Genomic DNA, 57,671 nt, shown 5'->3' with positions numbered 1-57,671 from the left:
GCGCTGAGGGAGTCGGTCGATACACAGCAGGACATAAACAGCTCATCGGCGAACTCAATGAACCGTTCAGTATCGCTTTGAGCAACGCCCTGGCTCACCGGGAGATCCAGCGGCTCAACGCAGCATTACGAGAGGAAAACCGCTTCCTGCAAAAGGAAAGCCGTTCCACTGCCGAGGATGTGGTAGGCGCGTCGTTTGGGCTTTCAAATGTAATGGAGAAGGTGCATCAGGTCGCTCCCATGGATACCACGGTGTTGCTCCTCGGCGAAACCGGTGTGGGCAAGGAAGTCATCGCTGACGCCATACACGATCTATCCGGCAGAAAGAATGGACCGTTAGTCAAGGTCAACTGCGGTGCGATCCCGGAATCGCTCATCGACAGCGAACTGTTTGGTCACGAGAAGGGCGCCTTTACCGGGGCTGTCTCCGAGAAAAAAGGGCGCTTCGAGCGCGCTCGCGGCGGAACGCTTTTTCTCGATGAGATCGGCGAACTGCCGCCGGAGGCCCAGTTGCGGTTACTCCGCGTGCTCCAGACCAACACCTTCGAGCGGGTCGGCGGCAGCGAAACGCTGGAGACGGACGCACGGATCGTGGCAGCCACCCACCGGGATCTGGAATCAATGGTGGAATCCGGCGAATTCCGTCAGGATCTCTGGTACCGGATCAACGTGTTTCCGATTGCGATTCCGCCGCTCCGGGAACGCCGCCAGGATATTCCGGCGCTGGTGAATCGTCTGGTGGAAAAAAGATCTCAGGAGATGGGCATCTATCCGCCTCCGGCGCTCGAAGAAGGTGCTATGACCAGGCTCCGGGATCGGAACTGGCCTGGCAACGTGCGGGAACTGGAGAATGTGATAGAGCGGGAACTTATCCTGCGTCGGAACGAGCCGCTGCAATTCGATTGGCTCGCTACGGAAGAAATCCCGTCAACGAAATCCGATGCGGAGGTTCCACCCGCAAAACTAGATACGATTATTACGAAACATATCAAGCGCGCCCTGAACTATGCCGAAGGCAAAGTCGGCGGCCCTGGCGGCGCGGCGGACATCCTTGGAATAAACCCCAGCACGCTTCGCCACCGTATGAAAAAACTTGGGATCCCCTATGGGCGTAAATCCACTTAGAGATTTTCCGTAGAGCAATGTCTCATCCGCAAATTGTTACTCCATTTTCGTTGGTCATTCCTTACATTATTTTAACTATAATACAATATTGTGAGGGATTAGAAGTATCCAGTGAATTCATCTGGTGTCCAAAACAGTAAAGTGCAAGCGAATCCCGCGGCCTGGGTTGACCAGTACGGAGATTACCTCTACCGCTACGCCGTGCCCCGGGTGGCAAGCGAGGAGGATGCTGAAGACCTGGTACAGGAAACCTTTCTCAGCGCACTGGAAGCCTATTCCGATTTTCGCGGGGATTCGTCCGTGCGGACGTGGCTGTTCAGTATCCTGCGTCGCAAGATAATCGACTATTATCGCAAGAAAGGTCATCGGGACGACCACGAAATCGACGGGGACTATAACGAGTCCGCCGACTTCTATGCCGAAGGGACCATGAAGGGACGGTGGAAGCCCGAGGCTGCTCCACGGGATTGGCGGCGTGACCCCGAAGCGCAGACGGAAACCGAGGGGTTTATGCAGGCGCTCCATCGCTGCATCAACCAATTGTCCTCCGGATTAGCGGCGGCGTTCACCCTCAGAGAACTCGAAGAGATGGATACCGATGCAATCTGTAAGGAATTGGAGATTACTTCGTCTAACTTATGGGTGCGGTTACACCGGGCGAGAAAGCAAATCCGGCAGTGCCTGGAGCAAAGCTGGATTCATCCTGACACTGTAGAATAAATCGGACAGAACGATGAAAACAACAATTATGATGCACGTTATAAAACCGGTTATCGATAAGCTCACACCGAGTTGTGAGATTATATCGCAACAGATTTCCCGGTCGATGGATAGCCCGCTGAGCCTGAAGGAGCGTATGCAGGTACGGGTCCACCTGATGGCGTGTAAATTATGCACCCGGTACCGGAATCAGCTGCTTGCCATTCGGCAGAAGATTCGGGACCAGACCGAGGCATGGGATGCCGATTCCGACATCTCGGAATTCCACCTCTCTCCGGAAAAACGGGAGCAGATCAAAGAGAAGATGCGCGATAGTGCGTCGGACTCCACAAATAAATAATCGCTGGGTTTTCTAACGTTTCGCCTGAGTTATTCCTGCAATTATCATGTGCTTCATTTTGTGAGTTTCTCCCAAATAGTCTGACAGGGGACAGCTACTCTATCTCATCAGCCTCACCAGAGATGTCTTCCGGCATAGGATGAACGTCGTAATAAATTTCCTGGCCCTGAAACCAAAAAGTATATCTAATGGGATGCAGATAGATTTTCGAAAATTTAAGAATTAGTCGGGGTACAAATGTAAAAAATCGATGACGAAAACAGACGGTTCACTGTTTCAGGATCCACCCGAATTTTCGCTCCCAGCACTTTATCTGATTATCGTAACCACCGGAAACGATCCAGGTGGCGTCATCAGCGATGCTGACAGCCCAGAGTTTTTCGGCATTGGTGTCGCTCCAGAGTAAATCACCGGTGTTCGTGTTCCATACCGTCACATTGCCATCCTCTGATCCGGTTACCACACGTTCAGTGGTTTGAGCTGCCATGAGAGTCGTAATCGATTTCCCGGGATCAATCTGCCAAATTTTTGCTCCTGTCTCTGAATCCCATGCCGATAAATCAATATCCGGCCCACTAGCCAACACGGTCGGTGCATCAAAGGCATTTACAATTTCCATTACGGGTCCGCAGGATTGTTTCCATATAATATCCCCCGTATCATAATCCAGTACAGTAATGCCCCTGTCACTTCCGACCAGAACGTATGCCTGATCTGGATCAATATTTACGGAGTTCAGCGGGCTACCGATTTCCTTGTCCCACACCTCTGCCCCAGTAGCTGCATTCCACATTACCACGGATCCGCCTGAGCCGGCTGAAACCACAGCAGACCCATCCGCCGTAAATTGTACACTTCGTACATCGTCAGAATGATGTCCTGCCCATAATTCTGTACCGGTGGTGATATCCCACACTTTCAGAGAGTTGTCCTGACTCCCGGTCACCAGCCTGGTATTATCCGCCGCAATGTCGACATCCCATACGACTCCGGTGTGCTGATCGGTCCAATTTTGGGTGCCGGATGCTGCATCCCAGCTTACCACCTGGCCCCCATATCCTCCGGAAATTACTGTTCCGGACAATCCGCCAAAATCGAGAACGTTTACCGGACCGGATTGGGTTCCCGACCACACCAGTGTTCCGTCTGACCGGTCCCACAACTTTATCGAATTTTCCTGCCCGCCGGAGGCTATCCACTGGTGATCATCGCTCATGGCTACGGAAATCACATTGTCAGAATGGCTGCCGTTCCAGTGTTCATCATAGTATTCACCCCAGATTATCGTATGCACCTTGCTCGATTGGGAAACATTGTGTGCAGTGACAGTGCGAACCCGGTACGTATATTGGTTATTTTGTGTAATGTCCCCATCACTGAACTCCAGGTGACTCGTTTTACCCCGGACGATATACGGTCCGTTTTCTTCTTTTCGCTCAACCTGATACTCCGTGACGTACGGCAGATCAACAGCCTCCCAGGCGAGATGGACCGAATATGGATCGTCCGATGATATTTCAACGTTACCGGGAGGGGGCAAATAGGTTTGTTTGGATTTGGTAACCGCCGGATGTGATTGATTCTCGGCCGTTATGGCATGGAGACGGTAAACATAATCATATCCGACAGTCAAATTTGAGTCGACATAGGATTCTGAATTGGACGGGATCTCTGCAAGGAAATCGTAGGTTCCGCCGTTCACGCTCCGATATATTCCGAACCCGGTTTCATAGGTGTAAATATCCTGCCAGTGTAATTTCAAGCGATAATCGTCGAGCACCTCGACGGATAAATCCTTGGGAGCAGGGAACGTTGGTTTGATATCTTTCGTCTCTTCGCCTGAGAAATTCCCACCTGCATAACCCTGTATCCGGTAGGTCAGGGTGGTATCAAGAAGAATCTTTGTGTCAGTCCACGTCTCCGTATTCTCTACGGCTATCGCATAGTGCGTCTGCCATTCCCCGTCGCCGATTTTTCGGCCGATCCGGAAACCCTCTTCACCATCGCTTTCATCCTCCCAGGAAAGTTTGATTTCTGTGTCAGTCTTCTGGGTGACCTGAAATTCGGCGGGTTTGGGAAAGGACGGATTGAGACTCAACACGAGCGGTAAGGATTCATTCTCATCGGCGTAGACATAGACCCGGTAATAATTAACATTGCTGGTGACAGCAGCAGTGTCCACCCAGGAGGTGGAATCCGTCTTTCCATAGGCAAGAATCCAATCCCCGTCATCTCCCAGTTTCCGGTCGATTTTGTAACCAGCGATATGTGTCTGCTGTTCCTCCCAGGAGAGCCGAACTGTGTGGACGTCCACCTGAGTAATGTCCAGATTCAACGGTGACTTCACTCCGATGAAATTGCCCGAATCATACGGATTATTCCAGTCGCGCACCTCACAGGAAAACAACAAAATCAACACTAAAATCAGACTTGCTGGGATATGGATCGCGCGGGTCACCATGTAAATATCGCTCCCAGGGAATAGTGCATTGTACCGTCTGCATCTGATACGGCCTTCAACTGGTTGGTGATCTCCATCTCCCGGAAATGATACGAAAGCGCTGGCAGCAGACAGGCCGCACTTATCCCGTAGAATATGGGATAGAGGGTATCCTCCAGTTCAATCAGCCGGTGTAGATCTGAGGCCCGGCCCGTGGAGGTCTTATACGCCTCGTAATGTTTGTCTGCCGAATACCGAATGTACACCCCTATCGCGCCACTCACGATGGAACTACCCAGCCAGATATTTCTCTTCCGGTGATACTCACTCTTTCGGCGTTGTAATTCTTTCGTAGTCAGTTCCGGCTCACCGGATTCAACCTCGGATTGCTGTACGATCGGCGCTTTAGCCATCAGCATGAATTCCAACGAACCTATATTGGTCTCCGGTAAGGTCACCGTCTGTAGCGGCTCTCCGGCATGGACCGTGTGCGCAGCAAAATTCAGCAGAGCACACAAAATAGCATATTGTATCATCGTGAATTTTTGTGTCTGATTCATCCTAGAAATCCACTCCAAATCCGAATCTAATTCTTCGATACATATCTACAGCGCCCGGATCGTGTAACTCTCCACCGACGCGGCCTTTGTGATCCACCCAGAGCACATTTCTCCGGTCGAAAGCATTGAGTATTTCCAGCGAGAGATACGGGTGTACTTTGCCGATTTTGAACTGCTTGTTGACCCGGATATCCAACGTTGATGTCGGATCGAGGCGGCCATTATTTGGGGTAGTCGATTCACCGACGTTTTCCGTATACGGCAGGGGACTGTTCCAGCGCCAGAGGAGGTTTACTCCGCCGACTCCGGGCTTCCGGAAATCCATATTGGCCACCAGCGTGTGTCGCTGGTCCCAGCTGAGCGGGTACTCGTCCACCGGTACCTGATAGCCGCGCTCGGTCCACAGAAATTTTTCGAGCGCACTTGAGCCGGTGCCCTTGGCATACATGTACGTGTAGTTAATTTTCCCGGAAATATACTTATTGTAATCCCGGTGCAGGGAGAACTCAAAACCGCGGATATTGACGTGTGTCATGTTGACGAATCGGGTAAATCCGGAACTGTTGTATACATCCTCTTCAGTGGGGTTCTTATAGGTATTTGCATCCACGAGGTTCGAGACATCTTTGTTAAAGACAGTTGCATCCATTAACAGGTGACTACTGAGCTGGCTTCGATAACTGAGCTCATACATCACCGTCTTGGCCGGCTTAAGATCCGGATCGCCGAGGGGTGAAAACCCCTGCGCCGTGCTCAAGTTGGAGTTGGTGTACAGGTATTCAAACAGCGGTATCTGGAAAAAGTGCCCGTAGTTTACGTGCAGGACATCCGTGGGAGTCACCGGAAAGGCCACACCAAGCCGGGGACTGAACTGGTACTTTGGGTCGGCCGGGACAGACCCCTCGTGATCGATGATCCATTCGCTGCGATCGCCGACCAGTTTCTCTTCCAGCGCCGGTCGCGAAGCCCGGGGATCGAAATAATCGAAGCGTATCCCGAAGTTGAAGACCGCGCTGGTGAAATCCATCTTGTCCTGCAGATACCACGCCGCCCGCCAGGGATAATACTGGTACTCCGTATCGTAAGTGATGAACTGGGGAAAATCGGCATCCGGTGTTGGGATGAACTTGGACTGCACGTTTTTCTTGTACAGGTCGAAATAGGTGAACCGTGCGCCGGTTTTAATCTGGTGGTGCTCGGTAACCTGGCTGGTAAGATCCAGTTTGGCTAGCGTTTGTACTTCACCGTGATCCATCCACCACGGCAGCCGCCCTGTATGTATAAACCCGCGCCAGTCGCTCAGGCTCTCTACGCCGTCACTGTTATAATCGTAGAAAGAGAGATTCGGTAGTTCTTCGGTGTTTTCACCCAGGATGGATTTCAGCACGTTGTATTGACTGAGCCGAATCTCGTAGAACGTTCGCGAAGAGAGCGTATGCACTCCTGTCAGGCTGATACGATAACTTTTTTTCGTCCGCACCGGCAGCCCGGATTGATTGTACTTCCACTTGTGATCGTACTCCGTCCAATCCCACATGGAAAGCAGTCCCTGGGCAGTCAGCTTCAGGGATTCCGTGGGCCGGTATGTCAGTTTGGTATTGATGTTGTAGTTATAACTTTCGTCCGCGTTGAGCACCATCATCCGGTTGCCGTACTGCTCGTCCTTCCACCGGGAGTAGGGGTATTCGAAATTCGCGGAAATATAGTAGCCCGCCTTTTCGGGATAAATCGGCCCGCTCAGACTCACCTCACCCAGCCGATCCACCGGGCTCACCTCGCGACCCATGGGTGACGGATTTCGACCGAGATGGGTCACGTCGTATTCCGCCTTGCCCTTGAATTGCTCGGTACCTTCCTTAGTCAAAATATTGACGACGCCGGACATGGCATTGCCGTATTCCGCATTGAATCCACCCGTCTGGACTGTCATTTCGATGATGGAACTGTTCGGGAGCTCCGATCCGGCCTTCCCTTCGATGGCTTCCATGATCGGAATACCATCGACCAGGTAGAGGACTTCCGTTTTGCGTCCACCACGGATATGTCCTGCGGCGACACCCGGCTGGATGTTGACCAATTCCTGGTAGGACTGGAGCGGCAGATTTTCGATTTCATATGATGAAACGAATCGCGTCGTACCGGTGATATCCTTGCGCAGCATGGGTGATTCGGCCGTCACCACCACCTCTTCCCCCTCTATGGCCGAGGGCTCCAGTGCAAAGTCAATGGTTGTGCGGAGATCCGTCAACACTACGACATTGGTTTTGACGACTTTTTTATAGCCGATTAAAGAAACCGCTACTTTATATTCACCTGCTGGAATATTATTAATGACGTAGAAGCCGTTATTATTCGTTGCTGCGCCGAGGTATGTGTCCGGGATATATACGTTCACGCCCGAAAGAGATTGGCCGGTTTCTGCATCGATCACCCGACCGGCAATGGTGCCGGTTACACCTGCTTCAAGCATGGTCCATGGCAGCAGCCATAACAGAAGGATAAGACAGCCGTATCTGTCGAACAATAATTTCTCTACCTTTTGCATAATACTTTACAAATTCGGATCGCGAAAACTATACACTACTTTGGACATTGAATTACTAATCCACAACTGATGGTTGATTGTTGAATAATACAGGTCGTGTGTAGTGATCCATTTAAGACCCTGCCCGTCTTCCACCGGATGATACGTTGCCAGGATTTCTCCCTGGCGATTAATTTTAAATAATACATCCTCTGTTGGATTACAAGTCCAAAAATTCTCACCAGCTGCTGTCAAATTACTCAGAATCCCGGTATCGACGTCATATTCGGCAGTGACCGTCGCCGGATCCTTCCCGCGATACTGTAATTTCGACCGGTGCACGCTCCAAAATTTTGTCCCGTCCCAGGCCAAACCGCTGAACGGCTCGGTCACTGTTATTTCCTCAACCAATTCACCGGTCGACTTCTTATAACGCTTAACCGTTGTTGAGTTTCCGGCATAGAAATATTGTCCGACATTGAAAAAAATGTCAGCGCCCGGCATGCGATTATCTACCTGCCCGGTTACATTTATCTGGTCGTTCTCAGAGCGCAGCTCACAGAAATATATTTTAAGCCGTCGTCTGAAATTTGCCACAAACTCTCCGAACACATATAAGGTGTTTTCACTCCAACTGATCCGAGGATTTGACGTAAGGAAGTTCATGGGGTAGATATTCGTACTGACAAGTGGTTTGGGCAGGCCATAAATCCTGGAGGTGCTCTCGTAGTTCATGGAAAATTCCCGTTCTGCAACTTTATACCCGTCGCGAAACAGTTCAACTATATAGTTCCCGGGGACGACGGAGTCTATTTGAAACATGCCCACAGAGTCCGACGCAGATTCCATTGCTACCGGGGATACTTCATAATGAAGGTCAATGGGACGAATAATAATTCTGCCGCTGGCAACCGGCTGTGCTGTATCATCCATATCCACCAGTGATCCGGTAAGCGTATACCGTGGCACTTCCGGTCTGGTAATGCTGTGGTCCTGTTTGTCCCAGCAACTATTCAGCGATAATCCCAATAGTATACTCATGAATACGAGCTGCCAGAATCCTCCCCGGAATATATTACGGTGTTGGAATTGTATATATGCTTTTTCCATCGGTGGTAATCCACAATCTTTCATCGTATTCCGAATATGATATATCGACTATTTGCAACCAGATTTCCTTTTTAGAACCAAACAGGCGATATGCATTCAAAATTGATCCATCCTGTTTTAGTTTCAGCATTACCTGGTCGCCGGTATCAAAGATGTAAAATGCGCCGCCAGCCGCAGTGATACAGTTAAAATAGCTCCCGCCTGTCTGGTAGGTCTCCTGCACTGTGCGAATATCCTTGCCGCGGAATTGCAGTATTCGGCCGAAAACAGTCCAGATGCCACGGGAATTTTGGGTCAGGCCGTAAAATTTTTCGGAGCCTTCCATGGTGAATTCGCTCAGTGTCTGTCCGGTGGTTGGATCGATCAGCAGCACCGTTGATCCAAACGCCCTGTAGAGCAGACGATCTGCCACATCCAACACGGTCGCTTCCGGGAGTGGGTCATCATAATATTTTACACCGTGTAATTGTCCTGTTGACGCCTGCAAAGCCGGACGGCACTGATGTAACGCAGGCATTGCTTTTAAATTCTGAATGTAACTCCCGGTTAGCCACGCTTTTGTTCCAACCCAGGCAATCAGTAATCGGTATGCACCTGCCGGGCTATTCACATCTTTGCTGATTTTCCTGTCACTAACAAGATAATCCGGAGTGGAGACCTGCAAAAACCGGTCTGAGTAATTGATGTTAATCTGCTTGCTCACCACGCGATACTTATCCCGGTAAACCTGTAGAATGTATAACCCGGGATAGGCCGTATCGAAATGAAAAAACCCGTTGGTATCCACCACCGTGGTTTGCATATCAGGTGAGACATCATAAATCATTATGCTAGGGTAGAGCTTCACCGTCGCATTACTAACGGTCTGGCTGGTATCGTGCATCATTACGGTGTGCCCACTCAGTTCATAATGCGGCCATTCCGGTTGGGTCACCTCGTGTGATTGTTTGTCCCAGCAATTGGTCACAATGAGTACTGTAAATAACAGGACTGTAATATTTGTTCGGTGTGGATTCAAAATTTCATTTTCCAGAGATAACCGGCTGCTTCCGTCAAACGCTTCTCATAATAATCGGAGTACAGAATCGCGACTAGATCTCCATTCTTGTGTCGATTTATGGTAAACCCGCTCTAAAACGCCTCTCCTTCCTCCGGATGATAACCGATCCCCTGTTTGAGCTCTTCTCTGGTCATATCTTCGGTTCCGGCTGACTTTTTTTCCGGGCCTTCGACTTTAATTCCCGTTTGATCTCCGGGTTTTTTGAGATGCGTGGTCCAAAAAGAGCGAATCAATAATTACTGCCGCCCGGAACAGATTTTCGCAGACTTCCTGCTGATTGCATCCACTAAGTATGGTCACACATGATATTCGTCTCGGCGAATTGTGCGATTTAATCCTCAATCAGGGGAATGTCCGTTACCTGGTTTTGCAATTGTAGCACACAAATTCTTTATAAAGACGCAGACAGAATCAGGTTTGGTATATCCGGTTCTCCTTTCCCGGAAATTTTTTTCACTAATAATTGCTAATCTAAGGTACCAAGCGCCCCGAAACAATTCAGAATCCAGCATTTCGCCGATGAGACGATTGCAGAATTTTTGTTTCACAAAGGCACATCCATCCTTTTATAGTTGATTGCTTCACATATCACAGTTCAACAACACTTTTACATTGTCTGATACGCAGTTCAAAGTAGTCCTGCTCAGCCATTTCCCAGTAAAAATGTGATATTTTCGACTTGCTCCGGATTGTAGTGTAAGGTTTCTGGTTCTCGTTCGTCTAACAGAGTGAAGACAAAATGAGAACAATCCACACACACAACAAAGGAGTCACATAATGAAACATTTCACAAGAGCATTTACGGGAATAGCTGCTCTCATATTGGGGATTATGCTGAGTACGGGAAACCTGCAGGCGCAGAATTCCGGACTGGTGACCGTTCAGTCAGGCAAAGATTTTGACCAGACCGTGGAAACGCTGCGGCAGATGATCTCTAAAAATGACATGATGGTGATGTCCGAGATCAACCAGGGGAAAATCCTGTCCATGACCGGGCTGCAGCTGAACGCCACGTCGCTGTTTGTCGGAAATCCGAATATCGGGAACAAGCTCTTTTCCGCCGACCGAGGTGTCGGAGTGGCTGTGCCCGTCCGGGTCAACATCTACGAAGCATCGGATGGCAATACCTACATTAATTATGTGAAGCCGTCTCAGCAGCTGGCGTCGTTTGACAACCAGCAGATCAGTAAAATCGGACATAAGCTGGATCAAAAGCTAAACAAGTTAACTTCGATGCTGGCGAAATAACGAGTTGTGATGCTGCTGGTACGGGTATCAGAGCATGTACCGGCAGTATTGTAACGAACTCAAGAGCATATGAGCATAAAGGAACGGGATAGTATGAAACGATCAACTGAGAAAATCGCATTGACGGGCGGTACCCTCCTGGCAGCAGGAATTAGTCCAAACCTGTTCGTGGTTGCCCAAGCGGGTTATGCCAAACTATCCGCACTCGCTGTCAATTTCCTGTTACCATCAATTGTGGTATTATTGACGATCCTGCTGGTGGGGACTATTCACGGACACACCAACCTAGTCTCGCAGATCTAGTACGGAATAGTGGGCGGGCTGTTGGCTACTGTCGGATTGGAAATCGTTCGTCACACCGGATTTGTCCTCGGCGGGATGCCAGGAGAGATGCCGAAACTGTTAGGTGTGTTATTGCTGGATCGATTTGCGCTGGGGCCGAATTGGCTTTCCAATCTTGCAGGATGGGGTTACCATTTCTGGAACGGCGCTGCATTTGGTATCGTGTATACACTTCTCTTTGGCAAACCGCGCCTGTGGGGTGGCATTGGTTTTGGCGTCCTGATTGGTATCGGATTTATGATCAGTCCCGCAACCACCGCGCTCGGTATCGGAATATTTGGCATCCAGTTTAACATCGGATTTCCGATCACGGTTACGCTGGCACATGTCGCATACGGGACGATTCTGGGTTGGTACGTGCAGCGAAATCATCGGGAAGCGCCATCGATTATCCAGCAGATACAGACAATAGTCAAAGCCAGGTAACCACAGAATCTTGGAATTTTACAATCTGGTCATTAGGCTACATAATTAGGAAAAGGAGGAAAATACAATTTATGTCAAAGCAATTCGATGTCATCGTACTCGGAACAGGTAGCGCCGGTTCAACGGTTGCTCATACCTGCAAAAAAGCCGGGATGTCGGTCGCCATTATCGATTCCCGTCCATTCGGCGGGACGTGTGCTCTGCGGGGATGCGTACCAAAGAAGGTGTACACGGCAGCCTCCGAGGCTGTAGATTGGGCTGACCGGCTCAACGACAAGGGTATTGATAAGAACAATCTCAGGATCAACTGGGGCGATTTACAGGAATTCAAACGCACCTTCACCGAACCGTTCCCTGAAAACCGGGAGCAGGGATATACCGACGCAGGCATCGACACGTATCACGGTCGCGCCGAATACGCAGACGATCATACCGTACACGTCGGTGACACGACACTCCGGGGAGAGCATATCGTCATCGCCACCGGAGCGAAACCGCGTCCCCTTGGAATTCCTGGTGAACAGTATTTGACGAGCAGTACGGATTTCTTAAATCTGGAGCAACTACCGGACGATATTGTATTCATTGGAGCCGGATTTATCTCCATGGAATTTGCCCACGTAGCAGTCCGCGCAGGAGCCAGTGTCCGGATTATTCACCGGAGCGCCCGCCCGCTGAAACCGTTCGACCCGGATCTGGTGGATATCCTGGTGGACGCCTCCCGGGATGCCGGGATTGAGTTCAGTTTTAATGCAGAATTAACTGCCGTGGATCATTCCAATGATGCGTATATGGTCCATGCGACCAAAGATGGCGAAGAGCTGACGTTTGAGACTGACATGGTCGTCCACGGCGCCGGACGGGTAGCCGAGATCGATGATCTGAATCTTGAAAATGTTAGCGTAGACGCCCCTAGTCGTGGTGTGAAAGTCAACGAATATCTGCAGAGCGAGACTCATCCGCATATCTATGCCGGTGGAGACGCAGCGGATAGCGGTCCGCCATTAACACCGGTAGCCAGCCTGGACGGTGAAGTCATCGCTGACAACATTATCAACGGAGCTTCCCGTACACCGGATTACCGTGTTGTACCGAGCGTCGTCTTCAGCGAACCGCATTTGACGACGGTCGGGTTGTCTGAGCAGCAGGCTCGCGACCAGGGTCGTGATTTCCGGGTGAGTTTTTCAGACACGGGCAACTGGGTCACATCCCGGCGGATCAATCAACCGTATTCCGGGTTCAAGATTCTCATTGAGAAAGAGACCGACTTAATCCTGGGCGCCCATCTGCTTGGCCCCCACGCGGAGGAAGTGATCAATATCTTCGCCCTGGCGATTAAAGAGGATATACCGGCTTCCACGCTCAAAGAGATGATTTACGCCTATCCGACCAGCGCGTCCGATATTTCGTATATGCTGTAAATGAGATCGAGCGAACAAGACATTGCTACCTGTCAGCGTTCACAGGATTGCCATGTGATTGTAAGTAAATGCTCGTCTCCGATGCCCAGTAATGACCCTTTCAGGGCCCTGACCCCTATCCCACAGGGATCTCTACGAGGAAAGGGTCTTTTTGGGTTTATGAAACAATCGTAGCGTCTAGCCCTCAACACTTCCCGCATATTTTCCAAATTTCCCTGTAAGGTTTGCCAGTTTCTTTCGTCTAACACAATAGAACGACCTTGTGAACCAAAACCAGAAACGAAAGGAACAACCAATGCGTAAAGGTAAATCTTTTGGAATAATGCTATTGCTGTTCGTCGGTATCGGGATTGCCGGCTGTTCGGATAACGCAGCTGGACCGGATACGGACACTGAGGCGACTCGGTCAAGCAGCGTATCATATGCCGAGCTAACCGAATTCAGCGCCTCTGAAAGTTCCACCGAAGGAGCAGTCTACGAAGTGCTCCCCGGCCCGGCAGCAGTGAATCCGGCCATGGATCCCACTCCCTTCTCGAATAACACAGCAGAGACCACCGGCTCCTATTCACTAACCGTCGCCGATAGGAATGCGGAAGATTCACAGGACTCCGAAGATGCTGTCACCTCGGTAGATATTCGGTTCACCGGAAACGATGGGCAGGCATACAAAATCGACCAGATTGACGTGATCCATAAGCCGGCCGGCGCAGGCGACCATACCTTCTTTGGAGGCGTCGGTTTTAACAAGGTGATGCACGGCAATACCGGCATCGGAAATTCGCTGATGCCGAAAATGCTCTCCTACATTACCCTGTGGGGACTCGCGGACCTGAAGGACGCGAATACCGATACTGTCATCGCCTCAGATCGCCTGGTTCATATCATGACCGGGACCAACGTGCGTGATGAGAACCGACAGCTCATAACCGCTGTTGATAAGGATAAATCCGATCACAATATCCGCAATATACAAACCCATATTATGCTGCCGCCCAAAGATACAAACGATAATCAGGATCCCGTTCCGGGAACGGCGCACGGGTTTTTACACCTGATGTTCGAGAAAGTTGAATTAAGTAACGCGAACCGCAATTGGAAGACAGCCTATGAAATACTGCCTGGGCCTGCGGTCATCAACCCGGACATGAATCCGACCCCATTTTCCAACCGGATTGAACCGGGAGCAGGGACCTACTCGTTAGCGGTTGAGGATGTGGCGGAAAACGATGCCGAAGATTCTGGCGATCGTGTGAGCAACTTCGCTCTGCGCTACCAGCGACCGAACGGCACGACCTTCGTCATCGACAGTATTCGAGTCATCCATAAACCGGAGGGAGCAGGCGATCACACTTTCTTCGGTGGAGTCGGTGTGGATAAAACCATGCACGGTAATACCGGGATCGGGAATCCATTGATGCCGAAACTGTTCTCCCATATTACCCTGTGGGGACTCGCTGACCTGAAGGATGGCGATGGGAATATCCTGGCCGAAGATCGGCTGATTCACATTATGGTCTCTTCGCGGGTGCGAACGGACGATCTGAAACTCATCACCGCAACCGGCAGCGATCAGAGTGACCAGGCGCAGACAGAGACCCACATTATGTTGCCGCCACAGGATACCACTGGAAACGCTGATCCTGTTCCCGGAACCGGGCACGGATTTCTCCATCTGATGTTCGAAAACGTGGATCTATCAATCATCGGATAACAGCAAATAGGAATCCTCGGTCTCGGGAACTATACGGAGCAGGGAATTGACATCAACCGTCTCTGGCCCGACTCCCGGGATCGGGTTATTGTAAGCAGCAGAACGATCTGAACGGCAGATAACTAGTACATTGAATTCAAATTGAAGTAGAAGAAAAAAGGAGACGTATTATGGCAAAAATAGGAGTTGTTGTATTGGCGGACACGGAAACCCATGCTGATCTTGGCCGGGTGGTGAATGCCATCGAGACAGTGAAAGAAGCCAAAGAGCACGGGGATGACATCAAGTTTATCTTCGATGGCGCCGGCACCCGGTGGATTCCGGAACTGGCAGATGAAGAACACGATGCCCATCCGCTGTACAAAGCGGTGGAAGATCAAATAACCGGCGCCTGCAAATTCTGCTCCCGGGCGTTTGGCGTCCGCAAGGAGATGGACGAACTGGACGTCACCCTGCTGGATGACTACGATGAGCATCCCAGTTTGCGTACTTTGGTGGCGGACGGCTACGAGGTGCTCACATTCTAAGGAGCATCACGCATTAAAAATAACCTGAATACGGGAAGCGACACGGGGAGAGTCGCTTCCCTCTCAGGTTTTTTGCCGTTTGATGTGGTTTAGCCAAAGGCAATTAAATCTCGGGCACTTATAAATCGATAGAACTTGAGCCCGGCGGACAAGAGGTAATGCATGAAACGATTAATGAAATTGACAATCCTGAGTATTGCAGTCGGACTGTTCCTGACCGGTAATTCGGCACTCGGAGCAGAAACCCAGGTGGCGGATTCCGCTGAAGAAATCTGTCCGCTGCTGGTGGGACAATCTGTTCCGGATGTACAACTGACCACAGTAAAGGGCAGGGCATTTGATCTTACCGAAGCCATTGCTGAGAAGCCAACTCTGCTCATCTTTTACCGCGGGGGCTGGTGCCCGTTCTGTAATATGCACTTGGCGGAATTGCATTCCATTCAGGATGACTTGCGGGAGTTGGGATATCAAATCCTTGCTATCAGCATGGATCGCCCGGCGAAACTCCGGGAGTCCTTAACGGAACATGACCTGGGCTATACACTATTATCCGACAGCGCGGCGGTCGCCACCAAAGCATTTGGATTGGCCTTTAGGGCAACCAATTCCAATACCGACCGGCTGGAATCGTACTCCGGACGCGACCATCATATTCTGCCGGTGCCCGCCGCATTTATCGTTGGCACCGACGGGATGATCAAGTTCGAATACATCAATCCCAATTATAAGGTTAGGGTCAAATCAGAGGTTATTCTTGCTGCTGCGAAGGCAGAGGTCCAGTAAGAGACAGTTTCTCGACAACTAACTAAGCACAGGGGAATTCATCATGAGTGCAAAATGTAAACACCAGCCGCAGACACCGCAGAAACCGGCGCAGAGCGAAACATGTCAGGAGTGCGGTGAACAGTTCAGTTTACGGGTGTGTAATACCTGCGGACACGTAGGCTGTTGTGATTCCAGCCAGGGTCACGCTACGCAGCATTTTAATGAAACCGGTCACCCGACCATGACCTACTATCCCGAGGACAATCCCGGGAGCCGGAAATGGTGTTATGAGGATCAGATATATTTGTTCTGACAGTAATCAAATATGTGGATTGATGACACGGAGGATTATTCGGTCTGGTATTAATGAGCCAAGGGGCTGAAGCCCCTGAAACGTTTGGTGAGGGCTTCGTTTCCCCACCATAAATGGTGGGGCTATTCAGTCAGAACTGCAACCCTGTCAACCGAATAATTATAGTGTTCCCAGTTCTCGACGATCTCGGTCATTCGGTCCTGAGCATCTTGAATTGGTGCCTTCGCCGCGACAATAAATGCTGTCTCTTCACCATCGAACTTAACTTCCGTCACGCCCTCCAGGCGCTTGAATTCGGCGGTTAAGCCGTCGACACACCCGGTTCAGAACAGAGAATCAAGATATACTGTATATGTGGTCGTTTTCATTACGAATTTATGCTCCACTAAAATACCATGGTGTCATCAGCAGCAAGGATCCAGTCCGTGAGCAGATCCATACTGCCGACCTGGATATTTTCAATAAGGTTTTCTTGCCCGAGCCCGCGGGCGTCCATACAGCTACCTCAGGTGGCCACTTGGCCGCGGCCGCCGATAAACTTTACCATACGGGCGATATTGTAATACCCTTTGGGCGGATTCTGGCCCTTCACTCCACACTGTACACCATCGCCAATTAAGAAAACCTTTAGATCGGCTTCCTCCCGTTTCACGAGGTTCATTCCCACCCGGAAGGCATTATAGGGGCGCTCATTCCCGTAGGGTCCATCGTTGACAATCATGACATACGATTTTGTATTCGCATCCATATGTGCTCCTTAATTTTTGTAAATTATCAGTATATAACTTACTAAATAGCTCAAGAAATGACTACTGAACTGTGTTCCCATTTTGGTTATCAAGTTCAGGTTTCCGGCAATAAACGATCATCGGATCGCCTCTGCTCGATGGGCATATTCTTTGTATCGGTAAAAGGCGAGTGAATTGTGCCGGTGGGCGTATATTCGATACTGTTCATTCGTGGGCTCCGTGATTCATCATTGCATTGTGAGGATCTTTCCCCTGGGCAATGGCCCGGTGAAGCATGTGCGTATGAGCATCAAGTACTCTTTCCAGAGATTGTTTTGCCGCCGGTACCGTGGGCGCTATGATGATTTTCATACCGGTATCGATATTGGATTTTGATAGCATTTCGACATTTATGGTGAAATGATGCATATCGATCAGATGTTGTCGCAATGCCTCCAGATCCACCTGCGACCAGTCGGTATTCGGATCAGCCTCCAGCTCGCGGATAACCTCCTGAATGGTGCCAAACACCGCATTCCCCGGCATGGTGAGCGGCGAAGTTACGTCAGCCGTATGTGTCATGTGAGTCGAGGGTGAGCCCGGATCATGCTGAAGAAGTGCTGGAACCGAAAAGGGCAGCGCGCAGATAAGAATAAGAGTTGTTCCCTTCAGTATTCGTGAATAAACCAATCATACCTCCCATCTTCAATGCGGTTTATTAGCCTGAGAAAACATCCTAAAATTTACGAAACGACTTAGAGAGAATAAATAACCCGCACTTTTTGCTACCCCGGAACAGTATTCGCTCCTGTAGAATTACCCTAATCAGTTCGATCCGGTTACGACTATCCAATACAGCATCCCAAAACCGTCGGATGTGAATATCACCATTTACAACCTCCGGGACCAACAGGTTGCAACCATAGTTAATCAACACCAAGAGCGTGGCTGGTACACGGTCCAATGGGATGGGACCAATGATTTCGGTAAATCAGTGAGTACTGGGGTGTATTTTTATCGGCTGGAGACACTCTCGTATAATGCCATTCGGAAGATGGTACACCTAAAGTAAAGTCCGTACTGATCTCCCTATATACAGTAGAGCATCCAGGGAATCTACTCTGCCGGAAAATTCTGGTCTGGGTTAGTATATGTCATTGACGGTTGCTTTATAGGTATGCAATTCCAAAGCAAATAACTCCAGGTTTCATTGGAAAATTTTTGTCATATTCCCATAAGAATTATTACATAGTTTTTATTCGAGAACTCAGGCGTGATCGAGTTCACAAGTAAAATACATCTCTCAAATTATCCCGGGATATGGATTGATATACAAATCTGAGTATTTACATTTTCGACACCAATAAATTTCAAAATAGCAGCTAAACAATATCTTCTTCGAATAATACTTGGTTGAGTTGCGTTGTGCTTGGCGATTTTGGAGGCTCTAAAAATCTATGAAAAGCTGCAACAAGTAATATAATTCCGAACACCAAAATTTGATGACAATCTCTCAATCCGGGGAATCATAAGAAAGAGCAGCAGGAATCCCCGGTATATAAAACGACACATTCGACAGACAGGATTATCATAGCATTTTTTGTGATGATCCAGTTTCCGGAGTAATGTTTAATGGGAATAAGAAGGAGGCAATAGATGCAAACTAATCCATCTTACCACACTTCATACAAAGCTAAGTTACGGGTAATGGCGGTGTTGACCATTTTTTCGATATTGTTGTTACCTGACATCACTCAGGGCCAATCAATAAGTCGCTTTAATCCGCAGCAAATCATTTCTACGAATGCCGATTCGGCCCATGAAGTCCAGGCAGCTGACCTGGATGATGATGGATATGTCGATATCATCTCTGCTTCCCATGCTGACAACAAAATTGCATGGTATAAAAATCAGGGGGATGGCACATTTGGAATTCAAAAAGTTATTTCAACTGCATGGATCTCTCCGAAAAGTATCCGGCCCGGTGATGTAAACAACGACGGGGCAACCGATTTGGTATTCGTCTCCTCTGAGGACAGTGCCGTGGTTTGGCTTGAAAACCAGGGCGATGGCTCCTTCGTCAGTGAATACGTTCTCTCAAGCGATTCTATTGCAGCAGAATTTGCCTATATCGCAGATATTAATAATGATGGATTCGATGACATAATCACCGGTGCAAATGGGGGAGAAATAGCGTGGTTTGAGTACCAGGGCAATGGAAGTTTTGGGAATAAAACCGCTATTGATACGACCTCGGGGCAAATGTTAAGTATGGATGTTGCAGAATTCGATGGCGATAACTATGCAGATGTTGTATTAGTCAATTCTGTATATACAGGTTCCTACTACGATATTTCAGTCCTCTGGTATAAGAACCTGGGTGGTGGCAATTTCGGCACCCCACACACCCTGATGTCTGGGTTTGAAGGGGTGAGTATCTATGCAACCGATTTGGATAAAGATGATTTGCAGGATATCGTCCTGTATGATGATGCCAATATATCCTGGATGGAAAATCAGGGGGCTGGAAGTTTTGCCGAATCGGAGTTTGTGACAACGTATGACGGTGCAAGCGATGTTATGACAGCCGAGTTAGATGGGGACACTTTTTGGGAAATTTTAACTGCTATTGACACTCAGGATATGGTTGCATGGTATGACCACAAGGGTGGCGGCAGTTTTGGTGGAAACCGGACTATTACAACCAATGCCGCTAACGCAAATAGTGTCCATGCTGCAGATCTGGACAATGACGGTGATATGGATGTGCTCTCTGCATCCTACGGTGATGATAAAATTGCATGGTATGAAAACCAGAGTGAACTGTATAACCTAATTCATCTGCAGGATCAGAACATTACGCTGTCAGAGGATGATTCGGTTATGTTTTCCACCGAGATTTTGTATCACATTCCCTACCCGGACACGACCATGTATAGTATCCTCGATTCAGCGAAAAGCGGAGAAGTCAAAATCCGGAATCATCGAATAACGTACGTCCCGGAACTGAATTTCAATGGTCAGGACTCAATGCAGTTTGTTGCCACGGATACTTCGAGCAGTGATACCGCCTGGGTATTCTTTGAGGTGCAGCCGGTGAATGATCCTCCGGCTGTTAAAAATGATACGGTCATGATAGCAAAAAATACGAAAGAGATAATAAAGCCATTGCAGAATGATACGGATTTGGACGGGGATTCGTTGCTCATCGATCGGGTAACGAATGGAAGCAATGGCACTGCAGATCTTGGCTATAATTGGAAACGAATTATTTATGACCCTGTCGATGGATACACCGGCAAAGATTCAATGAAGTACTATGTGACAGATGATTCGAATGCCACGGCCTCTGCTAAAATTATAGTCGAAATATCTGCCGTTCCCACGGAGAACCAGGCTCCGGAAATTCTATTGCAGCCGGAGATCAGCGTATTGGAGGATCATACCCTGAAGTTACCCCTTGCAAAAATAGTTGTCGATGACCAGGATTCACTGAAGAATCTGGTTTACCATTTGAATAATGTTGGCGAAACCGGTGCCGCTGTGGATTCCAACGCCGAATTGTTTTCCCTAAAGCCGTCCGCCGATTGGTGGGGGCAACAGGAGATCAATCTCACTGTAGAAGACAGTGAGGGCTTGAGCACGACAGATTCGACGGTCATTACTGTCATTCCTGTAAATGATCTGCCACAGGCAAATGCAGGTATTTCCAATGAAGGTCCTGTCGATGGCGGCTACGAGATTACATTCGCAGATAGTTCTGTCGACCCCAGTGATCCGGAAGGTGGTATCGCTGAGCGGCAATGGAGTTTTGGCGATGGGACCAACAACAGTAGTGAGGTGAATCCAACGCATACCTACACGACATCCGGAACCTATGGGGTTCAACTTGTGGTGACTGATAACGCCGACGCCACCGATACGACAACCCTGACAGTGGATATCACGACTACGGATATACAAGATTCGGATCTCCCGGATACTTTTACCCTAAAAGGCAATTACCCGAATCCATTTAACCCGGCCACGACGATCAAATACGGATTACCCAAGGCCGCAAAGGTTGAGATAGTGATTTATGATTTGATCGGCCGAAAGATTACGACCCTCATTACAAGCTATCAAAATGCTGGCTGGCACACCGTCCAGTGGAACGGGACAAATGACTTAGGCGAACTTATCAGCACTGGTGTCTACTTCTACCGCCTCGTGGCCGGGGATTTTGTGGATGTGAAGAAAATGGTGTATATGAAATAAACTCTCTCCCAAAAGTAGGTTACAGCATGGCCTAGTCCTGCCCAGGGACGGGGCTATATTTATGTCCAATCGTCAACTCAAACACTTAGGAAACTTATGAAGAACAGCGACCCGTATCAGGAAATCACCGCCACCATCGTCACCATGCTGTAAGATGGAACCAAGCCCAGGGAAATTCCCTAGGGTGGCTCCGGCGTCCGAATTGGCTGTAGTTTTCCCATTCTAATCGGAATGTGTGTAACACTCAAAAGCCGTGTGATTCCTGAGTGTAAGTGTTTACAGGGCTTTTTTTGTTTTGTTAATTTGGACAGAAATCCCGAAAAAACCACATATTCCGCAGTCAAATGGAGAAAGAATGGAGACGGAAATTGAAGATATTGGCACTAATGAAATCCCTCAACTATAATGGATACAGGAGCAGCTGTAACAAACTAAAAACCTTTTACCGATATGTATTCTGGAGAAAGGAAAGTAAAATGTGTTGAATCATTGAACGCTTCGGATGCATTGTATATTCAGTTTTATAAATTCCCTTTTCTGAGTACATTTGTAGGTATTTAAGTAAACATACACGGGAATTATGATGACGTTCAATCCGGAAACACCTTATAACGAATTGCCTCCCCTGCCTCCGGCAATTGACATTGAGACACGGTCTGTCCTGAAAAACGCCATCAGTGCAAATAGAGCGCTGGCTGAACTGAAGGGGGCCGGCGATCTGATTCCCAATCAGGCAATTTTGATTAATGCTATTCCGCTGCAGGAAGCGAAATCCAGTTCGGAGATTGAGAACATTGTCACGACCAATGACAAACTCTTTAAAGCAGCGGTGAGCAAGGATATGGACATCGATCCCCAGACTAAAGAAGTCCTGAATTATCGGACAGCACTTCGGAAAGGACATGAACTGCTGAAAGACCGCCCACTATCAACCAATCTGTTGGAGACCGTGTGCGGCACTATTCTTGATAAAGATGCAATGATACGGAAGGCACCCGGTACCGTCATCGAGAATAGGTCGACCAACGAGGTGGTTTATACTCCTCCTGTTGGCGAAGACATTATACGCACCAAACTGGGTGAGTTGGAAAAATTTATGAATACTGATGACGATCTCGATCATCTTGTACGGCTTGCAATGATCCATTACCAATTTGAGGCTATTCACCCGTTTTATTATGGCAATGGTCGAACAGGACGTATCCTGAATTTACTCTATCTCCTTCAAAGGGGATTACTGAATATTCCGGTGTTGTATCTCAGCAGGTTTATCATCCAAAACAAAGTGGATTATTATTCAAAGCTTCGGGCAGTAACTGAAGCAGACGCCTGGGAAGAATGGATTCTGTTCATGCTTCAGGCAGTGGAGGAAACCGCATTATGGACCTCCGGAAAAATACGAGAAATCAAAACGCTACTCGATGACACAGTGGAACGGTGTCGTGAGGAGTTACCCTCTAATATTTATTCCAAAGAATTAGTCGAATTGATCTTTGTGCAACCTTACTGCAAGATTGCTTTTGTTGTAGAAGCCGGTATCGCCAAACGGCAAACTGCGTCCGAATATCTCCAGGCACTTGTGGATATAGGGATATTGACAGTGGAACCCGTGGGCCGGGAGAAGATCTACATTCATCCTGAGTTATTAAACATCCTTACTGACGTATAACCAAATAATTTAGCCTGTATTATTCATAGAAGGATCTTCGGAATTGTGCATTGAAGTACTGACCGAGTATATGGCATGAACTGGCAGTACTCCGCTGCCAAAATATTTGTGGGTAGAGACACGCCATGGCGTGTCTCTACAAATCGTTGATTCTGAACAACTAAGCGCGATATTTTTTATCACAAGTCCACGGATTTATGAATAATCCAAGTTAGATATGTCGATAGCGTCGACATGTTTTCTAGATGTGTCGAAATATTACAGATACTTCGACATAATTATCTAATATGTCGATAACGTCGACAGGTCGTTTCTACCAGATTATCGGCAGATTGCGTGTTTAGGCGGCACCCAGCAGGGAATACAAAGGTTTAGAGTCTCTGTCCTTTACCAGTCCCTGGAAGTCTTGGGAGTGGGGTGAAGGGTTTCCCGGATTTCCTCGGTATCTGACTGAGGGTTCCGGAGTGCCGGGTTCGCCTGCAACTTGTGATAGATACTTTCGGGGATCTACGATCGTTGCAACTTCTCCCGGTTATACAGCGGATGGGAGTATTCATTAGTTGGTCGCAGGTTCGAGTCCTGCGTGGCCCACTTTGATTAACCCCTTCTCAGAGAAACTGATGCATTTATTAAGTTTCTGTCTTTGGAACCCCTCCTTGGCCCTTTACCCGCGCTGAATCTCAGAGGAATTGACTGGGTCATTGTCGGTGGCGAATCCGGTCCCAAAGCTCGTCCTATGAAAGAAGAATGGGTTACTGATATACGCGATCAATGTACAGCTGCTGGCGTGCCGTTTTTCTTCAAACAGTGGGGTGGAAAAAATAAAAAAAAGAACGGGCGTCTCCTGGAAGAGCGCACCTGGGACGAGATGCCGGTTGATTTTGAGATGAGCCAGTAAGTAAGCACCTCCATCCTCATTTTTTACTGTCTGTAGCAATCGTATGAGCCTAATAAGCACGGGAGCCTTCTCTTATTGTATGTTTTCCGGGGATTACGTGAACGTTAAAAAAATGGTATTGATGAAATAACCGGGCAGGTTATCCGAATAAAAACCGGTATACCAAAGATGCCGACAGCTTGGCCGTCCGGCCGTCGACATCGTAATTTGGGTTGACCTCGGTAATCTCAAGTAATTTTAACTGCGAATAATTTAGCGCTTCCTCCACGATCTGCAGCATTTCCCTTCCGGAGAATCCGATGGGCGAAGAGGCGCTGACACCCGGGGCGTCAGCCGCCTGCACGGAATCCATATCCAACCCGAGGAAGAGTGGGCTCTCATCCATTCCGGAGATGATTCGGCGGAAAGATTCCCGCAATCCTCGATTCAGAATTTCATCCAGGTAATGGAGATTAACTCCCCTGTTTTCGGCATCGTCGAGATAATATGCGGCGTTGGAGGCCGGTCGAATCCCGAACTCGTGAAATCGCTCCGGCTGCAGATAATCGCCTTCGATTAACCGGCGATACGGCGTGCCGCTGGTCATCTTCTCCGCGATGCGCATATCCAAATGCGCGTCCACATTAATAGCGGAAATATCTCCATAAACGCCGGACATTGCCCGGACGTCCGCGAACGATATGTCGTTGCCGCCGCCCAGAACGATGACCCGTTTATCATCCGCCAGGAACTGGGCTACTGCTTTGGTTAGCCGGTCGTGGGATTCTTCCAGCGACGTGCAGATGATATTGCCGGCATCGTAGAGGTGAATGCCGGAATCCGGGCTGACCTGCATCCGGTAGAGCCGTTCCCGGATTTTATCCGGCGCTTCGGCGGCGCCAGGGCGACCATTGTTCCTGCGGACGCCCTCATCCTGGGGACAGCCGATCAATACGTGGGTCGACTCACCATAAACATCTATGGTAAAACCGGTTTCCTGCGCCAGCCAGTGGTCGTGAGGATCATGAGAGCACAGGTTTCGCAATGTCTCGGACACAGGGTTCAGGATTTCCTGCAGTTCGTTCATCCGAAGACTACCTCCCCTTTTTTGACAACCGTCCGCACATGGTTTTGTCCAAAGAAGTACGCCACATTTCTGAAATCATCCGTGTCGAGCACCAGCAAATCTGCCTGGTAGCCTGTGGCGATGCAACCGACGTTCATCTTTTCCAGCGCGCGGGCAGCGTTTTGCGTGACACAGCAGAGCGCCTCTTCCACAGAGAGCCCCATTTGGGTGCAGGCGAAGTTCATCATCAGCTGCATGGAGAGTGTCATGCTCGAACCGGGATTGAAGTCGGTGGCAATATTAACCAGCGCCCCTTTATCAATCAATTGGCGCGCCGGTGCGTACGGGATACCCAGAAAATGACTGACTCCGGGCAATACTGTTGCCGTTGTCTCCGAACGGGCGATTTTTTCGATGCTCTCAACGGTCAGCGCTTCGAGATGTTCTACTGCGATGGCTCCGATGTCGAGCGCCATCTCCACGCCGCCGATGTCGTGAAACTGGTTGGTATGGACTCTGGGTGGCAATCCGTATTCCAGGCCCTTCTCCAGGATTTGCCTGGACTCTGCCGGAGTGAAATAACCTTCCTCGCAGAAGACGTCGCAGTAATCGGCCAGTGCAGCAATTTCCGGGATCATCGCCAGCACCTCTTCGATGTATTTTTCTTTGGACTTCTCTTTGGGAACGGCGTGTGCGCCGAGAAATGTGGCCGTCAGTTCAATGGGCTGTTCATCCTTCAATTCGTGGATGACTTCCAGCATTTTGCGCTCGGTTTCCAGGTTCAATCCGTAGCCACTCTTGATTTCCATGGAAGTGATGCCCTGCTCCAGCGCCCGCCGGAGGCGGTTCAGTGCCAGATATTTCAACTCTTCTTTGGGCGTATTCCGTGTAGCTTCTACGGTGGAAATTATACCGCCACCCTGCGCAGCGATCTTTTCGTATGACATACCGGCCGACCGCATAGCGAACTCATCCGCCCGGTTTCCGCCGAAGACCAGGTGCGTGTGGCTGTCCACGAATCCGGGGATTACTGCGCGGTCCTTCGCATCCAACACCTGTGGACGTTCGTCGATCTGGGGTAACACTTCATCCGGCGACCCGACTGCCTGGATGAGTCCCTCCTTGACATAGATAACGCCATTTTCGATGATCGTAAGATTCCGGAGTTCCGAACCCCGCGTGACACCCGGCCGCGGTGAAACGATTTGGCCGATGTTTTGAATGAGCAGGTCAGTCATAGTAACCTTTACATGAACCGTTGACCAGTGATAAAAATGGCATCGTTGTTTATTCCAGAAACGGCAGGTTGAGCTGATGCTCCCGGGCGCATTCTATCGCCGATTCGTACCCCGCGTCCGCATGGCGCATCACGCCGGAGGCGGGATCGTTCCAGAGAACGCGGCGCAATTTTACTTCTGCTTCTTTGGTACCGTCGGCACAGATAACCAGGCCCGCGTGCTGGGAATAGCCCATGCCGACACCTCCGCCGTGGTGGAATGAGACCCAGGTCGCACCGGAGGCTGTATTCAGCATGGCGTTCAGCAATGGCCAATCGGAGACGGCGTCGGAGCCGTCCTTCATACCTTCGGTTTCGCGGTTGGGACTGGCCACCGATCCCGCATCCAGGTGATCCCGACCAATGACCACCGGCGCTTTGAGTTCTCCGCTGGCTACCATCTCGTTGAATGCTACGCCCAGCTTGTCCCGCTGTCCCAGACCGACCCAGCAGATCCGTGACGGTAGCCCCTGAAAATTGATGTGCTCCTTCGCCATATCCAGCCAGTTGTGCAGGTGCGGATCGTCGGGAATGATCTCCTTCACCTTTTCATCCGTCTTGTAAATATCCTCAGGATCGCCGGACAGTGCCGCCCAGCGGAACGGGCCGATACCTTTGCAGAAAAGCGGCCGGATATATTCCGGCACGAAGCCTGGAATGTCGAACGCGTTGTCCACGCCTTCATCGTATGCCGCCTGGCGAATGTTATTCCCGTAATCGAAGACGGGAACGCTTTTGTCCCGGAAATCCAGCATGGCGCGCACCTGGACGGCAATGGATTCCATGGCCCGGCGGGTGACTTCTTCGGGATCACTCTTCTGCATGTGCTCCCATTCTTCCACAGTCATGCCCAGCGGCAGGTAGCCGTTCAGCGGATCGTGGGCGCTGGTCTGGTCGGTGACGGCGTCCGGCAGGAAATCCGAATCCGCAATCTTTGGAAAGATATCCGCCGCATTTCCAAGCAGGCCAACGGTGACCGGCGTTTCCTTTTCTGTGGATTGCCGCATGATTTGCAGTGCTTCTTCCAGTGAGGGCGCCTTTCGATCCACGTAGCCGGTTTTGAGCCGCATGTCGATGCGCTGCTCCCGGCACTCTACCGCGATCATGCTGGCGCCGGCCATCTTTGCGGCCAGCGGCTGAGCGCCGCCCATGCCGCCGAGTCCGCCGGTGAGCATCCACCGGCCGGAGAGATCGCCACCAAAGTGCTTCTTTGCCATGGAGCCGATGGTTTCGTAGGTCCCCTGCACGATGCCCTGGCTGCCGATGTAGATCCACGAGCCGGCGGTCATCTGCCCGTACATCATCAGGCCTTTTTTATCCAGCTCGTTGAAGTGATCCCAGTTGGCCCACTTCGGTACCAGGTTGGAGTTGGCAATGAGTACGCACGGCGCATCCTCGTGAGTGCGGAAAATGCCCACCGGTTTTCCGGACTGCACCAGGAGCGTTTCATCGGTATCCATTTTTTCCAATGAAGAGAGAATCCGCTCGAAGCTCTCCCAGTTTCGCGCGGCTTTCCCCATGCCGCCGTACACCACCAGTTCTTCGGGCTTCTCCGCCACCTCCGGATCAAGATTGTTCCGGATCATCCGGTACGGCGCCTCGGTCTGCCAGGATGTACAATGGAGTTGCGTTCCGGTTGGTGCTTTAACTGTCCGATTCATAATCACACCTGTATCTGTTTGTTACTTACACTCAACTGTTGCGCAGATGTATCAATTCCCTGAGAAACGCTGTATGTTTGATTTTAATTCGCTGGAGCAGATAGTGTTCAGCTTCACCAGTCCGGCGCATGGTGGAGAAGCCGAACCATTCTGTAAACCGGCGAAAAAACCGGGTCCGGATTACCTGTTCGCTCTTGGAATAGGGGCCGTATTGATCCCGCTCAGGAATTTGTAGGTCAGGAAACGCCTGAAAGTATCTTCCTGAGTAAAAGGAGAGATCCCGCTCGGTCTTGCCGTAATTCCTGAGCAGGTACAGCAGGTAGAGAAATCCCTCCTGTCCGGCCGTTTCGGACGGATACCGGTCGTTATAGGCCCAGTTGAATTCGGTGGTGAACACCCGGAAAAACCGGATAAACATGTCCACGCTGTTTTCAGGGTCTAGCAGAGAATCCCGCTTTTTTACCGGGACTAATTTCTCCCGATATTTGCGAACGATACCGCTAAACTCAAGCGCCAGTTTGGCGGACCGGAGCGCCTTCCAGTCGTTTTCGCTACTCAGTTTGGTAATCCCGCTTTCTATATCCTCCTGGGGAAGATATTGTTCTTTGTATAACTCTCTGACAACATTTCGCCGCAAATTGCCGATCTTCGTCAGACTCAGCTCCCCCTCTTGGCGTAAGAGGTCCAGTAGATGTCGGATAAGGTTATACATAGGACTGGTTTCAAGCCATTGGACATCTATGGAAGTATTGATATGTATGGGACAACTCGCACCGAACGGATCGTAGAGAATGGCGTGCATCTCCTCCGGCGTAAAGCCGTCGAAGTCCTCCTGCGGCGTCCGGTTGAATTCCCCGGTCATTCTCTCGAGCTCGTCCCAGTTGAAGTACATGGCTATTATCCTCCGTCCGGTTTACCAAAGAATAATCAGAACGGTCGCGATGCGGTTTCTGTTTTGAAGATCCACGTTTTGTAAAACCAATATACAAATTATAACTCGAAATCTTCCCGTTGGGAAGCCTTCATTTGTTATGGTTCTCCGGATTGATAAGAAGTGTCGTATGGGTTTTGTTTTGGTGTCAAGGAATTAATTGTATTAAAATGACGGTTGACGAAGTATATTGAATTGATACTTTATGCATTCACCGGCTTTGATCTGGGTGTTTGCTTCGATTCACCCGTTCAATTCGGTGCCGCTTTTGTGTTCTCTACGGAATATGTTTTATGCCCATTTCGGGATCATGCAACAAGGTTTGACAAGGCTATGAATATCCTGGTCGTTTACCCGGTGATTCCGGGAACGGGATCTTCCTTAAAATGTTGATTCGGACGTTTGCCATATTGTTATGTCAGGTAATAAATTCCTACATTATACCGAATCGGAATTAAGCCACCGGATACAACATGGCGAAGACTCCAGCACACATCCCACAATATCTTACTCAACCATACCGGTTTATTCGTTCATATTCCCTGAATAACCTCAGAGCCGATCTACTGGCCGGGATAACGGTGGCAGTAATTCTGCTGCCTCAGGCGATAGCTTTTGCGATGGTCGCGGAACTCCCGGCGGAGATGGGACTCTATGCTGCAGTCGTGGCCGCGATAGCAGCGGCGCTGTGGGGTTCATCCGACCATCTGCAGACCGGCCCGACCACGGCGATTTCCATTCTGGTCTTTTCCTCGCTATTAGGCGCGGCCCCCCGGGGTACACCGGAATTTTTTATCGCAGCAAGCCTCCTGGCAGTGATGGCCGGAATTTTTCAGGTGGCCATGGGATTTGCCCGGATGGGTTTCCTGGTGAACTTCGTTTCTGATTCCGTGGTCATCGGTTTTTCTGCCGGCGCCGGTGTACTCATCGCCGCAAAACAGATCGGGCCGCTGCTCGGGGTGAATTTTTCCTCGGCAAACCTGTACGACGTCGTCCGGAAAACAGTGATTTATCTGCCGGAATCCCATCTCCCGACCGTACTGCTGGGACTCGGAACCATCGGTTTAATCATTCTGCTGCGGTACATCAACGACCGATGGCCGGCATCGCTTATCGCAATGGTTGCCGCATCGGTGACGGTCTATGCCTTTCAGTTGGATAAAATTGGAACCGAAGTGATCGGCGAACTGCCGGGCACCTTCCCACCAATTCAGTCGCTGCCGTTCATCAATCTGGAATTGATTGCGGATTTGTCAGTCGGCGCCCTGGCGGTGGGAGCCATCGGGTTGGTGCAAACCACCGCAGTGTCCAAAACCGTCGCAGCGGAAACCGGTCAGCGTCTGGACAGCAACCAGGAGTTCGTCGGCCAGGGTTTCGCCAATATTGCGGCCGGCCTTTTTTCCGGATATCCGGTGGCCGGATCTTTTACCAGGACCACTGTGAATCAAAAGAGCGGCGCGAAGACGAAACTGGCCGCGATGATCTCCGGGGGAGTGGTGTTAGCGGCAATGCTGTTCCTGGCGCCGCTGGCCAAATACCTGCCGCAATCCGCGCTGGCAGGCGTACTGATGGTCATTGCATATCGTTTGGTCAACTGGGAAGAAATACAAAGAATATGGGAAGGGACCAAAGCGGATGCTGCCATCATGGTTATCACCTTTCTGAGTATGCTTTTTTTACCGTTGGAATTTGCGGTGCTTACCGGGATTATTTTTTCCCTTGCCTTGTATATCAGACAAACGAGTATGCCCAGAATCGAAGAAGTCCTCCCTGATCCGTCCTTTAGTAATTTTGATCGGGACTCTGACCGTCCGGCCTGCCCACAGTTAGTAATTTATGAAATTCTTGGGGATCTCTATTTCGGAGCGGCAAATCACATTGAACAGACGCTGCGCCAGCACTTCAACGAGCATTCAGGTCAGCGATACCTGTTGCTCAGAATGAACGGTGTCCAGCATTGCGATTTCAGCGGGATCAACGCACTAGAGAGTATCGTAAAGACCTATCGGCGGGCAGGCGGCGATGTTTTCTTTTCACGGGTGCAGGACCCGGTCCTGGACATGATGCACTCCACGAGTTTTTACGAGCATGTCGGTGAGGAGAATTTCCTGGAAAAAGATAAGGCCATCGGGCACATTTTTCACCGGGTGCTTGATCCGGCGATCTGTATATACGAGTGTCCGGTACGGGCGTTCAGGGAGTGCCAGACCCTGCCCAAGCGGGATTATCCGGGCAAGGTCCCCCGGTTGGACGAGATACCGGATGAAGAGGCCGTTCCGACCATCGCACCCCTGGACCTGTGGGAACGCCTCTCAGAACAAGATCCGCCAATGGTGATCGATGTCCGGGAAGAGCGGGAATATGAACAGAGTCACATTCCCGGAGCGAATCTGATTCCGCTTTCTGAATTCGTGGAAAAATACGAGACCCTTCCCACCGATCAGGATATCGTTCTCGTATGCCGGGGCGGACGCCGCAGTTCTCGCGCAGGATATATGATGCGCGAAGCCGGCTACGACAATGTGTACGTTTTGGACGGCGGATTGTTGGGCTGGGAGAATGCTGACCTGCTGTTGGCCGTGTAACCAAAATCGGAGAGAAGTATGGAAGAACCACCGAAAAAGCCGACCGAGGAAAATTTAAAAAAGGCGACCACTGATATCGAGTTGCCCCACAACCTGGGATTCGACCTGGTCCGGTGTACCGAGGCGGCGGCGATTGCGGCTGGGCGCTGGATGGGGAAGGGGAATCTCGAGGATGCTGACCAGGGTGCGTCGGAATCCATGCAGGAGTTGTTGAATACGTTGCAGATTCGCGGAAATATCGATATCGGAGAAGAGGTCAAGCCGGAAATGCATACCCCAATGGAGAGCGGAGGAACGGTCGGTACTGGTGAAGGCCCGGAGGTTGATTTGGTGGTCGATCCCATCGATGGGAGACAGCTTCTGGCAGAAGGCCGCCAGGGCGTGATATCTGCTATAGGCGCGGCACCAAAGGGAGGCATGCGGTCACCGGCTCCTGCCATCTATATGGAAAAATTGGTGGTTTCCAGGGAAGTGGCTGACGCGTTGGTGGAAGAATGTATGAACGCGCCCGTTGCCTGGACCCTCGGCCTGATCGCCCGGATTAAAGAGAAAAAAGTGGAAGATCTGGTGGTCTTCGTCCTGGATCGCCCGCGACACAAGACCGTAATCCAGGACATCCGGAACGCCGGCGCCCGGGCCATGCTCCGGCACGATGGTGATATCGCCGGGGCGCTGATGGCTGCAACCCCCGGAGGACCTGTGGACATTCTGATGGGCGTCGGTGGCGTGCCCCAGGGGATGATGACCGCATGCGCAATTAAAGCACTAGGCGGAAAAATGCTCGGCAGGTTGGCACCACAGACAGAGGAGGAACGCGGAGATATCGACAATGCTGAGCTCAGTTCCCAGGAGATCCTTACCAGCGATGATCTGGTTACCAGTAAAGACGTGTACTTTGCGGCGACCGGTATTACTGACGGGCCGTTGATGGAAGGGGTTCAGTACCATGGAAATCGAATTAAAACCCATTCCGTCATTCTGCGGAGTACTACAGGATCCCGCCGGGATATCTATACCGAACGGCAGATTGAGTCGTAGTATTGGCGGTCAAAGTGTTCTAAGAAAATTTGATTACTGGTGCGTATGCGTACACCCGGAATTACTCGTCCGGATTGTTGTCCATTTTTCAAGGTGAATTGTTATATCCCCAAAATTTATGAAAATATTCCGGTAGCCCGGCCGGGAATGTTCAGGCTTCCAGGTATTCACGGATACTCTTGGTGATAGTATTCCATGTCCACCGGCGAAGTTCGTCGTCCGTCTCCAGCAGGGTGACCCGGAATCCATTCCGATTTGAGTAAAAACCGGTAAGCGGGACCACGCAGATGCCTGTGGCGCCCAGAAGATAGTAGACGAAGCGCTTGTCCACTTCCACACCGTGTACAATATCGTTCACATAACTTTGCACTTCATCGTTCTCGATCCGGAGTTGCTGATCATCATTGAGCACACCTTCCTCAAATAATACAGACATGTAGAACGAACCCTGCGGACGAGTCACCTGTATGCCGTCCACTTCATTAAAAATTTCATACGCTTCGTTGGCGCGCTCTTCGAACATCTTGCTACGCCGCTTCAGATGATCCTTATATCGGTCGTCACCGAGCACTGAGGGAATGGCGTACTGCGGCAGGCTGGTGGAACAGACCTCCAGCATCTTGGCGTTAATCAAACTCTGGATGTACTGTTGGAAAATGTGATCCTTGTGTTGGTTAAATACTTCAATCCAACCGCACCGGCCACCGGGCCACGGAAACTCCTTGGAAATGCCCCGCAGGGCGATACCGGGCAGCCCGCCAATGACTTCGCTCAAATTGGCCGTCTCGATGCCGTTATAGACGATATTCGCATAGATTTCGTCGCACAGGACGAACACATTGTACTTCTTTGCAATGGCCACCATCTTGGCCATGAATTCTTTGGGATACACCGTCCCGGTGGGATTATCCGGGTTGATAATCAGCATCCCGGCGATGGAGTCGTTATACTTTATCTTGTTTTCCAGATCCTCCAGATCCGGCATCCAGTTATTGTAGGGATCCAGCTCGTAGGTGAGGTGAGAATAGCCTGAATGGGCGGCCTCGGCGGAGGAGTGCGTGGAATACGCCGGCGACGGACCGATAACCCGGGCTTCCCGCTTCAGGAAGCCGAATATTTTGGAGACCGCGTCACCAAGCCCGTTGAAAAACACAATATCGTCAGCGGTGATCTGGGCTCCACCACGCATATTGACCTGTCGCGCCAGGAATTCCCGGGTCTCCCGGATTCCCTGGGTGGAGACATATCCGTAGGTTTCATCCCGGTTTACCAGGTCGGTCACTCTTTCCTTAATCCAGCCCGGGATCTTTTCCCCTTTCTGGATGGGATCCCCGATGTTTTCCCAGACGATCTCCATCCCCAGACTTTCCAGATCTCTGGCGACCTTTACTATCTCCCGGATTTCGTAGGAAAGTTGCCGCGATCCTTCATGGACGATATTACGTAACATGCCTTTACCTTCATTTTTCTGCGCTAATGCGTTTATCAGTGATAATTTCGATAACTGCTAATTTACAAAATATTGATACGGCGTCTACCGGAATTCCGAAATGGCTGAAAAAAATCAACCCGGAAGATATATATCCCGCCATCCAGAAAACCAGATGTGTGAAGAACTGGATGAATGGTTTTCTGGGCGGGATTCCGCCCGGACTCCGTCTAATGGCGGAGTCAAAGCAGGAACCCTAGCTGTAAAACCGGGGGGCTCCATCTGCACTCCTTACTTTTGGGGTGAAGAGATTGAATGTAATCCCAGGGACTAAAGATGCTGGCAATAATTATCCTCTTCGGTTATTTTCTTTGTCATGGAATCAGAAGCCATTTGTGCATTAGAAGCCCATTGAGTTATACCATCAGACTATGCCGACAACACTCAGAGCAGGATAGCGAGAAACGTGGCATTTCAGTCAATTGATTTTTCCGACAAGCGGGCCATCGCACGGCGTCTGCTCCTCTTTTTTCCGATATTTGCAGCAGTCAATATTATTATTGTCTACCTGTTTACCGATATTTCCGACCTTTTAAAAATCCGGGAATTTTATCCGGGATATTTGCTTATCGCGGCCGGACTTCGGCTGATTCCCTGGTTTATGAAGGCGTTTAGACTTCAGAACTGGATGCATTTCCTGAAGCGAAAACTCTCCTACTGGGATGGTGTCCGGATTTCAATTTGGTCCGAACTCGGGGCGTGTATCACTCCGACCGCCATCGGCGGCCAGCCCATAAAAATGGGGTTGCTCTACCAGCGGGGACTCCCGGCCGGGGAAGCAGCGTCGGTTACGTCACTTGCCGTGTTCGAAGATATCGTCGCCCATGCAGTGGGAATCCCTATAGCGTTGACGACAGGTTGGATTTTGCACCTGGGATTTTTCAATAAATTTGCCCAAATCCTTCAGAGTAAGGCGCTGGCACTGGGTGTATCAGTGGTTGGGGTCGGTGTACTCGTCTTGATTTGGAACCTTATCCGTAGAGACGCATCGCATCCCGGAAAAATTCGGCTGAAACTCTTCCGTTTTTGGGTTGAGTTCAAAACGCTGTATCGGACAACGATTCGTTACGGGAAGACGCGGTTTTTTCTCAACTCACTGTTCTCGGCAATCCAGTGGTCCGGCCGGTATGCGGTGACAGGGGTATTGGCTATAGGGCTGGGTTATGAAGCAAACCTGTTTGTTTTTATTGTGGTGCAGATGCTGATTTTCGCACTGATGTCGCTGGTGCCGACCCCCGGTGCATCCGGAGGCGCTGAGGGACTGTTCCTGTTGTTCTTCAGCTCAATTTTACCGGCAAGTGCCATTGGCACGATGTTAATCGGCTGGCGGATCCTGGATTTTTACTTCCTTGGAATTCTCTCCCTGATCTACATTGGATTTGAATCAATTTTCCATCGTTCGGCAGCACTCTCTACAGAGGAGTCAGAGTAGGGAATGTGTTGTAAAAAACCCCTCTCCTCAGATGAGGAGAGGGGCGAGGATACGATGAGTGTATGTAGTCCTTATGCTCTCACCCGATCCAACAAGTTGTGTGTGGTGATGTAGACCACCGGAATTAATATCAGCGTAATCAGCGTGGAGACAGTCAGGCCGCCGATGACGGCCCGGGCCAGTGCCGCTTGAATTTCGCCCCCGGCGCCGGTGCCGAAGGAAAGCGGCAGCATTCCGAGAATCGTAGTTGCCGCCGTCATGAGAATGGGGCGGAGGCGCAGTCTACCGGACTGGAGCACCGCTTCGGTGATGTCCAGATTCTGTTCACGGCGCATCAGGTTGATATAGTCCACCAGGACAATGGCGTTGTTCACCACAATTCCGATGAGCATTACAATCCCCATCAGGCTCTGGATATTCAACGATGTCCCGGTAATAAGCAGCGTTGGCACCACACCAATAATCGCCAGCGGGACCGAAACCATCACGATAAGCGGGTCAAGAAAGCGTTCGAACTGGGCGGCCATAACCATATAGATAAGGATGATGGCCATGAGGATGGAAAGGGTAAAGTCGCGCTGGGCCTTCTGTTGCTCCTCATATTCGCCACTGAATACCAGAGAAAAATCCACCGGGAGTGCAAATTCGCCCAGCTCCATCTGAATATTCCGCACCACGTCACCCAGAGCAATGCCGCTTTCCAGATTCGCCGTGATATACGTAACCCGTTGTCCGTTAATTCGCTCAATGGAGGTCGGACTTCTGCGGCGTTCTGTCTGGACAACTGAGGAAATCGGCAGAATGCGACCCGTGCGAGTCCGAACCGAGATATTTTTGATGTCGACGGTACTCAGCCGATCTTCAGGCTGCAGTCGTACCATAATGGGGAATTCCTCGCCGCCTTCCCGATAAACGCCAGCACGACTTCCGCCAATGTTGGTTTGAATGACCCGTGCAATTTCGCTGACAGACAAACCCAGATCCGCGATCTTTTCCCGATCGATTATCAGATTCTGCTCCGGTCGGCCCTCGCGACGGCTAATCCGGATATCCGCTACCTCCGGCATCTGTTCAATAACGTCTTCGATGTCTGCAGCGAGCTGGTCCGCAAGGGCCAAGTCGTATCCGCGCAGCTCAATCTGCACCGCTTCCGATCCGCCGGACCCAAACAGCCGCCGGAGCATCCAGAGCCCGGACTGAGCCGACACTCTGACTTCACCGCCAGGGATTTTACCGGAGACGTGTTCACGAATTTGATCGGCCAGGACGAAACTATTGACGGTTCGAATTTCTGACGGTTTCAGGGATAATTCCACCTCGGCATCGCCGGGTCGGATTTCGATGGACATGTGCTCCACCTGATCCATGGGCGTTACCTCTTTGACCAGTTGCTCCAGCTGGTACAGGTATTTGTTCACCACCGCGATATTCGTCCCCTGGGCCATCTGGAGTCCCACGTCGATTTCGTCGGCGTCCGTCTGCGGGGCGAGTTCTACCGGAATCATCGGCCAGAGCAGAATAGTACCGACCAGCAGAGCCGCAGTAATACCCAGGACGGTTTTTCTGTGATGGACAGCGGCTTCCAGCCAGCCCGAATATTTGTTTTCAAGCGCCAGGAACATCCGGCCCAGCCTGGATTGTTTATCGTCAGTTGCGTGCTCCCCCTTGCCCACGGTGAGAAAACGGCTGCTGAGCATCGGTACCAGCGTTAGCGCCACCAGCAGGGAACAGAGGAGCGCAAACACCACCACCAGCGCGAGTTCCTTGAACAGCATCCCGGAGACGGTCTGCATAAAGATCACTGGGAGAAAGATCACTGAGGTTGTCAGAGTTGAGGCAATGATGGCTCCTGCAACCTGCTTGGTACCAACCAGCGCACTCTTCTCCAGGCTTTCCTTGTTCTCCCGGAGCCGGACAATATTTTCCAGCACCACAATGGCGTTATCCACAATGAGGCCGATGCCGAGGGCAAGCCCGCCGAAACTCATCTGGTTCAGGGTGAGATCGTTGAAATAAAGCAATCCGAATGTGGCAATCAGGGAAATGGGAATAGAAAGCGCTATAATAAAAGTGGTTGAACCATTTCGCAGGAAGATATACAGGATAAAGATTGCCAGAAGCCCGCCCCAAAGCGCCGATTTCTGGACATTGTTTATAGAGCCCTGAATAAATTCGCTCTGGTCTATCACCATGAGTAGTTCAAGATCGTCCCGTTCGCCGTTAATTTTATCCATGATTTTTCGGGCTTCTGCAGCGACGGCAACCGTATTGGCGCCGGACTGCTTCCGGATCCCCATTCGGATCATTGGCAGACCGTCGATTTGGACCACGCGATTAAGGTCTTCGTACCCATCGACGACTTCCGCTACGTCCTGCACCCGGATCGGCTTACCATCGATGACCGTGATTATCGTACTTCCGATCTGGTTCACTGATTGGTACTCGCCGCGGGTCCGGACGTACATATCGCTAATACCCTCTCGCATGTCTCCACCGGGAAGTGTGATGTTCTCCTGGCGCAGGGCATTGGCGACGTCCGTGGCGGTGAGATTGCCGGAGGCCAGTCGATCCCGCTTCAGTTGGATCTGGATTTCGCGGTAGACACCGCCCCAGACGTCCACGGAGCCAACGCCGGGCACCTGTTCAAATCGCTGGGAAATTTCGCGCTCCAGGATCCGGGTAAGCTGCTCCATGTTTCGGTTGGATCTCGCACCCAGAATGACCACCGGGAAATTGTCGGGATCAAATTTCCAGAGTCGGGGCGGTTCCACTTCCGGTGGAAGGCTACCCCGGATGCGGTCCAGCGCGGCTCGAACATCGTTGGCCGCTTCATCGATATTGGTTCCCTGGGTAAACTCCAGGGTTACCCGGCTACGGCCTTCTGATGAATTGGAACGAATTTCTTCTATATTGGGCACGCTGGCGATGGCGTTTTCCACCCGGTCGGTGATAATGGTTTCGATTTCCTCCGGACCGACATTCGGGTAGGTGGTGGAGATGCTCAGCATCGGATATTCTATAGGTGGCAGCAGATCCACCGGGAGGAAACGAAATCCCATGATTCCCACCACAATAATGATGAGAAACACCATCGTGGTGGCGATGGGACGTTTAACCGAAAGTTCTGTTATATTCATCCGGAGTTATTCCGTATTGACAGATTGGATGTTGTTGAGGGTATCGGAGCCGAACCGTTGTCTCATGATGTCATCCAGCAGATCCTGTCGCTGGACGAGCTGAAGTTCTTCAACCCAATTCCACTGTACCGGGCGGGCTCGGGCTTTGCCGGACTCGCCGTCTAGCAGATCCTGGCCCAGCGTGATAATCCAGTTCTCAGGCTCCACGCCTCGTATGCCGGCTTCCATGCGACCCCGGGCGACTACATCAACCGGGACGAACTCGAAGTCGAGCGGTTCGGTCAGGGTTATATCATTGTCTGAGTTGATGCTTCCGGCTACATCCACATCCAGGTCCGCGGAACTCACATACACACCGGTCACACCCGTGGATGGATGCTCGTAGAGCGCACTCATTGGGACGAGCGTGGCTTCATCGCTCTCACCGTAATAGACATCCACGGTAACAAACATACCCGGTTTGAGGCGCCTATCTTTATTTGATATATCGATTTCGGCATCGGTACTGTGAGTAACCGGATGCAAGAATGGTGAAATGCGTGATAGTGGTGCAGAGACTACACGGGACAGCGTTTGCGACCTGATTTCCGCCCGTTGGCCCTCCTCAATATAGTTCAGCATCCGATCCGTCAGCACGATTTCAATCCGGACGCTGTCAAGTTGACCGAGCGTGAAGAGTCTCGTGTTGCCACCGACCAACATCCCGACTTCTGCGTTCCGATCGCCAACGGAGCCGGTAATTGGCGCCCGGATTACGGTTTGAGACAATGATTCCTGCCGCTCATCCACTGTTGCCTGTGCCTGTTCCACCCGCGCTCTCGCCAGATCAAGGTCCGCTTCTGCAGAGACGGCGCGTGTCTGCACCTGCTCTAATTCGACATCGCTGGCCAATCCCTTCTCTGCCAAGGATTGGGTCCGCCGAAGCTCTGCATTCACTTCCTGGAGCCTCGCTTCTGCTTGTTTGATCTGTGCCTGGGCAATTCGGTAATTTGCGCTGGCCTGCTTCAGCCGCTCCTGGAATTCGGAATCCCGGAGCCGGACAAGCGGGGCGCCTTTCACGACGATACTCCCGTTTTTCACGAAGACCTCGGTGATGACAGCACTGACTTCGGGATAAATCGCAACCTGGTTCACTGCGCGCACGACTCCGGTAAGACGTTCGGTCAACGGCAATGCGCCGCTGCGAGCCTGAACAGCCTCTACGGCGGGGATAAGACGGTTGGCGTTACGCTGTTGTGTATTATTACTGGCGCCGTCCGTCGAGCAAGTCTGGAATATCATGCCTGTAACTATGAGCCCGAGAAGGAAAGCAACCGTGGTTTGGAATTTTTTCGTGTACTGTGTTTTCATTCGACCTCGTGTTTCGTTCTGTCTTTTTTAAGTTGGGTAAATTGCATCTGCAAAGATTCTACACGGCTCATTCTCACCCAACTGTTTCGCATGTCTAAGTCTTAGTTGTATTCTCTGATGTCGTATTATAACATCTTCTTATCTTGTTTCACCCGGTAATCTCATTATATATAACATGTGCTGGGAACCGATCATATCCTATCTGGTTTTTAAAAAGCGTGAGATTATACGCAGAAATTTTGTAGAGATTTAGTTTTTTAAATCAGGAATATATAGAACGCAAATAGGTGCTGAAACAGAGGATCACCACAATTTAAAAAATTACGGGCAAGAATTACTGATACCCGGATTTTGAATGCTATACTGAGTTACTCAGCTGGAGCAAACTGTTGAATGGGCAGCGTTTTCAACTCTTCCTCAAAGGAATCCAGTCCGTCAAAGATAGTTGCGGCCCCGTTATTTTGTGGGAAATCGGCCTGTCCGAACAGATTCCGGTAGTAGTCAATTCCGTCCAGGAGGTTGTCCCGGAATGACTCCAGGTATTTCTGCTGCTTTTCATCCATAGAATCAGCATTGTCGGCGAGCTGGGTTTTCAGATAATCCACGTAAAGCCCCAACTCCTTCAGAAACATATGCGGACGGTCTTTTCTGCTCAATATATCGCTTTTTCCATAGATGTGATTCACCATTGTCTGCAAAGGGACTTCTTCGCTGAAGTACGCCATATTCGGCCCGGGACAGATCGAAACGCCTTCGCCTTCAATGCGGGTATCCAGGTTATTGGCGAGCAGTGCGGCCGTTCCGAGCCCCACACAGATGCAAGATTTTTCTACAATCGAGTCGTAGGTCTTATCATACTCTGTCGGCTCGAGGTTCTCTTCCTCCAATTCCTGCAGCTTCAGGTATTGGTATTGTCGCGAGGCTTTACAGATCGGCTTCTCAGTGAATTCGGTACTCAGGGAGACGTATTTTTTTGGACAGGGGCTACCTGGCCGGCCCGCAGCTATCCTGTCTTCCTTTTCAATATCTTTGGTATTACCCCGCACGCTGTTAAACGGTACGCCGAGCGGAGAAATGTCGCTGAGATAGAGGTCGTCTTCCTCTGCATTTTCGAGAAGGTGCATGGTGTTTGTATCGATATTTACCGCTTCAGGGACGAGTAGAAATGGCGTGCCCCACCCCACGGAATCGACGCCGTACTGGTCTTGCAGAAACTGGTGCTCGCCAGCTGTGCCGACACCACCCTGGGCTGTGATGCGTACCTCGTGAGGTGTTTCCGGTACGGAGTTGCCTCTTTTCTCCAGGGCATCGCAGTACAGAGCGTGGACTGTTTCGCGGAGTTCAGTCCTCTTATTTTTGAATTCTTCCAAAATCGGCCCCATCAGGTATCCATCGGTGGCAAAGGCGTGTCCGCCGCAGTTCAGTCCGGATTCAACTCGGTACTCGGAAACCCACAATCCTTTCTTGGCCAGATATTTTCCCTGGATAAGCGCCGACCGATAATCGCTGACTTTCAGGATAATGCGCTTTTTCAGGTTTCCGGATTCATCGGGATAAAAGTCCGGGAATTCCTGCATGTAGCCGTAGAGCCGTGGATTCATTCCAGCGGAAAGGACGACCGACGCATCCAGCGTGCTTTTCGCAAATCCCCGGAGCGCGGCGTGAGCGTCCGAATATTCACTGGACAGTTTTTCTTTACCCTTGTAATTCGGACGATCCAGCTTGGTCATAATATTGACGTCGATTTTACCGGGGGTGATGTGATCTTTGAGCCAGTTCCACGCCTTGCCGATATCGTACTCTTCTGTTAGTTCGCTGAATTTGGTCTTGAGAGCGGATTGATCCGGGAGCATCTGCAGGTATTTTTTAATTTCGTCGCCCCGATTTTGGGCGGATTCCTTTAACTCCTCGAATTTTTCGTCGACAACCTCATCCATCAGATCAAGGTATGCCGTGATGCGTTTGGCCCGGAAATCATTAACCTTGTTTGAAATCGGTCGAAATTTTTTATTCCGTTTTTTCGAATGATATTCGCGCATTTTTTCAATTAGAATATCATCCACCAGGGAAATCACCGATGTAATGCCGTACATGGCCACCCTGGCCGGACTGTCAATAGTATACCCGATACCCATCACCGGGATATGAAATGTATGTTGTGCAGTTGCCATTATATCTTGCCTGAAATATTGTCGCGGCCTGAGCCGGACAGGTTCTTAGTTTCGTTTTCAATCAGAGAGGATTACCAGAACACTCCCAAGTAATAACGCTGTGAGATGAAACCTGTTCCTCCTCCTGCCCGTAAATAACTTAATATTGATGGTTAATCAAGAAATAATTCCAATGATTACCTGGGGTGCTAGTCCCCGAACGGATCGCGAATATCTCTATTTGTGCCTCCAGGGTCACTCACTCACCACTTCCCAGGAAAAACAGGCCCCGCCTTTGCGATCCGGTCGGGCGCCTTCCGCGTCGGCGGAGGAGAGGCTTTCCGCGTACGGATCGGCGAACAGGTATTTGTGCGTTTTCAGGGACATGAGCATCAGGTCACCACGGAGCATATCCTGCCACTGGAAGGTGGAGGCGTTTCCCTGCATTTCCTTTTTCAGCCGTACCTCCGCCATTTCGCCAAAATTGATAACCGTGACATACCGCCCGTCCACCACTGACTGCAGAGCAACCCGGCCATTCTCCCGGTTGATGACTTTGAACTGGCTGGCTCGATCCTCCGCAAACGGGCTGGTGGGTTGCACCGGCCGGACAAAGCCCTTCCAGTTCACCAGCACAGTACTGTCCGCCAGACTGGTAAGTTCGATGGTCTTCCCGTAGGGGATAGGCCGCGTGAGTCCGAGCGGCCGCGGTTCGTCCACCCGGAAGTCGTTAAAGTCGGCGTACCCGCCTTCGGTGCCATTCACATTGTAATTGAACAACGTATACCGAACGCCCTGAAAGGTACGCAGCTGGAAGACCATGGTAAATTCCACGCCCAAATCTGCAAAATTTTTGCCGTCCGTACTATAGCTGAAGGTGGCGATTTCAGTGTCAAAGTTGCAATGCGCCCGTACCCAGATCTTGTCGCTTTCGATAGCACGGCTATAGATTTCCTGGGACTGCTGATCGTACTGCCGGACTTCCATAGTGTTGCCTTCTTTGGCCACACCGATCCATGCGTATGGCAGATTCAGCAATGCCAGCCCGGTGATGTCGCCGTCTTGCAGACCGCGCAGGTCAATTTCCGTTGTCGCAATTGACTCCGGCCCGATGCCGCGCTGGGTCAGTGAGTTTCGGGCACGCCAAAAGGTTGCGGCAGGCATGCTGTGCAACCGGAGATAGCCGTCCCGGTCCGTTAGTGACCATTTTTCGTCCACCGGCACATGATTCCATTGCCAGATGGGTTGAAGTTCATTACCGGAGAAGTCATCGCTGCGTTTATAGGGTGCGTGCGGTTCCTCAGGCGTGACGCCGGTGTTTGGTTTGATCCAGGTCCGGGGTGAGCGCTTCAGGTTACCCTCCAGACCGAAGTACGGCCAGCCATCCTTCCAGGTGACGGGGGACAGTGTCAGCAGGCGCCCGATGGAGTTGTGGTCCATCATGGAGTAGCCCCACCATTCGCCGGACTGTACCTGCACAATACCTCCCTGATGCATGGGTATCCGGCCAACGAAGTTCTCTCGTGGTGGAATCAGGTCAAACGGCGGACCGTTACGGGTATCGAACAGCCGCCATCCGGTCCCGATGCCGAGGTTTTCCTCGGCGCTGGTGACCTGGATTTCGTACGGACCGGTGGGATTTTCGGATCGCAGCGTCACCTGGTAGCAGACCGGATCGTAATTGGTGTTCGTGATGTAGTAGGTGCCATCGATTTTGTAGAAATGGCAACCCTCGCCGGCGCCGCTGCCTGCGGGAACGATAATCTGCGTGGAGCCTGGGATGGTGTCGGTCAGCGATTCATTAAGTTCGGCGTAGTGCACGTCGTCGTATCCCCAGACGACCCGGATGGTGCCATCTTCGTCAAAAAGCACCGAAAGGTCATGCAGGGCGATGTCCATTGTATGGTGCTCCCATGGTCCGGCCGGATCGGTGGCAGTGAAGACCTGAGTGTTATGCCCGTTGACGTTGGAAAAAATATAGAATGTTCCGTCATGATGCCGGAAACTGGGCGCCCAGATGCCTTGGCCGTAGGCATCCCGACCGTCTTCCAGGCGGTATTCCGGTCCCATGTTCAGCCGGTCCACGGCGTAACTGACGAATTCCCAGTTCACCAAATCTTTGGAATGGAGTACCGGGAGACCGGGCATGGTGTGCATGGTGGTGCCGGTCAGATAGTAGTCGTTACCGACGCGTATCATATCCGGATCGGAGAATTCCTCATAAAAGAGCGGGTTGGTATAGGTGCCGTTCCCGTTGTCGGCCGTCCAGGTGGTTTCCCGGGCAGTCGATAAAACTGGTAACATTACGACGATAATCAGGATGCAGAGCAGTCCGAAAATAATGTGTGGGTGGCGGTTGCTTTCCATAAGATAGTCCTTTTGTTGATAGTCTTATTTAAGACTGTCTGTCGTGGATGGAATCCTTATGCGGGCTTTTCTCCCTCCGGAAAAGCCCGCATACAGAAGATGAGAGATATACGCAAATCTGTTGGACAAATTATAAGCCCAAACGATCTTCGATTCAAGTTGAATCAAACTCGATCCCATGGACTTTTATCGGTGCCGGCGATCCCCTTTCAGAGATCATATTCCGTCTTCAGAAATCCCACATCATCCTCTATCGTTTGTGACCGCAGACCGAACTCCGAAATCGGCTGATTAGTATGACCCTTCGTATGTTTCTGCAGCCGAATACTCAGCGTTTTCCAATAATCGGGAGCAGGGGCAATATCGGTAAAGCGGAAAAAATTGTGTAATACGCCTGCTGTGTCCTGAATCAGATCAGTAAAAGTAATTGTCAGGAGCTGTGGCTCCGGAATCGTTTCCTTACTGTATTCAAAGTACCGGTACAACGCCAGACTCCACTTATATTTATGACGGAAGTAGGCGGCCTGTTCTTCCGGGGTTAGGAGCCGGCGGACAAATTTGTGCTGAAACGACAGAAAGGAACGAATTGAGTCTTCCGGTTTTCGCACCAAATATACGATTCTGGCGTCCGGGAATTCTTCGAGAATCGTCTGCAAGCGAAAGACGGATGGATTCAACTTTGCAATTACAGTCGGATGGCCAATGTAGTAGATCTGTCGCTTAAGAAATTCCCGGAGGAGCCGCACCGAATTATCGGAGGGAATCATATCTTCCCAGCCGAAGCGAAAGCCGTCATTTGCCGTCTCATCATCCAAAATGAGCCACGGACAGAGGATATGCAGCATTTCGGAATCCAATCGATGCAGAAACAGCGCTTCCTGTTCTTCCACACCGTCCAGTTTTATCTGGTGGCCGAAGTCATTTGTCTGCAAGATATCGACGCCAGCTGCTTTGAGTCCGGTAATAATGGGGCGGAGAATCATGCGGACTGTCAACGAAGGAAAAAGCATCTCCCACGTGGTAAACATTGCCGCGCGATCGGCCTGATAAATCTGCTTCTGAAAAAAAGTCGACCCGCTGCGGGGATGCCCCATGATAAATACGGGCTCCCGAACACGGATATTCCAGAGGATCGGAAAAAACAGATAATCCATGAGCAGCGTTATTCGCGTAAAAGCCAGGAGTGGTGGAATTAAAAGTATTGCAAGGATTGCGAAGCCGTACCGACCATATTTCCAATAATTTTTGACCAGCATGGTGAGCCTGGCCATTGTTGTAAGGGCGGATCGTCTTGCGGCCATTATTTCCGTATCCGGTTCCGGGTTACCCGCGCATGTTGAACCCACACGCAATTCACCTTCTCTGGGAAGGCTTTGGCTGTGTTTAATGTACAATTCGGGTATATCTATCCCAATCCCTATTCTTGTTTGTTTTTCCGGCCAGAAGAACTAGATTAGAGATATTTAATTTTGCACGTCTTCTCCGCGAACGCTAAATATTGAGAACGATTATGTGGCCGTATTTTGCGACCGATTATTCCGGAAATCCGTTTATTGCGTTTTCTTATTCCCACTGGATTGCAATAGCGGTATTGTTGATCCTGTATATCGGATTATTCCGATTACGAAATTATTTTCGGGATACGAAGTCCGCAGATAAATTCGCACGGTACGGTATTGCGGGTCTTTTGATATTCCAGGAGGTGATGCTGAGCGTCTGGCGGCTGGCAAACAATGATTGGACGGTAGCGACTGCGCTCCCATTGCATCTGTGTGGCGCGGCAGTAGTCCTTTCTGCGATCATGCTGATAAACAGAAATTATCTTTTGTACGAGATTACATTTTTCTGGGGATTGGGAGGGGCGATTCAGGCCCTGGTAACGCCGGATATCGGCCCGTACGGTTTTCCACACTTCAGATTTTTCCAGTTCTTTGTGTCACACGGCACCATCATTTTTGCCAGCCTGTACATGACCTTTGTGTACCGATACAGGCCAGCACATTCTTCCGTGTGGAAAATTTTTGCCCTCACCAATGTCTATGCGGCGTGTATCGGGGTGTTTAACTGGCTGACCGGTGGCAATTATCTTTTTATTTGCCACAAGCCCGAGACCGGTTCTCTGTTGGATGTACTCGGTCCCTGGCCGTGGTATATTCTGTCGCTGGAGGTTGTGGCGCTGGTATTGTTTTATATCTACTATTCACCGTTTGCGCTGCGACGAATATTCGCTCCACGCGAATAGTGCTCAGAACAATCAGTATCGATTCCACCTGGTTTTTGCAGAGATTGGACGGGATACCAGGCCATATCTTGCGTTCATCTTGATTCGGGTATACATTGCAATATCGAATAGTAAGCATTTATCCAAACTTATTACTGAGGTGACTACCATGCGAAGAAATATGATTGCTATCATAGTGTGTGTATTTATAATGGGAGGTTCACTCATGGCGCAACAGGTGACGGAAAAACATACGGGCCGCCCCGTAGCGACCTATTCCATTGTTGCTGTTGATACAGTCAATAATGAAATGGGTGTCGCCGTGCAGTCCCACTGGTTTTCGGTAGGACCGGTGGTGCCGTGGGCAAAACCTGGCGTTGGTGTCGTGGCCACTCAATCGCTGGTGGATATTTCATACGGCCCCTTGGGGCTGGATCTCATGGAAGGTGGAAAAAGCGCATCACAGGCCCTGAAGGCGTTAGTGACTGCAGATGAACATAGCGACGTCCGTCAGGTGGCGATGTTGGATGTGGACGGAAATATCGCCACCCATACCGGAGAAAACTGTATACCGGAGGCCGGACACATCCAGGGAACAACCTACTCCGTTCAAGCCAACCTGATGCTGAATGACAAGGTTTGGCCGGCTATGTCCGAAGCGTTCGAGACTGCTGAGGGCGATTTGGCCGCACGGATGCTGGCGTCTCTCAAGGCCGCACAGGACGCCGGCGGCGACATCCGGGGAAAACAGTCGGCTGCAATTCTGATAGTGAATACCGAGTCGACCGGCCCTGTCTGGGCGGACACCAAGATGGAGTTACGGGTGGAGGATCATCCGAATCCGGTGCAGGAGCTGGAACGTCTCATACAACTACACAGAGCATACGTGCATATGAACAAGGGCGATCTGGCGCTGGAAGAACACAACGTTGAGGAGGCGCTCAAACAGTATGGTAAGGCGGAAAAGATGGCGCCGGACAATCTGGAGATGAAGTTCTGGCATGCGGTTTCACTGGTGAATAACGACCGGGTAGACGAGGCAATCCCCCTTTTTAAGGAAATCTTTGCCAAAGATCCTAACTGGGCGACGCTGCTGCCGCGTCTCAAGCCGGTCGGTCAGGTGGACGCGGATCAGGGCACTATTGACCGGATTTTGGAGGAGACTCAATAAATTACTCCTAATGTAAGTGACCAAACTACACTAAGGGCTACTTCGTCACATTGGGGTATTAGGGTGAGGTGTAATCGTGCTTCCACAGATAAAGGAAGATTATCGGGCAGCAGATGGACCACATCATTAATGAGAGTGGAGTTAGATTTTTGCCCTGTTGTCCCGGAAGAAGGCCCCGGAGCATATCAGCTATATCAATCCCGAAAACGGAAAAAATAAGCCTTGAAACTAACAGGAGTATATTATGAGTGAGGAACAAAGTTCAAACCAATCAGCGGCAGCATCAGCCACGATTACCGGTCCCATTTGGCTCATTGGATGGCTGTTCACCATTGGGTATGCGCAATTAACTTTTGTACAGGGTATCTGGGCGGTCGTTCTCTGGCCATTCTACCTGGGAATTACACTATCCGGGTGAAATACGAGCTCTGCCCTTGTAGAGGTTGATTTGTTACTTTTGCAATTTCGTATACCAGTTACACGAAGATCTGTCGTCAATGTAAGAATTACCGCGGGCGGGTAATAATGTCGTACCGCCGAAAAACACCTCTGGATATACCCTTTCCATAAAAGGGCTTCGCCCCCCCCCTTTAAGTATATAGATTTCTTACTTATATTAACATAGCCACGGTATTCACCATATTAATAAAGTCGCCGCCGGTGGTGCGGCGTAATGAATTATAAACGAGAGCTCCCTGGTCAGATAAGGAGGATATCTTATGAACAAATCCATATTAACACACGGACTACTCATTATGGCCTTAGTGTTGAGCCTTGGTTTCGAACTGGGACAGAACCCTGTTGTTGCCCAGGAGAACGAATCCATGGGGCAGATGCCCGCAATGAAAACCTTTCCGGAGATCATCCAGCTGCCGACAGGGTTTTCGCCCGAAGGCATCGCCACCGGGAAGGGCACCAGTTTTTACGTTGGTTCGTTAGCCGGAGGTGCGATTTACAAGGGTGACCTGAAAACCGGGAGAGGTGAGATCCTGGTTCAGCAGGAAGAAGGACAGATGGCAGTCGGCCTGAGTGTAGATGTGAAAAACAGTCTGCTATTCGTATGTGGCGGCCGTAATGGTGATGCCCGGGTCTATGACACACAGACCGGCGAACTCAAGGCAGAATACACACTTTCGACTGCCGAGAATAAATTCATTAATGATGTGATTACTACCAAAAAGGGCGCCTATCTGACTAACTCTGCACAGGGCGTACTGTACCATATCCCAGTGAAATCCGGCGGAAAGCTTCCGGATGAATCGGCGGTGACAGAAATCTCTCTGGGAAGAGAATACGAAATGGTGGAAGGATTTAATGCGAACGGTATCGAAGCCACGCCAAACGGCAAGACGTTAATTGTGGTGAATTCCTCCACGGGGAAATTGTACTCGGTGGATCCGAAATCCGGTGCTGCGAAGGAAATCGACCTGGGGGACGCAAACGTTAAAAACGGCGATGGTATCCTCCTGGATGGTCATACGCTCTACGTGGTACAAAACCAAATGAATAAGATCGCTACCGTGAAACTTGGTGTCGATTACAGCAGCGGCGAAGTCATCGACACTATCACCCACGAGGCGTTTGCTGTACCTACGACGGTTGCTATGCATAGAAAATATCTGTACGCTGTGAATGCCAAATTCGGCACCAACCCGGAAGGAAAGGCATATGAAGTAGTAAAGGTGGAGAAATAATCCTGCCGGACCTGTTGGAGTTTTACAGGAAAATTATCCTCAAAACCGGGTGGAGTGATTTAGAGCAAAAACGGTTGATTTCCTGTTTCACTGGGGGATGGCATCTATTATTTTATAGCCGTTCATAAACGGGAGTTTTGTTCCAACCCATAATATTTCATCTAATGTAAGTGGAGGGGCGTGACATGAGGCGTTCTCGGATTATTTTCATTGTAGTGAGTTTAGTTGCATCAGTGAGTTTGATGAGCTGTTCCACCATTATCGATTCCCTAATCGGCGGTGCGGTTTCCGGTGCCGGTCGCGCAGTTGGGGAGCATGCGCAAAATGCGGTATACAAATCTCTGGCACCGGACGAAAATGTCCCGCCACCTACCTCGCCGGGCTGGGGTAATTTTATGGCCGTCCAGGCGCAGGTGATCTTTTCCTATTCCTTCAATACCGGAATGCAGGTGTCGGCGGAAGAGAACTACGAACCCGGTCAGTGGACCCGGTTTGAGATCACCAGCGACGATGGAGACGAAACAACCACCCTTGAACGTGGCCTGTTAAAACGCACGGATAACGGTGATCTATGGTGGCAGCTCACGTGGTCATCAGACGAATCCACCTGGTTGTACGAAGGATTGGTCGACAGCGCAACGGGCGAAGTGCTCAGGTTGCGGGGACAGGATCCGGACGGCAATACCGGGGAAATCCCGGTGTCCGAGACCACCGTCAACCAGACCGGCGGCAGCATGACCGAGGAGAGCATGGAAGGCGCACTGGTTGGTACTGAAGATATTGCCACACCAGCCGGTACATTTACTACTGAGAAGTATGAATTCATGGGTGGCATGGGCGGCGACACCATGCAGATGTGGCTAACGGATGAAGTCCCCGGCGGGATGGTACAATACCAGGTGATGTCGGAAGGCGAACAGGCCTGGAAAAGCGTCCTGGTCGATTGGGGCACAGACGCCACGACCAAATTGGATTCGTTTTAACTTTGTTGATAGTTTGATTCTTTAAGCCGGGAAAACAAAACATACTGAAGGTTTCCGCTTAAACCCGGTTTCACCGGTCTTTAAGCGGAAGAATTGCTGGGTTCCCAGTGTTCCTTTGTGGCATGCATTCTGGCACAAATGACATGCATGAGGGAAGCGTCGGTTTTCCCCCACACCGTCTCAATTTTCCCATAGATGTAATTGGCCCGGGCCGCCGGGTCACCTTTATCTACCATCTGATTAGATTCATTCGCGGCGACTGTGCCGGTTATTTCAACCTGGATTCCTTGAATAACCAGCGATATCTTCCGATTCCTCCCGGCCGTAATCTCCCACCGACATCTGGCAAATTAATGAATCATTGGCATGTTGTTTGGATACGGATTCTGTCTTTTATCATATGTATCGTACAACAAATAGATCGAGAAATTAGCTTACCCTGTTTGTTTCAAGATTTTACAATTTGTAACATGACGTGTCACCGTGATTTATAGATTGCCAGTAGGTAGGTGATTCTGGTATACCATTTTTGACAGTTTCTCGCAGACTGAGATGAATCCGCATTCCTGCAAATCTTAGAAGGTGAATAAACTGGTCACATTTATACTTGCAGTTTTTCCATTTTTCCAATAACCTAATAACAGTTCAGCATGTAGGGGCGTATAACCACAAATCAGTTTAGCAATCCAAGAAGACAGCAATACTACGTGAAACGGGTTACAATGGACCGGAAGATTAGTACGTAATTCCGGTACTATTGGTCGGTTTTCTGGTAGCAGGTTGACCAGGCGAACCATCGGAGGGAGAATTCGAAAGCCATTTGTCTGATAGTTGAGACACATTGGTTTTCTATAGCTGTGAGTCTGGTGGCGGATAGAATTTAGTCCTACCACTTTTCCCTTGTCTGAATGTTGTTCTTCCGGAGAATATAGCCGGTGGAATCTCCGGAAATTGTTGATTTGACCCGGAATATCGATTGTTTCTATACCCACCAAATCACAAGGAGGAGTGTATTATGTCTCAAATGATAAAGCGCTTGTTGAACAAAATTTTTTCACAACGGCGATTGTCACTGTTGTTTGGCATAATGGCAGGGAGCATATTCATCGCAGGATTTTATCCTGCTGAAGTCTGGAGTCAGGATTATTCCTACCCGAATAAATTAACGGGAGAGCAGTTTGAATTTCGCCCTGTTGATGGCCAGGTCATGGTGAAATTCCGACCTGGGTCTGCCGACAAGTCAGAGAAATCACGGCAAGATGTGGATTCCGGGCTTAACCTGGAAGCAGTGCATGCCGAACGGCTATCAAAATTGCAGTTTGGGGTCTACCGGACACCCGCCGGGCGATCAGCTGAAGAGTTTGCCAGAGAGTTAACAACCAGAGCGGACATTAAAAAGGCCGCGCCGGCGGTAATGGACCGGGACGGCCAGATACGCTACTATATGCCGGATGAAGTGACTGTCCAGTTTAAAACAGACCTGTCCGAAGATCAGATGCAGCAGGTGATCAGCGATATGGGATGTGCGGTTATTATCGATCACTGGACGCGCGGGTTTTACACACTCACCATCCAGGATGAATCTAGTGCCTTTCAGAAAGTCAGGGCATTCAATAGTAAACCGGGAGTGAAATTTTCGGAGTTGAGTTTCGTCAGTTATAACGATGCCCTGTTTGATCCGAATGATACGGAATATTCTCAACAGTGGTCGTTAAACAATGACGGAACCTCCGGTGGTACCGCGGATGCAGACGTTGATATGCAGGAGGCCTGGGACATTCAGCGGGGGAATGCCAACGTTCTTGTGGCCATCCTTGATACCGGTGTAGACTGGGCCCACCCTGATCTGCGCCAGAATATCCTGCAGAATCTGAGCGAAGATACCGACGGAGATGGGCAAACTATCGAATGGAATGGGTCCCAGTGGGTGCTGGATCCCGGCGATCTGAACGGTGTGGATGATGACGGGAACGATCAGGTGGATGACCTGGTCGGATGGGACTTTGCCAATGATGATAACGATCCGACCCCCGGAACCAATGCCCACGGAACGGCCTGCGCAGGAATTGCTGCGGCGGTAGGAGACAATAACACCGGAGTAACCGGTGCGGCTCATCAATCCCGGATACTCCCGCTGCGGATCGATCTGATTGCCGGACGAAACCAGAACCGCGCGGATGCCATAAATTATGCCGTGGATTTTTCCGGAGATTACGATGGGATGGTACTCAGCTGCAGTTGGCGCGCAAGTGGCGACCTCATGGCCATCGAAAATGCCGTGGCTAATGCATGGAATGCCGATGTGTTACCGGTCTTTGCCGCCGGAAACGCCAACACTTCTCCGATCTCTTTTCCGGCCCGGTATGCTCAAACTCTGGCAGTCGCGGCTACCAGTCCCTGTGATACTAGAAAGCGTAGCAGCTCCAACTCCTCCGAAGTTAACCCCGGGGTAAGCACGGATCCTGATGGGACCAGTTGTGACGGAGAAGATTGGTGGGGCAGTAATTTCGGCGACGATTTGAATCTCGCGGCGCCGGGTGTGATCATGCCGAGTACCGATATCTCCGGTACAGGCGGCTACAGTTCAGATAATTACGTTGATGATTTTAACGGGACTTCTTCAGCCACACCACTCGTGGCCGGCGCAGCGGCGTTGGTTCTCTCGCACAATTTGGAAATCAATCCCGCCAATCCTTTGTCAGTGGAAGATCTTGTGGAAATTCTGGAGAGTACAGCGGATACAGTTGGGGGATACGACTACAATTATGATCCCAGTCGACCGGGATTTTCCGAAGATCTCGGTGCCGGTCGGTTGAACATTTACAGGGCACTTCAGGAGGTTATCGCCCGCCGGGTGGAAGCGATACAACCCTCGCAGGTCGATCTGGCACTCTCTATCGATCGCTCGGGAAGTATGTTGGGAGATAAACTGGACGCAGTGAAAAACGCGGCATCCCAGGTTGTCCGCCTCTTGGGTGCCGGAGATAAAATTGCCGTCACCAGTTACAGTTCCGGAACCCCGCCGGCCCGGACCGATTTCCCGCTTAAGTCTATAAATTCGGTGCAGGTCAAGGATTCCGCCATTGCCGCAATTGAAGCCATTACGGCCAGCGGGCGGACTTCCATCGGTGGAGGACTACTGGAAGCCCAATCGCAGCTGAACACCGCAAGTGAGCCAAGTTATCCCCAGTCCCTCATTCTCCTCTCGGACGGGCTAAGCAATGAACCGCCGTACATCCAGGATGTATTGCCATCGATACCCACCAAGACGGACGCGTACACTATTGGATTTGGGACTTCGTCCACAGATGTTGATGAAGATTCGCTCCGACAGATTGCGTTCGGCACCGGCGGAAATTACTATTTTTCCGGGGCATCGGGCTTTTCGAAACCTGCCCAGGGTTCCGTTGGAGGACTTGCGCTTATTCAGAGCTACCAGTCCGCCCTCAACAAGGTAGCCAAACGTCAATCGTTTGACTTTACCAGGATAATAGAGAGTCCGACCGATACCACATTTATTGACGAGTCAGTAGACGAAGTCCGGTTTACCCTTCTCTGGGAGCTGGAAGAATCCGGAACATATTACAGCCTGGTTACTCCTTCCGGAGAGGAAATTACCCCCAAGAATGTAGGGGAATTCGAAAATGTCGAGTTGATCCAGGGAAAAACAGTGTTCTCCTACAGGGTTCGGAAGCCGGAGTTTGGTCCCTGGCTCTCGCAGGTGCAGACAGCATTTCAGGAGCAACAGGTATTCCTCTCGGTCGCAGGCTACTCGGATATTAAAACTCTGGTGCAGATCAGAAATTACGGTACCCAGTGGCCGCTGAAGCTGGAGTTAAAGCTCCTACAGGGCGGTCAGCCGTTGCCTGGAGCGAATGTGACAGCTCGCATTGGATATCCTTTCGGCCAATATGCATACATCGAATTGTACGATGACGGTGACCAGGGGGGAGACCGCGTGGCACGCGATGGGGTATACAGTGCGGAATTTCAGGAAAACGGTGAACCGGGGAGCTATTCATTCGAATTCAATGTCGAGGGGGAAAGCCCGAAGGGAATTCGGTTTACCCGGCATGATATGACCACAGCATACCTAACCGACGATCCGGAGGCGAATGATGTTCCGGTTGCGCTCCCGAATTTTGTTGCTCCGGGAGGCGCTTCGGTAAAAATTCCCGTCAAGGTGTCTGACGATGTCAGCCGGTTCCAGCTGGATGCGTTCAGTCTGCAGATTGCAGGCGATCCGGAAGTCCTGACGCCCACCGGGGAGGTCTCATTAGCCCAAACTCTGACGGCCGAATCCTGGGATGTACAGGCCGAAGTCATTGAGGAAGGTGTCGTGGCGCTGGAAGGAAAGGCAATTCAGGGGCAATTTCTTTCCGGTTCCGGTGTCCTGGCCTACTTACTGTACAAAGTTAGCGAGGAGACTGGACGGGATTCCACGAGGATCAGTTTCCAGAGTGCGAACTTCCTGGCCGACACAGTCAGTGTCAGGGTCGATACAGCCAACGGAACCTTTACCCGGGGTAATACCCTACTTCCTACCGCCGTGGAATCCGAAGACAATTCCGGACTCCCGGAACAGTTCGCATTACGGCAGAATTATCCCAACCCCTTCAATCCGAATACTACCATTCGTTACGAACTACCGGAAGAGACACACGTAAGGCTTCAGGTGTTTGATATCCGGGGACAGCGGGTTGCCACACTGGTGGATAAATCACAATCCGCCGGAGTCTACAAAACCACACTGAATGCGAGTCATCTACCGAGCGGAGTATATTTCTACCGGATACAGGCAGGAAGTTTTGTGGAATCCAGGAAGATGGTACTGCTGAAGTAAGTCTCACAGATTCTTCACAACTCAGGGATGTTCGCAATGGACTAGATATTTTGAGCATCCCTGGTTGTGAAGTCAAAAGGTAAAATCATACCGGAGGGAAACCATGATGACAAAGATGGTACGCATTTTAACGGAGTATCTCTGTGCGAATGATCTGTTCGGAAGTAAGAAAGGGGGACAGTTATGAGTTGGCTTACCGATGTCTTTAGCGGTGGCGTAGGCAATCTGGTAAAAAATGTTGGTGAGGTTGTAGATAACTTTCAGTTAAGCGGCGAGGAAAAACAGCGTCTGAAGCTGGAAATGCAGCAGCTGGTCCAACAACGCGAGTCGGAAATCGAGGAGACAATCCGATCCGAGTTAAGGGCGAAAGAACGAGTTTTGGTTGCCGAGCTGCAGCAAGGTGACAATTACACTAAACGGGCACGTCCTTCGGTGGTCTATTCCGGGCTGGTGTTCATTTTCTTCAACTACGTACTGGTTCCGACTATCCAGTCCCTGGCTGGAGTGCCGGTCCGATCTTTCGATTTGCCGGTGGAGTTCTGGGCCGCCTGGGGTGGTATCGTTGCAACCTGGACTATCGGGCGGACCGCTGAAAAACGGGGAGCCAGCAACCGGTTAACCCGGACAATTACGGGCAATAAAAAACCGGTAAGTATCCTGGAAGACGAACCGGCAAAAGGGTGAGGTAGAATTATGGAAATCACTGACCATTTACTGGACGGTGAGAATATCACCCGACAGAATTCCCCAAACCACAGCGGAGTGATGGCAGATGGGGTACCGGATTCCGTGGTAATCCATTACACGGCAGGGGGATCGCTGGAAGGAGCAGTACGAACCCTGTGTGATCCCGAACGCAGTGCCTCCGCTCATGTGGTGGTGGGAAGAGAAGGTGAAATTGTACAACTGGTGCCATTTAACACCATTGCCTGGCATGCGGGAAAAAGCTCACACCAGGGAAGAGAGTCGTTCAATCAATTTTCCGTCGGTATTGAGATCGATAACGCCGGTCAGCTCACAAAAACGGAGCAGGGATTCAGTTCCTGGTTTGGACGCAATTACTCTGAAGAAGAAGTCATCCACGCCGTACATCAGAACCGGACCGAACCCGACTACTGGCAAAAGTACTCCGAAGAGCAGATTGCAGCAGTTTTTGACCTCTGTACCCTGTTGATGCAAACCTATCCCATCGAACTAATCGTCGGTCACGAGGAGATCTCTCCCTCAAGGAAAATTGACCCCGGTCCGGCGTTTCCGCTGGATAAGCTGCGGGAGCGGCTCCTGGTGAAAGATCGGGCTGAAGAGGGACCTGACCGATTGGCAGATAGTGGATTGGTCCCCGGACGAACCGGGATTGTCACTGCTTCCAGACTCAATATCCGTTCAGAGCCTGGTTTAAGGGGCAGGAAAGTGGCTCCGGCTCTACAACAGGGGACAGTTTTGGATATTCTCGAAGAAAAAGATGGTTGGCTCCGGGTCGACGTGCAAACACGGGGATGGGTCAAAAAAGACTACGTCAACCTGTAGCCTTAACCACGTTTTTAAAAAACTTAACTCAAGTCTCAAATACGATCGGGCGAATATTGAAAAGGAATTACATTGCAAAGAGTTAACGGGAAAATGGAGTCCTGTCAGTATAAGGGGGCATCTAATGGAACGAAATTTGAAATAATATACTATTCCCCACTGGTAGGGGACACTGCCTTCTGTTCTCTGGGAGAGCCGGAAGAAACCACCTGAGATACGGTACAGACGGTGAGTACCGGGTTTCCACAGGCCGAATGAACACTGATTATAACTGGGTTGCAGGCTATCCTGCCGCCAAATTGAATGTGAAATGGATTTTACAGTGGACCGGGGTAGTGTAAAGTAGCGTTTACAATTTTTATTCACAGGAAGAGAGTGATGAGTTCTTTTAATTGCATTTAGCCGGAAAAATCCAGGAGGATGTCCCAGCAATATTAAATTCTCTACGTGTGATTTGCTGCACCTCACGATCAGAGCCGTTTTTTATATAGCGGGAGAATAAAAGAAAGGACATTTATTTCATGTCCCAACTCCAAATATGCCTGTTCAGCCGGTTTGAAATAACCTGCGGTCAGGATCGGCTTCACC

General features: G+C 50.5%; 44 protein-coding genes and 1 pseudogene (1 of these 45 running past the window's edge). 26 read left to right on the top strand and 19 right to left on the bottom strand.

The window, feature by feature from the left end; translation table 11 throughout:
• From K9N57_14285 to K9N57_14275, 3 genes are all read left to right on the top strand, one after another.
• Positions 1–1,124, top strand: partial view of a sigma 54-interacting transcriptional regulator gene (locus tag K9N57_14285; protein ID MCF7805349.1) — the 3' portion only. It extends 409 nt beyond the left edge of the window; only the last 1,124 of its 1,533 coding nucleotides appear in the window; its start codon lies off the left edge, out of view; it ends in the stop codon at positions 1,122–1,124.
• A 111-nt stretch (positions 1,125–1,235) separates the two neighbouring features.
• Entirely contained in the window at positions 1,236–1,844 is a 609-nt protein-coding gene (locus K9N57_14280) for a sigma-70 family RNA polymerase sigma factor (GenBank protein MCF7805348.1), read from the top strand.
• A 13-nt stretch (positions 1,845–1,857) separates the two neighbouring features.
• Positions 1,858–2,184, top strand: a complete 327-nt coding sequence (locus K9N57_14275; GenBank protein MCF7805347.1) for a zf-HC2 domain-containing protein — start codon at positions 1,858–1,860, stop codon at positions 2,182–2,184.
• 268 nt (positions 2,185–2,452) lie between these two features.
• Here K9N57_14275 and K9N57_14270 read toward each other — a convergent pair whose 3' ends face one another.
• The 6 genes from K9N57_14270 to K9N57_14245 form a co-directional block, all read right to left on the bottom strand.
• Complete coding sequence (locus tag K9N57_14270) at positions 2,453–4,645, bottom strand: PQQ-binding-like beta-propeller repeat protein (GenBank protein ID MCF7805346.1); 2,193 nt, start codon at positions 4,643–4,645, stop codon at positions 2,453–2,455.
• On the bottom strand, positions 4,639–5,184 hold the full coding sequence (locus tag K9N57_14265) for a hypothetical protein (GenBank protein ID MCF7805345.1): 546 nt from the start codon (positions 5,182–5,184) through the stop codon (positions 4,639–4,641). The genes K9N57_14270 and K9N57_14265 overlap by 7 nt, the downstream gene beginning before the upstream one ends.
• A 1-nt stretch (position 5,185) precedes the next feature.
• Positions 5,186–7,729 carry a TonB-dependent receptor gene (locus K9N57_14260; GenBank protein ID MCF7805344.1) on the bottom strand — a complete coding sequence of 848 codons (2,544 nt, stop codon included), beginning with the start codon at positions 7,727–7,729 and terminating at the stop codon, positions 5,186–5,188.
• A 6-nt stretch (positions 7,730–7,735) separates the two neighbouring features.
• Entirely contained in the window at positions 7,736–8,749 is a 1,014-nt protein-coding gene (locus K9N57_14255) for a carboxypeptidase-like regulatory domain-containing protein (protein ID MCF7805343.1), read from the bottom strand.
• A gap of 34 nt (positions 8,750–8,783) precedes the next feature.
• Positions 8,784–9,836, bottom strand: coding sequence for a hypothetical protein (locus K9N57_14250; GenBank protein ID MCF7805342.1), 1,053 nt, complete (start codon positions 9,834–9,836; stop codon positions 8,784–8,786).
• 113 nt (positions 9,837–9,949) lie between these two features.
• Positions 9,950–10,111 (bottom strand): hypothetical protein, encoded by a 162-nt coding sequence (locus K9N57_14245; GenBank protein ID MCF7805341.1) that lies wholly within the window; start codon positions 10,109–10,111, stop codon positions 9,950–9,952.
• Between the two features lie 544 nt (positions 10,112–10,655).
• Between K9N57_14245 and K9N57_14240 the strand changes: the two genes are divergently transcribed.
• The 8 genes from K9N57_14240 to K9N57_14205 all read left to right on the top strand — a co-directional run bounded on the left by K9N57_14240 (position 10,656) and on the right by K9N57_14205 (position 16,631).
• Entirely contained in the window at positions 10,656–11,126 is a 471-nt protein-coding gene (locus tag K9N57_14240; GenBank protein ID MCF7805340.1) for a DUF302 domain-containing protein, read from the top strand.
• A 93-nt stretch (positions 11,127–11,219) separates the two neighbouring features.
• On the top strand, positions 11,220–11,429 hold the full coding sequence (locus tag K9N57_14235) for a hypothetical protein (GenBank protein ID MCF7805339.1): 210 nt from the start codon (positions 11,220–11,222) through the stop codon (positions 11,427–11,429).
• Positions 11,430–11,450: 21 nt separating this feature from the next.
• Positions 11,451–11,894, top strand: a complete 444-nt coding sequence (locus K9N57_14230) for a hypothetical protein (protein MCF7805338.1) — start codon at positions 11,451–11,453, stop codon at positions 11,892–11,894.
• Positions 11,895–11,965: 71 nt separating this feature from the next.
• Positions 11,966–13,315, top strand: coding sequence for an NAD(P)/FAD-dependent oxidoreductase (locus K9N57_14225; protein ID MCF7805337.1), 1,350 nt, complete (start codon positions 11,966–11,968; stop codon positions 13,313–13,315).
• 295 nt (positions 13,316–13,610) lie between these two features.
• Complete coding sequence (locus K9N57_14220; protein ID MCF7805336.1) at positions 13,611–15,026, top strand: hypothetical protein; 1,416 nt, start codon at positions 13,611–13,613, stop codon at positions 15,024–15,026.
• A 170-nt stretch (positions 15,027–15,196) separates the two neighbouring features.
• Positions 15,197–15,553, top strand: a complete 357-nt coding sequence (locus K9N57_14215) for a hypothetical protein (GenBank protein ID MCF7805335.1) — start codon at positions 15,197–15,199, stop codon at positions 15,551–15,553.
• 174 nt (positions 15,554–15,727) lie between these two features.
• Positions 15,728–16,336, top strand: a complete 609-nt coding sequence (locus K9N57_14210; GenBank protein ID MCF7805334.1) for an AhpC/TSA family protein — start codon at positions 15,728–15,730, stop codon at positions 16,334–16,336.
• A gap of 43 nt (positions 16,337–16,379) precedes the next feature.
• Positions 16,380–16,631: a UBP-type zinc finger domain-containing protein gene (locus K9N57_14205; protein MCF7805333.1), complete on the top strand. Its 252-nt coding sequence runs from the start codon at positions 16,380–16,382 to the stop codon at positions 16,629–16,631.
• Positions 16,632–16,753: 122 nt separating this feature from the next.
• Here the strand turns inward: K9N57_14205 and K9N57_14200 are convergent, their stop codons facing one another.
• The 3 genes from K9N57_14200 to K9N57_14190 form a co-directional block, all read right to left on the bottom strand.
• Positions 16,754–16,906, bottom strand: coding sequence for a hypothetical protein (locus tag K9N57_14200; protein MCF7805332.1), 153 nt, complete (start codon positions 16,904–16,906; stop codon positions 16,754–16,756).
• A 230-nt stretch (positions 16,907–17,136) separates the two neighbouring features.
• A complete protein-coding gene (locus K9N57_14195) occupies positions 17,137–17,379 on the bottom strand; it encodes a DsrE family protein (protein ID MCF7805331.1) in 243 nt (80 codons plus the stop codon).
• Between the two features lie 205 nt (positions 17,380–17,584).
• Entirely contained in the window at positions 17,585–18,049 is a 465-nt protein-coding gene (locus K9N57_14190; protein MCF7805330.1) for a hypothetical protein, read from the bottom strand.
• Positions 18,050–18,206: 157 nt separating this feature from the next.
• Here K9N57_14190 and K9N57_14185 point away from each other — a divergent pair, with 157 nt between their 5' ends.
• The 4 genes and pseudogenes from K9N57_14185 to K9N57_14170 all read left to right on the top strand — a co-directional run bounded on the left by K9N57_14185 (position 18,207) and on the right by K9N57_14170 (position 24,183).
• Positions 18,207–18,431 carry a T9SS type A sorting domain-containing protein gene (locus K9N57_14185; protein ID MCF7805329.1) on the top strand — a complete coding sequence of 75 codons (225 nt, stop codon included), beginning with the start codon at positions 18,207–18,209 and terminating at the stop codon, positions 18,429–18,431.
• 584 nt (positions 18,432–19,015) lie between these two features.
• Positions 19,016–21,616 (top strand): FG-GAP-like repeat-containing protein, encoded by a 2,601-nt coding sequence (locus K9N57_14180; protein ID MCF7805328.1) that lies wholly within the window; start codon positions 19,016–19,018, stop codon positions 21,614–21,616.
• Between the two features lie 583 nt (positions 21,617–22,199).
• Positions 22,200–23,285 carry a Fic family protein gene (locus tag K9N57_14175; protein MCF7805327.1) on the top strand — a complete coding sequence of 362 codons (1,086 nt, stop codon included), beginning with the start codon at positions 22,200–22,202 and terminating at the stop codon, positions 23,283–23,285.
• Between the two features lie 607 nt (positions 23,286–23,892).
• Positions 23,893–24,183: pseudogene (locus tag K9N57_14170) on the top strand (phage Gp37/Gp68 family protein).
• Positions 24,184–24,322: 139 nt separating this feature from the next.
• Here K9N57_14170 and K9N57_14165 read toward each other — a convergent pair.
• The 4 genes from K9N57_14165 to K9N57_14150 are packed head-to-tail and all read right to left on the bottom strand — an operon-like array spanning position 24,323 to position 29,057.
• Complete coding sequence (locus K9N57_14165) at positions 24,323–25,249, bottom strand: formimidoylglutamase (GenBank protein ID MCF7805326.1); 927 nt, start codon at positions 25,247–25,249, stop codon at positions 24,323–24,325.
• The gene (hutI, locus tag K9N57_14160) at positions 25,246–26,466 is read right to left on the bottom strand and encodes an imidazolonepropionase (protein MCF7805325.1); all 1,221 of its coding nucleotides are present in this window, start codon (positions 26,464–26,466) and stop codon (positions 25,246–25,248) included. The genes K9N57_14165 and hutI overlap by 4 nt, the downstream gene beginning before the upstream one ends.
• A 49-nt stretch (positions 26,467–26,515) precedes the next feature.
• Positions 26,516–28,165, bottom strand: coding sequence for a urocanate hydratase (locus K9N57_14155; protein ID MCF7805324.1), 1,650 nt, complete (start codon positions 28,163–28,165; stop codon positions 26,516–26,518).
• A 31-nt stretch (positions 28,166–28,196) separates the two neighbouring features.
• Positions 28,197–29,057 carry a hypothetical protein gene (locus K9N57_14150; protein MCF7805323.1) on the bottom strand — a complete coding sequence of 287 codons (861 nt, stop codon included), beginning with the start codon at positions 29,055–29,057 and terminating at the stop codon, positions 28,197–28,199.
• A gap of 512 nt (positions 29,058–29,569) precedes the next feature.
• On the opposite strand from K9N57_14150, the gene sulP reads away from it, so the two are divergent.
• Together sulP and K9N57_14140 are read left to right on the top strand one after the other, a co-directional pair.
• A complete protein-coding gene (gene sulP / locus K9N57_14145) occupies positions 29,570–31,681 on the top strand; it encodes a sulfate permease (GenBank protein MCF7805322.1) in 2,112 nt (703 codons plus the stop codon).
• Positions 31,682–31,699: 18 nt separating this feature from the next.
• Entirely contained in the window at positions 31,700–32,719 is a 1,020-nt protein-coding gene (locus K9N57_14140; GenBank protein ID MCF7805321.1) for a fructose-bisphosphatase class II family protein, read from the top strand.
• A 151-nt stretch (positions 32,720–32,870) separates the two neighbouring features.
• Here the strand turns inward: K9N57_14140 and K9N57_14135 are convergent, their stop codons facing one another.
• Complete coding sequence (locus tag K9N57_14135; GenBank protein MCF7805320.1) at positions 32,871–34,169, bottom strand: pyridoxal phosphate-dependent aminotransferase; 1,299 nt, start codon at positions 34,167–34,169, stop codon at positions 32,871–32,873.
• A 445-nt stretch (positions 34,170–34,614) separates the two neighbouring features.
• Between K9N57_14135 and K9N57_14130 the strand changes: the two genes are divergently transcribed.
• A complete protein-coding gene (locus tag K9N57_14130) occupies positions 34,615–35,640 on the top strand; it encodes a flippase-like domain-containing protein (GenBank protein ID MCF7805319.1) in 1,026 nt (341 codons plus the stop codon).
• Between the two features lie 71 nt (positions 35,641–35,711).
• Here the strand turns inward: K9N57_14130 and K9N57_14125 are convergent, their stop codons facing one another.
• The 5 genes from K9N57_14125 to K9N57_14105 form a co-directional block, all read right to left on the bottom strand.
• Positions 35,712–38,777, bottom strand: coding sequence for an efflux RND transporter permease subunit (locus tag K9N57_14125; protein MCF7805318.1), 3,066 nt, complete (start codon positions 38,775–38,777; stop codon positions 35,712–35,714).
• A 6-nt stretch (positions 38,778–38,783) separates the two neighbouring features.
• On the bottom strand, positions 38,784–40,127 hold the full coding sequence (locus K9N57_14120; GenBank protein ID MCF7805317.1) for an efflux RND transporter periplasmic adaptor subunit: 1,344 nt from the start codon (positions 40,125–40,127) through the stop codon (positions 38,784–38,786).
• Between the two features lie 368 nt (positions 40,128–40,495).
• The gene (locus tag K9N57_14115; protein MCF7805316.1) at positions 40,496–42,298 is read right to left on the bottom strand and encodes a hypothetical protein; all 1,803 of its coding nucleotides are present in this window, start codon (positions 42,296–42,298) and stop codon (positions 40,496–40,498) included.
• Between the two features lie 234 nt (positions 42,299–42,532).
• Positions 42,533–44,644 carry a glycoside hydrolase 43 family protein gene (locus K9N57_14110; GenBank protein ID MCF7805315.1) on the bottom strand — a complete coding sequence of 704 codons (2,112 nt, stop codon included), beginning with the start codon at positions 44,642–44,644 and terminating at the stop codon, positions 42,533–42,535.
• Between the two features lie 209 nt (positions 44,645–44,853).
• Positions 44,854–45,945 (bottom strand): sulfotransferase, encoded by a 1,092-nt coding sequence (locus K9N57_14105; GenBank protein ID MCF7805314.1) that lies wholly within the window; start codon positions 45,943–45,945, stop codon positions 44,854–44,856.
• A gap of 209 nt (positions 45,946–46,154) precedes the next feature.
• Between K9N57_14105 and K9N57_14100 the strand changes: the two genes are divergently transcribed.
• The 8 genes from K9N57_14100 (at position 46,155) to K9N57_14065 (ending at position 57,083) form a co-directional block, all read left to right on the top strand.
• A complete protein-coding gene (locus K9N57_14100) occupies positions 46,155–46,886 on the top strand; it encodes a TIGR02206 family membrane protein (GenBank protein MCF7805313.1) in 732 nt (243 codons plus the stop codon).
• A 148-nt stretch (positions 46,887–47,034) separates the two neighbouring features.
• Complete coding sequence (locus K9N57_14095) at positions 47,035–48,036, top strand: DUF1028 domain-containing protein (protein MCF7805312.1); 1,002 nt, start codon at positions 47,035–47,037, stop codon at positions 48,034–48,036.
• 244 nt (positions 48,037–48,280) lie between these two features.
• Positions 48,281–48,454 carry a hypothetical protein gene (locus tag K9N57_14090; GenBank protein MCF7805311.1) on the top strand — a complete coding sequence of 58 codons (174 nt, stop codon included), beginning with the start codon at positions 48,281–48,283 and terminating at the stop codon, positions 48,452–48,454.
• A gap of 301 nt (positions 48,455–48,755) precedes the next feature.
• Positions 48,756–49,730, top strand: coding sequence for a superoxide dismutase (locus K9N57_14085; GenBank protein MCF7805310.1), 975 nt, complete (start codon positions 48,756–48,758; stop codon positions 49,728–49,730).
• A gap of 185 nt (positions 49,731–49,915) precedes the next feature.
• Positions 49,916–50,713 carry a hypothetical protein gene (locus K9N57_14080; GenBank protein MCF7805309.1) on the top strand — a complete coding sequence of 266 codons (798 nt, stop codon included), beginning with the start codon at positions 49,916–49,918 and terminating at the stop codon, positions 50,711–50,713.
• A gap of 1,015 nt (positions 50,714–51,728) precedes the next feature.
• Positions 51,729–55,556: a S8 family serine peptidase gene (locus K9N57_14075; protein MCF7805308.1), complete on the top strand. Its 3,828-nt coding sequence runs from the start codon at positions 51,729–51,731 to the stop codon at positions 55,554–55,556.
• A 183-nt stretch (positions 55,557–55,739) separates the two neighbouring features.
• The gene (locus K9N57_14070) at positions 55,740–56,240 is read left to right on the top strand and encodes a holin family protein (GenBank protein MCF7805307.1); all 501 of its coding nucleotides are present in this window, start codon (positions 55,740–55,742) and stop codon (positions 56,238–56,240) included.
• A gap of 9 nt (positions 56,241–56,249) precedes the next feature.
• Positions 56,250–57,083 carry an N-acetylmuramoyl-L-alanine amidase gene (locus K9N57_14065; GenBank protein MCF7805306.1) on the top strand — a complete coding sequence of 278 codons (834 nt, stop codon included), beginning with the start codon at positions 56,250–56,252 and terminating at the stop codon, positions 57,081–57,083.
• Positions 57,084–57,671 lie beyond the last annotated feature (588 nt).

It is taken from the genome of Candidatus Neomarinimicrobiota bacterium (assembly GCA_021734025.1).
In the GTDB taxonomy this organism is placed as follows: Bacteria; Fidelibacterota; JAANXI01; order JAANXI01; family JAANXI01; genus JAANXI01.
The sequence above is the reverse complement of the archived record's forward strand: the minus strand, read 5'-3'. Positions and strand labels throughout refer to the sequence as shown.

Coding starts and splice junctions, on each gene's coding strand:
- K9N57_14265 (MCF7805345.1), bottom strand. CDS start 5,184: ATGAATCAGACACAAAAATTCACGATGATACAATATGCTATTTTGTGT.
- K9N57_14105 (MCF7805314.1), bottom strand. CDS start 45,945: ATGGCCGCAAGACGATCCGCCCTTACAACAATGGCCAGGCTCACCATG.
- K9N57_14225 (MCF7805337.1), top strand. CDS start 11,966: ATGTCAAAGCAATTCGATGTCATCGTACTCGGAACAGGTAGCGCCGGT.
- K9N57_14075 (MCF7805308.1), top strand. CDS start 51,729: ATGTCTCAAATGATAAAGCGCTTGTTGAACAAAATTTTTTCACAACGG.
- K9N57_14175 (MCF7805327.1), top strand. CDS start 22,200: ATGACGTTCAATCCGGAAACACCTTATAACGAATTGCCTCCCCTGCCT.
- K9N57_14220 (MCF7805336.1), top strand. CDS start 13,611: ATGCGTAAAGGTAAATCTTTTGGAATAATGCTATTGCTGTTCGTCGGT.
- K9N57_14070 (MCF7805307.1), top strand. CDS start 55,740: ATGAGTTGGCTTACCGATGTCTTTAGCGGTGGCGTAGGCAATCTGGTA.
- K9N57_14095 (MCF7805312.1), top strand. CDS start 47,035: ATGCGAAGAAATATGATTGCTATCATAGTGTGTGTATTTATAATGGGA.
- K9N57_14195 (MCF7805331.1), bottom strand. CDS start 17,379: ATGGATGCGAATACAAAATCGTATGTCATGATTGTCAACGATGGACCC.
- K9N57_14210 (MCF7805334.1), top strand. CDS start 15,728: ATGAAATTGACAATCCTGAGTATTGCAGTCGGACTGTTCCTGACCGGT.
- K9N57_14235 (MCF7805339.1), top strand. CDS start 11,220: ATGAAACGATCAACTGAGAAAATCGCATTGACGGGCGGTACCCTCCTG.
- K9N57_14150 (MCF7805323.1), bottom strand. CDS start 29,057: ATGTACTTCAACTGGGACGAGCTCGAGAGAATGACCGGGGAATTCAAC.
- K9N57_14140 (MCF7805321.1), top strand. CDS start 31,700: ATGGAAGAACCACCGAAAAAGCCGACCGAGGAAAATTTAAAAAAGGCG.
- K9N57_14065 (MCF7805306.1), top strand. CDS start 56,250: ATGGAAATCACTGACCATTTACTGGACGGTGAGAATATCACCCGACAG.
- K9N57_14215 (MCF7805335.1), top strand. CDS start 15,197: ATGGCAAAAATAGGAGTTGTTGTATTGGCGGACACGGAAACCCATGCT.
- K9N57_14260 (MCF7805344.1), bottom strand. CDS start 7,729: ATGCAAAAGGTAGAGAAATTATTGTTCGACAGATACGGCTGTCTTATC.
- K9N57_14180 (MCF7805328.1), top strand. CDS start 19,016: ATGCAAACTAATCCATCTTACCACACTTCATACAAAGCTAAGTTACGG.
- K9N57_14125 (MCF7805318.1), bottom strand. CDS start 38,777: ATGAATATAACAGAACTTTCGGTTAAACGTCCCATCGCCACCACGATG.
- hutI (MCF7805325.1), bottom strand. CDS start 26,466: ATGACTGACCTGCTCATTCAAAACATCGGCCAAATCGTTTCACCGCGG.
- K9N57_14085 (MCF7805310.1), top strand. CDS start 48,756: ATGAACAAATCCATATTAACACACGGACTACTCATTATGGCCTTAGTG.
- K9N57_14255 (MCF7805343.1), bottom strand. CDS start 8,749: ATGAGTATACTATTGGGATTATCGCTGAATAGTTGCTGGGACAAACAG.
- K9N57_14110 (MCF7805315.1), bottom strand. CDS start 44,644: ATGGAAAGCAACCGCCACCCACACATTATTTTCGGACTGCTCTGCATC.
- K9N57_14270 (MCF7805346.1), bottom strand. CDS start 4,645: ATGGTGACCCGCGCGATCCATATCCCAGCAAGTCTGATTTTAGTGTTG.
- K9N57_14080 (MCF7805309.1), top strand. CDS start 49,916: ATGAGGCGTTCTCGGATTATTTTCATTGTAGTGAGTTTAGTTGCATCA.
- K9N57_14240 (MCF7805340.1), top strand. CDS start 10,656: ATGAAACATTTCACAAGAGCATTTACGGGAATAGCTGCTCTCATATTG.
- K9N57_14120 (MCF7805317.1), bottom strand. CDS start 40,127: ATGAAAACACAGTACACGAAAAAATTCCAAACCACGGTTGCTTTCCTT.
- K9N57_14155 (MCF7805324.1), bottom strand. CDS start 28,165: ATGAATCGGACAGTTAAAGCACCAACCGGAACGCAACTCCATTGTACA.
- K9N57_14275 (MCF7805347.1), top strand. CDS start 1,858: ATGAAAACAACAATTATGATGCACGTTATAAAACCGGTTATCGATAAG.
- K9N57_14135 (MCF7805320.1), bottom strand. CDS start 34,169: ATGTTACGTAATATCGTCCATGAAGGATCGCGGCAACTTTCCTACGAA.
- sulP (MCF7805322.1), top strand. CDS start 29,570: ATGGCGAAGACTCCAGCACACATCCCACAATATCTTACTCAACCATAC.
- K9N57_14090 (MCF7805311.1), top strand. CDS start 48,281: ATGAGTGAGGAACAAAGTTCAAACCAATCAGCGGCAGCATCAGCCACG.
- K9N57_14165 (MCF7805326.1), bottom strand. CDS start 25,249: ATGAACGAACTGCAGGAAATCCTGAACCCTGTGTCCGAGACATTGCGA.
- K9N57_14100 (MCF7805313.1), top strand. CDS start 46,155: ATGTGGCCGTATTTTGCGACCGATTATTCCGGAAATCCGTTTATTGCG.
- K9N57_14115 (MCF7805316.1), bottom strand. CDS start 42,298: ATGGCAACTGCACAACATACATTTCATATCCCGGTGATGGGTATCGGG.
- K9N57_14205 (MCF7805333.1), top strand. CDS start 16,380: ATGAGTGCAAAATGTAAACACCAGCCGCAGACACCGCAGAAACCGGCG.